We start from the raw sequence: 44,503 nt of genomic DNA, 5'->3' as shown, positions 1-44,503 counted from the left end.
ACGCCCTAAGCCAAATCGGCCTAGGGCGGTAAAAATATCAAAGACCCGATATCCTGTTAATCACAAGGCAGCTCCGCTTAAGTGAACTACGTTGCACCCTACACGGGACAGGGCTCTAACTTTACTCAAGCGGCTTTTCTCTGCTCAATCCACCACAGCAGATCTGAAAGCCGCCAAGCCACACAATGGGCGCTCAGCCTGACCCGTTGGGGGCTAAGCCTTGCCGTTCCATCATCCACCACTGAGTGCGACTGACACCAGTGAACATCTTACGCTCAGGCTCTCTGACCAGTCGCTCACACTGACCTGATTGACTGAGCACTTGAGTACGAACTTCTTCACTAGGCAATACGAAGGTCTGTTCACTCATAAGATTCGGCATGCCTGTTTGCCAGATAATCTCATGTTCCAATGGTCAACTAAATGCACGTTTGAATCAATGCAACTTTAGAGACCTGGGATGTCATTAGAATCGGTAGTCTACGCTCAGGTACAGTTGCTGGGTGTTGTCCAGCGCATATTTACCTGTGTCTATCTTGTTGTCATAGTCCTGCTTCAGGTAGCTATAACCTATCTCGGTATTGAGATTGTCGCTCAGCTTATACACAAGACCTGTCTGACCACCCCAGACAAAATTATTATCTGATCCCAGGGCGCCGCTGTCCGGTGAAGTGTGGTTAATACCGGCGCTGGCACCGACAAACCAGTTCAGCTTGTGGTCCTGATCCAAACCTACCAGATAGTCATAGGAAACCAGCCCCATCTGCTGCTTGGCGAAGTCATCGCTGTTGTAGCTATAAGTGGCGTATAGGCGTTGGTTCGGTGTCAGGAAGGCTCCGCCGCGCACCATGTAGACGGCATTGCGATCATCATCGCTGAACTTGCCTCCATCAGTGGGCTTATGAGAGTAGTCGTTTTGCTGCGCGCCGACACCGCCGCCGACAAACCAGTCTGCGGCAAAGGAAGGGGCTGAGAAAGCGAGAGCCGCAGCGGAAGCCAGTATTAGAGATTGAATTTTCATAATTTACTCCTTGATCCGGGAAAGTCCGGATGGCTGTTTTAAGCCGGGTCAACTTGTGTTCATCGGCAGGTTAGGGCCGTTTTGCTGAACTTTGGCTGAATGAGAGCCGGAAGGGACTTTTTATCGTATAAGTTGATTTTTTGTGTTAAAAAACTTGATGTTAGAAATGGCAATTGTTGATAGCCCGTGATGGGGTTGTGGTTTGGAATGGAACTATTAACCTGAGGGAAAAGGGATGCGACTGGTATTTGTACACGGCTGGAGTGTGACGTCCACAGAGACCTACGGCTATTTGCCACAGGCATTGGCCAAGCTGGCAGACACTGAGCTCCAAGTGAGTCATCTGCACTTGGGGCGTTACATCAGTTTTCAGGATCAGGTGAAGCTGGAGGACGTTGCGCTGGCTTTCGAGGCCGCCAGACGTGAAGTGCTGGGGGATGAGCCTTTCGCGGTGATTACCCACAGTACCGGCGCCGCGGTTGTGCGCTGTTGGTTGGAGACTTTCTTCGGAGCCCAAAAGCTGGCGGCTTGTCCCGTGACTCATATGATCATGCTGGCACCGGCCAACCACGGCTCTGCCTTGGCACAGCTTGGCAAGTCGCGCCTCGCCAGGATTAAGGCCTGGTTCGATGGATTGGAGCCGGGGCAGAAGATCCTCGACTGGTTGGAGCTGGGCAGCCTGGGGCAGGCCTCTTTAAGTAAAGCCTGGCTTAATTATGATTTTGAAGCTGCTAGGCTTTGGCCCTTGGTGCTGACCGGCGAAAGCATAGATGCATCCCTCTATGATTATCTCAACTCTTATACCGCCGAGCCTGGCTCGGATGGCGTCGTGCGAGTCGCCGCGGCGAATATGAATTATGCTCGGTTGCAATTGGTGGAGCAGGCTCAGGAATGTGACAGCTTTGATGGTGCCTGTGTGGCCAAGCTGGTGCCGGAAAATTTTATTCAGGCTCCTGTCAGTGGCTTCGGCATTATTCCCAGGGCTAGCCACAGCAAAGAAAAAATGGGGATCATGCGCTCCGTCAGCCGTAGAAACGCCGCCAGCAAACCTGTGGTGCAGGCGATTCTTAATTGGTTGAAAGTCGACTCGGTAGAGGCTTATCGTCAGGCCTGTCAGGAGCTTGCGCAGCAAACCTATAGCCGGACTACCAAGAAGCGTTACACCATGTTGGTGATTCGGGTGTGGGACGATACCGGCGCCGCCATAGAGGATTTTGATTTTTATCTGCTCAGTGGTGAGCAATATCTGCCGGGTATTTTACCTAAGGGCTTTATGCAGGATAAACAGCGCAATCAGCTGAGCCGCAACTGCCTGACCCTGTATCTGGATGCCGCCAAGATGCAGACCCTGCCTAAGGGGAAAATCGGTTTTAAACTGGTGCCACGCCCTGATGATGGCGGCTGTTATTATCGTGCGGTTGAGTTCCAGTCTGATGCCGGTGCGGTATCCAGGCTGCTGAAGGAGGACGCTACTTTGGAAGTGGATATCTTACTTAAGCGGCACAGGGATGCAGGGCTATTTACTCTGGTTAGCCCGGAAGAGGGCGGTGATTTTTCCCACTTACCACCTCAGGGGGAGTTGGCCGATATTTGATGGCAAAATTTTACCTTACTTTTTACAGTAATTTTTACAGAACTCTGATTGGCCGCAGACCTTGGTCCTCTTGACATTATTCCGGGTGCTCCCTAGTCTGCTTGAACAATAGTCAAGGTGGTAAGCAATGGAAATCAAGTATCAGTTAAAGCCCGCCGCAGAGCGTCGCTCAGAGCAGTTTTGTCCTGAAGGTAATGTTGGCTTTGGTCGTCTGCGCACCGACCATATGTTCATGATGGATTATTATGATGGCGAGTGGCGGGATCCCCGCATTGTCCCCTATGGTCCGTTTGAGATGGCTCCCGGCGCGATGGCGCTGCATTATGGTCAGAGTATTTTTGAAGGCGCCAAGGCCTTTATGCATGAAGACGGTGAGATTTATACCTTCCGTCTCAACAAGAATGCCGAACGCATGAACCGCTCTGCCGATATCGTCTGTATTCCCAACATTGATGAAGCCATGCAGCTTAAGGCGATCAACGCTCTTATCGATGTCGACCGTCTCTGGTTCCCTATGCAGGAAGGGGCTTGCCTCTATATCCGGCCCTTTATTTTTGCTACCGAAGACAGATTGTCAGTCAGCCCGGCTAACCGCTACACCTTCTGTGTGGTGATGAGCCCCAGCGGTGCCTACTATGGTGAGAGCCTCAACGCCATTCGCCTGCTGATCAGTAAAGAATTCCACCGCGCGGTATCCGGTGGTACCGGTGCTTCCAAGGCTGCCGGCAACTATGCCGCTTCCCTGCGTGCCGGTAAGGCGGCTGCGGCTCACGGTGCTTCCCAGGTGCTGTATCTGGACTCGACCAATGAATATATCGAAGAAGCCGGGGCGATGAACCACTTCCATATTCTCAAGGATGGCACGGTGATCATCCCTGAGTTTACCGATACCATTCTCAAGTCGATCACCTCGCAGTCTATTATTGAGCTGGCGCCACTGCTTGGCTGTGATGTCCGCCAGGAGCAGGTCAAGCTGGACGATTTTATCGCCGGTGTCGAGTCGGGTGAGATTATCGAAGCCGGTGGTTTCGGCACAGCAGCCGTGGTTTCTCCGGTCGGCTCCTACATTTTTGAAGATGGCCGGGTGGTCACCGTTGGTGATGGTAAGGTGGGTGAACATGTCAGTCGCATCTATCGAATCTTCACCGAAATCCAGAAAGGGCACAGACAAGGCCCACAAGGCTGGGTCTGCAAAGTGCCCAGGCTGGAAAAGGCATAAGCCAATAACCCCACTATTAATCAAAAACGCGGCCAGTTGAGCCGCGTTTTTTTATGGGGTGATTTTATTTTCGGCTAAGCAAGGCCTCTGCCTGTCCTTCTGTCATTGGACGTCCCAACAGGAAGCCCTGAGCCTGATCGCAGCCCTGGGCGGCAAGGAAATTCAGTTGAGCCTGGGTTTCCACTCCTTCGGCCACCACCTGTAACTCCAGGCTGTGGGCCAGGACTATGATGGCGTTGATAATGGCGGCATCGTCCGGATCTTTGGTGATATCGCGGACAAACTCACGGTCAATTTTTAAGGTATCCAGCGGGAAGCGTTTGAGATAGGCCAGACTGGAATAGCCGGTGCCGAAGTCATCAACCGCCAGGCTTAATCCCAGCCCCTTCAGTTGATTGAGTATTTCCACCGATTCCAGCGGTTGCTGCATCACTGCTGACTCTGTCAGTTCTATCTCCAGTAGATCTGCAGCCAGACCATGCATGGCAAGAGCCACTTCTATGCTGGAAATAATGTCGGACTGCAGCTGCTTGGCAGAGATATTGATCGCTATCGGAACCGCTTCCAGCCCTTGATTTTGCCAGCGTTCCAGTTGACTGCAGACACTCAGCAGTACCCATTGACCTATGGCGTTGACCTGGCCGGTTTCCTCGGCCAGCGGAATAAACTCTGCCGGAGAAATAGGCCCAAGCTCCAGGCTTTCCCAACGTAGCAGGGCCTCCATGCCGGTGAGTTTACCTGTATGGACACAGAACTTAGGCTGGTACAGCAGGTAGAATTCATCGCGATCCAGCGCCTGTTTCAGCCCGGCTTCCAACTGCACATGGCGTACCGCATAGGCGTTGAGTTTAGCTGTATAGAACTGGAAGTTATTGCGGCCCAACGACTTGGCATGGTACATGGCGGTATCGGCAAACTTCAGCAGCTCCAGCGCTTCTTCGGCATCATCCGGATAGAGGCTAATGCCTATGGATGGTGAAACATTGAGGCAGAAGTCTTCCAGTGCGAAGGGCCGTTCGAACGCCGCCAGCAGTTTTTCGGCGATGACGGTTGCCGCCTTGGTTTTTTGCAGACCTTCGAGAATGATGATGAACTCATCACCACCCAGACGGGCAACTGTATCTCCATCTCTTATCGCTTGGGTCAGTCTGGAGGAGACCGCTTTCAGCAGTTGATCGCCCACATGATGGCCCAAAGAATCGTTAATGTGTTTGAACCTGTCCAGATCCAGAAACAGCAGGGCGACCATGTTACGGTTACGGTGCGCCTGGCGCAGGGCATGATCCAGTCTGTCCTGGAACAGAGTGCGATTGGGCAGACCGGTGAGCTGATCATAGTTGGCTAACAGGCGCAGATCTTCCTCGGCTTGTTTGCGGTCTGTGATATCGGTAAATACCACCACGAAATGACTGGCTTCGCCCTGGCTGTTGAGCACCTGATTGACTTCCATCCACACTAGCAGCGGTTGCTTGCTGTGGGTGCGGATCTGCACTTCACCGGACCAGTGTTTTTGGTTCAGCAACTGATGCTCTATCTGTTGATAGAAGCTTCTGGCGTAGAGTCCCCGGGTCAGGAACAGGAAAGGCTTGCCGGAGATTTTATGCTCGTTGAATCCAGTAGTGCTGCAAAACGCCGGATTGATTGAGATTATGCGATAGTTGAGATCGCAAACCACCACAGACTCATTCATGCTTTCCAGCACCTGGGACGATAACCGCAGCGCCTCTTCCTGACCGCGGCGCATACTGATATCTGTGAAAGTCCCCGCCAGGCGTAATGGCTTGCCGCTGCGGTCGCGTTCGACGATTTTGCCGCGATCCAATACCCAGCTCCAGTTGGCATCGGTGAGTTTGATACGATACTCGGCCTCGAAGAATTCGGTATCTCCCTGTAGGTAGCTCTCCAGTGCCGCTTGAACCTGGTGCCTGTCATCGGGATGCACCAGTGCCATCTGCCGACTGGCGTTGGTTTCCGTTGGTGCTTCCAAGCCTTGTTTAGGGCCGGTAACGAAAAAACGATCATCTTCCAACTGCCAGTCCCACATCCGGTCACCCGAGCCCCAGAGCGCCAGTTTCAGCCTTTCTTCGGAAAGTTGAATGTTGGATTGGGTTTGCTGTTCGAGGCGGCGTTGAGAAAGGAAATGCCTTAGCCAGAGGCTAAAGAGTATCAGTGTCAGCGCCAGGTAAAACAGATAAGCCTGAGTGGTACGGTAAAAGGGGGCCGGCACTGTGAGTTTTAACAGCAGCTGTTCCTGTCCTTCGGGGTTGTGTTGCAACTGATGGCGGGCCAACAGCCGATAGTTGCCAGGTGCTAAATTGGTATAGCTGATCTCGTGCAGCGACTGGGCAGGGTGCCAGCTCTTGTCCCAGCCTTCAAGAAAAAAGCTGAATCTGTGGCGTTGGGGATAGGCAAAATCCAGTGCTGAGATCTCAAAGCTTACCAACTGCTCGCTGTAAGGAATCGTCAGTTCGGGAACGTGACCAAGGTCCAGCCGGGGGAAATAGCTGTTGCCCAGGCGGTAACCTGCCAGGGCCAGTTTAGGTTGTTTGCGAACTTTGGGGACTTGCTGAGGGTAGAAATGGTTCAATCCATTGATGCCACCAAACCAGATACTGCCATCTTTGTCCTGCCAACTGACATTGCCGTTGAACTCCAACGCCTGCAATCCTTCATGTTCATTGAAAGTCAGCACTTTTTCCTTGTCGACGGTAAAGCGACTGATCCCTGAATTACTGCTGAACCAAAGGTCGCCACTCTTGTCTTGCTCTATGGCATAGACGGTATTGCCCGGTAGGCCCTGATTACGGTCGAAGTGTTGCAGCTCATCCTGACGCAAGCGGCTGAGACCGCCGTGAGTAGCAAACCAGATATTGCCGTCTCTGTCTTTGAGTATGTCCCGCACCATGGGATTGACCAGACGATCACCGCGGATGATCTGCTGTTGACCTGTGTCAGGTTGCAGCCAATAAGCCCCGTTGGTGGTACCGACCCAGATGCCGTTATTGGCTGTGCTCAGACTGAGGATCATTTGCTCTTGTGGGCCATCTTCAAGATACTCGTTGACAAAGTGAGCTTGGAATCCCCCTGTTTCCGGCGTGAAATGGTATAAGGTGTTGCCGGCACCAAGCCAGATATGTTCATCTGGACTGATGAGCAAATCACGAATAGCGGGTTTGTTACCCGGGGGGCGATAGAGCTGCATTTCGCCGCTTTTGTTCAGGCTTATCAAGCCGCCACTGCTGGCCAGCCACAATCTCTGGTGACTGTCTTCGGCAATCGCACTTATGGTGAGATCCAAAAAGGATTCATCCTGGCCGAGCAGCTTCGCAAGCTGGTTGTGGTGGGAAATAAAGCGCCCCTCGGCCGTTATATGAAATAAGCCTGCCCTATCTGTGCCCAAATATAGCAGGCCGCCTTTAGTGCGGAATATAGCGCGGATATTATTGGCCCGCTGGCGTTCCAGCGGGTTTTGATTGTTGTAGATATGCTCGAAGTACTGCCGGGCCAGGTTCACCTTGTCTATGCCGGAAAACAGGCTGCCAATCCATAAGACCCCGTTATTGTCCTGCAGTAGGCTGTAGACATCATTGTCACTGAGGCTGTTGGGATCCGATGGATCATAGCGATAGTATCTGGCTTGCCACTGACCTTCTTTAAGCCGCAGTTGGATAAGTCCCGTCTGTTGCCCACCAAGCCAGATGTCACCTCTGCTGTCGAAGATAAATTCGAGAATGCCCCGATTGGGTTTTGGTAAACGATAGATAAGCTCCGGGTTGTTCAAACCAGGCGGATAACGCCAGAGTGCGTCATCAATAGCCAGCCACAGGGCGCCATCTTCGCTCAGGCGCGCCTGTACCGGATGACCATGTTCGGCATCGGGTAAGGGCAGGGGCTTGAGTCCCTCATTACGCAAAACCAGCAAACCATCACTATGGCTGCCAATCAGCAAGGCGTCTTTGCCTATGGGGGTCAGCACTTGGATATCTGTGCTGATATTTTGCCTCAGTGACAGCTCATGCAACTCGTCGCTGTCAGTATCCAGGGCGTAGAGTCCATTGCCGCTACCGATCCACAGTGTGTCTCCCACCAGAGCCAGGCGGTTAATTTTTTTGCTGCTGAGCCCCTGGTCGCGGCCAATGGGAGTGAATACGCCTGTTTGTAGATCCAGGCGGTTCAAGCCGCCATTGAAGGTGCCTACCCAAAGTTGCCCCTGGCCATCCTGCAGTATGTCGGTGACGTGATTATTCGACAATGTCTGGCTGTGGTAGGGGTCATGTTGAAACAGGGTAAAGTCGATGCCGTTGTAACTGTGCAGCCCATCCTGGGTGCCAATCCACAAGATACCGGCCTTGTCCTGGTAGAGGCTGGTGATGCTGTTCTGATTAAGGCCATTCATGCTGCTGACATGCTGAAATTTGAGCTGGGGCACAGGTTCAGCCCTGAGCTCAAACAGGCTGATAGATAACAGCAGAGCGGCGAGTAAGCAACAGATCCGCGACAAGAAACCCTCTTCTTTGGTGGCTTGGGTTAGTGATAATGTAACCATTCTCTATGGGGGTAAAGCTGACAGGTGTTCCAAGGCATTGTTGAAACTGTGCAGGTCAATGTTGACCTATCTCCTGGTTCCTTCCAATGTTTGCCTTGTATAAACATCCATCAGTCTCGTAGAGTCAGTAACCCCCTAATACAGAATGGTATTACTTATAACAGATTTCTTTTCTCTGTTTGGCAAACTTTATATTGCATGGTTGCAAATTGGAATGAAAAAAGGCCCCGCCGGAAGGGAGGAAGCGGAGCCTTTACAAAAGGGAAGTGGCGATCAATTACTTAACAGGGGGATTGCCTTGAGCCAAAACTCAACTGAATTTTAGCAACTGCTGCCCGGTATCCTGACTACGCCCTCCATCAGGATGCGCGCCGAGCGACTCATGATGGCCTTGGTCACCTGCCACTGACCGTCCTTGAATTCAGCCTCTGCGCCGACTTTCAAGGTGCCGGATGGGTGGCCGAAGCGTACCGAGCTGCGCTCACGGCCGCCGGCCGCCAGGTTAACCAGGGTGCCCGGGATAGCCGCAGCCGTGCCTATGGCCACTGCCGCCGTGCCCATCATGGCGTGGTGCAATTTACCCATGGACAGGGCGCGAACCAGGAGGTCAACATCGGTTTCGGCCAGCTGTTTGCCACTGGAAACCTGATGCGCCTGCGGTTTGGCTACAAACGCTACCTTGGGAGTGTGTTGGCGGGTTTCGGCTTCGGATAGCTCCTTAATCAACCCCATGGCCAGCGCGCCGTGTGCCCTAAGCAGCTCAAAGCGAGCCAGCGCCTCGGGATCGCCGTTGATCTCCGGCTGCAGCTCGGTGCCTTGATAGCCGAGATCGGCGGCATTGACGAAAATGGTCGGGATCCCGGCGTTGATCAGCGTTGCCTGAATTTTACCGCTGGGGTGTACTTGGGTGGGAACCGTCAGCTCATCCACCAGCTTGCCGGTAGGGAACATGGCGCCGCCGTCTTCACCATCATCGGCAGGGTCGATAAATTCCAGCACAATTTCGGCGGCGGGGAAGGTGACACCGTCGAGCTCAAAGTCACCGGTTTCCTGCACTTCACCGGCGCTGACCGGCACCTTGGCGATAATGGTCTTGCCGATATTGGCCTGCCAAATCCGCACTTCGCAGATGCCGTTTTCCGGTACCCGTTCCGGAGCAACCAGACCGGCATGCAGGGCAAAGGCGCCTGCCGCAGTGGAAAGGTTGCCGCAGTTGCCGCTCCAGTCGACAAAGGGCTTATCTATGGAGACCTGACCATAGAGGTAGTCTACGTCGTGACCGGGAACCTGGCTGGCATTCATGATCACGCATTTGCTGGTACTCGAGGTCGCGCCGCCCATGCCGTCAGTGTGTTTGCCGTAGGGGTCAGGGCTGCCGATGACCCGCATCAACAAGGCGTCGCGGGCCGGGCCGGGCACTCTGGCCGCCTCGGGCAGATCGTCCAGACGGAAGAACACTCCCTTACTGGTGCCGCCGCGCATATAGGTGGCGGGAATTTTTATCTGTGGTTTAAATGCCATGGCATTGGATCCTTTGACATAAATATTCTTATCAGTCGGCCATAACCTTGGCTATGGCCGACTTGGTCACGCATCAAGGGCCGGCTTAAACATTGCCCTGCAAGAAGTCCTGCGCGAAACGCTGCAGTACACCACCGGCTTCATAGATGGTTACTTCCTCAGCGGTATCCAGGCGGCAGCGCACAGGTACTTCTACCGTTTCGCCATTGCTGCGATGCAGCAACAGGGTCAGAGTGGCACCGGGAGTGCGCTCGCCGAGAACGTCGAAGGTTTCTGTGCCATTTATGCCCAGGGTCAGCCTGTCGGTCCCCGGGAAGAACTCCAGCGGCAGCACGCCCATGCCTATCAGGTTGGTTCTGTGAATGCGCTCGAAGCCTTCGGCCACAATCGCCTCGACTCCGGCCAGGCGCACGCCCTTGGCGGCCCAGTCACGGCTGGAGCCCTGGCCATAGTCTTTACCGGCTATGATGCACAGGGGTTGCTTGCGCTCCATGTAGGTTTCTATCGCTTCCCACATGCGTACCTGTTGCCCTTCGGGCTCGATACGGGCCAGCGAGCCCTGGATCACCTTGCCGCTGTCGTCCTTGACCATTTCGTTGAACAGTTTGGGGTTGGCAAAGGTGGCCCGTTGAGCCGTCAGATGGTCACCCCTGTGGGTGGCGTAGGAGTTGAAGTCTTCCTCCGGCAAGCCCATCTTGGCCAGGTATTCACCGGCGGCGCTGGATGGCAGAATGGCGTTCGATGGCGACAGGTGATCCGTGGTGATGTTGTCACCCAATACCGCCAGTGGCCGCATCCCCTTGAGCGCACGTTCACCGGCCAGGGCGCCTTCCCAGTAGGGTGGGCGACGGATATAGGTGCTCATTGGGCGCCAGTCATACAGAGGGTCGACCCCATCACAGTATTCCACGGCGATATTGAACATGGGCTCATACACCTTGCGGAACTGCTCCGGCTTGACCGACGACTTGACGATGGCATCTATCTCTTCATCGCTGGGCCAGATGTCCTTGAGGGTTACGGCGTTGCCGTTCTGATCTGTGCCGAGTGCGTCTTTCTCTATGTCGAAACGCACAGTCCCTGCAATGGCGTAGGCCACTACCAAAGGCGGCGAGGCCAGGAATGCCTGCTTGGCATAGGGGTGGATCCGGCCATCGAAGTTACGGTTACCGGACAATACCGCGGTGGCGTAAAGATCTCTGTCGATCACTTCCTGTTGTATTTTGGGATCGAGCGCGCCGCTCATGCCGTTACATGTAGTACAGGCGAAGGCGACTATGCCAAAGCCCAGCTGTTCCAGGTAAGGCAATAGCCCAGCCTCGCGCAGATAGAGATCCACCGCCTTGGAGCCGGGGGCCAGAGAGGTCTTGACCCAAGGCTTGCGTACCAGGCCTTTTTCCACTGCGTTGCGGGCGATAAGGCCGGCGGCAATCACGTTGCGTGGGTTACTGGTGTTGGTACAGCTGGTGATGGCGGCGATAATCACGGCGCCGTCCGGCATCAGGCCTTCTTGCTGCTCGACCTTGCCGGCAATGCCTTTGGCGGCCAAGTCGCTGGTGGCCAAACGGGCATGCGGGTTGGAAGGACCGGCCATGTTGCGCACCACGGAGGAGAGATCGAACTCCAGTACCCGCTCATATTCGGCGCCTTCGAGGCTGTCGGCCCACAGACCCGTGGTCTTGGCATAGTTTTCCACCAGCGCTACCTGCTCGTCATCACGGCCGGTGAGGCGCAGATAATCTATGGTTTGCTGATCGATATAGAACATGGCGGCAGTGGCGCCATATTCGGGAGTCATGTTGGAGATGGTTGCCCTGTCACCCAGGGTCAGGCTGGCGGCGCCTTCACCGAAGAATTCCAGATAGGCACCCACCACCCGCTCTTTACGCAGGAATTCGGTCAGCGCCAGCACTATATCCGTGGCGGTAATGCCGGGAGCGGCCTTGCCGGTCAGCTTGACGCCGACTATGTCCGGCAGGCGCATCCAGGAAGCGCGGCCGAGCATCACGCTTTCGGCTTCCAGACCACCCACGCCTATGGCGATCACCCCAAGGGCATCCACGTGTGGCGTGTGGCTGTCGGTGCCGACACAGGTGTCCGGGAAGGCTACGCCGTCGCGACTCTGGACCACGGGGGACATCTTCTCCAGGTTGATCTGGTGCATGATGCCGTTGCCGGGCGGGATCACATCGACGTTTTTAAAGGCCGTCTTGGTCCAGTTGATAAAGTGGAATCTGTCTTCGTTGCGTCTGTCTTCAACGGCGCGGTTTTTCTCGAAGGCATCCGCTTCAAAGCCGGGGTGTTCCACCGCCAGAGAGTGATCCACAATCAGTTGGGTCGGCACCACAGGGTTAACCTTGGCCGGATCGCCCCCCTTGTCGGCGATGGCATCACGCAGACCGGCCAAATCAACCAGTGCTGTTTGGCCGAGAATGTCGTGACACACCACCCGCGCCGGAAACCAGGGGAAGTCCAGATCCCGTTTGCGTTCGATAATCTGTTCGAGGAAGTCGTTGAGCCTGCCGGGCTCGGCGCGGCGTACCAGGTTTTCGGCCAACACCCGCGAGGTGTAGGGCAATTTGGCATAGGCTCCGGGGCTGATGGCCTCGACTGCGGCGCGGGTATCGAAATACTCGAGGCTGGTGCCGGGCAGGGGAATTCGGTAATTGGTATTCATGAGTTCTGTCCACTGAGAAGCAACTGCAAAAAGAGCCGGGCCCCTGCTCACTTGGGTGCCCGCTCTTGCTCATTCATCGGGCGGCCGTTTGGCCGCCGGGATCAACGCTCGCTGAGAGGCGTCACCTTGCGTGGCTCAACCCCAACATAGTCGGCACTCGGGCGGATAATGCGGTTGTTGGCGCGCTGCTCCATCACGTGTGCGGCCCAGCCGGTGAGGCGGGAGCAAACGAAGATGGGAGTAAACAGCTTGGTGGGGATCCCCATGAAGTGATAGGCACTGGCGTGGAAGAAGTCGGCGTTACAGAAGAGTTTCTTCTCTTCCCACATCAGGGCTTCACAGGCGACAGAAACGCGATAGAGGCGATCATCACCATATTCCTGCGCCAGCTTTTCCGACCACTCTTTGATGATCACGTTGCGGGGGTCAGACTCACGGTAGATGGCGTGACCAAAGCCCATGATCTTCTCTTTGCGCTCCAGCTTGCCCTTGAGCACTTCGCGGGCATGGTCTTCATCGCGCATATCCTGAATCAGCTCCATCGCCGCCTCGTTGGCGCCGCCGTGCAGAGGGCCGCGCAGTGAGCCAATGGCGCCTGTGATGCAGGAATGCATGTCAGACAGGGTAGAGGCACAAACCCGGGCGGTGAAGGTAGAGGCGTTGAATTCGTGCTCGGCGTATAGGATCAGTGACACATCCATAACCCGGGCATGCAGGGCAGATGGAGCTTCGCCGTGCAGCAGGTGCAGGAAGTGGGCGCCTATCTGGTCGTCATGGGTTTCTGTGTCTATACGCACGCCGTCATGGCTGTAGCGATACCAGTAACAGATGATGGAAGGAAATGCCGCCAGCAGACGGTCGGCCACTTCACTCTGCTCGGAGAAATCTTTTTCGGTTTCCAGGTTACCCAGCATGGAGCAACCGGTACGCATAACGTCCATGGGGTGGGCATCGGCCGGGATCCGCTCCAGCACTTCTTTCAATGCCTGTGGTAGGCCGCGCATGCCTTTGAGTTTCTGACGATAGGCCGCCAGTTGAGTTTCGGTGGGCAGTTCGCCGTAGAGGATCAGATAGGCCACTTCCTCGAAGCTGACGTTTTCGGCCAGATCTTTAACGTCATAGCCGCGGTAGGTCAGGCCTGAGCCGGACTTACCGACTGTGCTCAGTGAAGTTTCGCCTGCGCTTTGGCCGCGTAATCCGGCGCCGCTCAGTTTCTTGTCAGTCATAATGCATTCCCTCTTCCGTTACACTCTTGTCAATTTGTTGGCCAGCCATGGCTGGTCTGGTATGCGGTTGCCTTTTTCAGCGCTCTGGGGCGCAGTGTAGGGCGGCAACCCCGGGTGTTTCATGGGGCAAACCCTGCAACCGGCGCGTCTGCGCCGGTCAATCATCCCTGGATCCAGCCATTACTTTTGGCTGAACAGCTCATCGAGCTTGGTTTCGTAGTGGTGGTAGCCGAGGAACTTATACAGCTCTTCACGGGTTTGCATGGCATCGACCACATTGCGTTGATGACCGTCGGCCATCAGTGCCTGCATCACTTTCAGGGCGGCCAGGTTGGCGGCGCGGAAGGTGCTCAGTGGGTAGAGCACCATGTCGGCTCCGGCTTCGGCCAGTTGTTCCTTGTTGAACAGCTCTGTCTTGCCGAATTCGGTCATGTTGGCCAGGATCGGGGCGTTGACGGCCGCCTTGAATCGACGGTACTGATCCAGCTCGGTCAGCGCCTCGGCAAAGATCATGTCGGCACCCGCCTCGATATAGGCCTGGGCGCGTTCGATACCTGCATCCAGTCCTTCCACGGCAACCGCGTCTGTGCGGGCCATGATGACGAAGTTCTCATCTGTGCGGGCATCCACAGCGGCCTTGATACGGTCAACCATCTCTTCGGTGCTGACCACGGCCTTGTTGGGTCTGTGACCGCAGCGCTTCTGTGACACCTGATCTTCCATATGCACGGCGGCAACACCGGCCTTTTCAAACTCCTTGATGGTGCGGGCAATGTTGAAGGCGCCGCCCCAGCCTGTGTCTATGTCGACCAGCAACGGCAGTTCGGTGGCCGATGTGATACGGCTGGCATCGATCAGCACATCGTTCATTGAGGTCATGCCGAGATCCGGCAGGCCGTAAGAGGCGTTGGCGACACCGGCACCGGAAAGGTACAGGGCCTGAACACCGGATTGCTCGGCCATCAGGGCGAAATAGGCATTGGTGGTTCCCACGATTTGAAGCGGCTTGGCCTTGGCCAGAGCCTGGCGGAATCTGAGTCCTGCGCTGCGAGTCATCTGTTTGCTTCCTTATATTGAGTCCAGGGCGGCATGCTCCGCCTGAAGCTGTTTGAGTCTGAGTTCGGTATTGCGCCGTCCCTGTTCGATATGACGGCGCATCAGCAAGCCGGCCAGTTCGGCATCGCGCTGGGCTATGGCTTCGACTATGCGTCTGTGCTCGGCGATGGCTTTGACCGGGCGGTTCTTATTGGTGCATTGATAGCGATACATTCTCAGCAGGTGATATAAGCCGCCGATCAGGGTTTCCTGCAGGTGCTTGTTACCGCTGGCGCGGATGATCTGGTAGTGAAAGTCCACATCACCCTCTTCCTGAAAATAGGTATCGCCTTCTGCCAGCGCCGCTTCCTGACGGGCCAGCAGTTGCCACAACTGGTTGAGCTGCTCATCGGTTATCCGTTTGGCGGCCAGTTCACAGGCCATGGCTTCCAGCGTGCTGCGCAGTTCGTAGAGGTCGTTGAGTTCGGCCACAGTCATGGCGGCGACTCTGGCACCTACATGGGGGATGCGTACCACTAGGCGCTGTCGCTCGAGGAGTTGCAATGCCTCACGGGTTGGACCGCGGCTGATACCGTACTTGAGTGCCAGCGCCTGCTCGTTGATCTTGCTGCCGGGGGCCAACTCACCCTTGATGATGCTGGTCTGAATTTGCACCAGGATCTGATCCACCAGGGTACTGCTCTTCTCCGAAGTGGTTTTATCGACGCTGTTTTTGTCCAACACAGGTGCCTGAGTCACTGGTTAAGTTTCGCTCGATTGTTGACTATGGTTCGACATTAGATGTGATCTAGGTCATTGTCAACAATCCGCCTACCTAGACGTAAGTCTAATATTTTCTGGTATTTGCTCTTTAAGCTTTTATTAAACAAAGCCTTAGCTATTATTTTAAAACTTGCTGTTAGCATGGGTTTACACTTGCTATTGCAGTTATTGTCGACAATCTTGTTTTAAACAGTTTTCTTAATGGGCGACTGATAGAATGCTCCTTGTCAGCGGCAGACAAGGAAAAGAAGGAAGCTCGTTATCCGTCGCAGTGTCCCAGACCCTGGGCCGTTAAACCGAGAACATGAGTCACTGCCAATTAGGCGAGGGTGGTTGCCCGTAGCGAGTCGTCCGAGTGAGGAGAGCGGCAAGAGTGATAAGAGTGGACAAAGCATGAGCGCAGAAATCATCAACACAGCAAAACCGAATCGGATATTGATAAGCGCCTGTTTATTGGGGCAAGAAGTACGCTATGACGGTGGTCATAACTTGCTCAATGATGCCAGAGTGCTGCTATGGCAGGCCCAAGGGCGGCTGGTGCCTTTCTGCCCCGAGTGCGCCGGTGGTTTACCAACACCCAGAGCACCGGCCGAACAGATACAGGGAGGAGTGCTGACCTGTGACGGTGAGGACGTGACCGAGGCCTTTGAGCGAGGCGCCGAGCTGGCGCTGGCCAAGGCGCAGCAACAGCAAGTGGTTGCGGCCATTCTCAAGGCCCGCAGTCCTTCCTGTGGCAAAGGCAAGATTTACGATGGCAGTTTCTCCCGCCAACTCATAGAGGGCGACGGCGTGACCGCCGCCTTGCTGATGCGCCATGGCATTCAAGTGTTCAGCGAGTTTGAGTTGGACGCTGCCGAGAAGTATCTGACTGAATGCGATAAAAGTGCTTGAGTCGAAATGCTCAGTTTTAAAACAACAATGCAGGGCTTAGGCCCGGCATTGTTTTGTCTTGGACAATCATTGTCAGTGGCTTTTTTGTGCCAGCTTACGGTAGTCGTCGGCGGGATGGTATTCGGCCAGTAGTTGATCGATTTGGGCATCCTTTTGTTGCCAGATGTCGTTGAGCCAGCGTTGAAATTCTACCCTGTACTCTGGCTCGCTGAAGTAGCGGACAGAATCCACCTGAGGCACGGGCAGAGCCTCGATTCGCACCACGATTTTGTGTACTTTACCCTGCATCACGGCGCCGAGAATATCTTTGGGGGCATCGGGATAAACCACAGTCATATTCAGCAAGGCATCAAACTGCTCGCCCATGGCTGACAAGGTGAAGGCGATGCCGCCGGCTTTTGGCCGCAGCAGGTGCTTGTAGGGGGATTTTTGCCGCTGCCGTTTGTCTTCGGTAAAGCGACTGCCTTCCACATAGTTGATGATGGAGGTGGGCAAGTCTTTGAATTTTTCGCAGGAGCGCCGGGTCGTTTGCAGATCCTTGCCCCTGAGCTTGGGGTTCTTCTTCAGCTTTTCCGGGCTGGTGCGATTCATAAAGGGCATGTCCAGCGCCCAGCAACCCAGGCCCATGATAGGAACATACAGCAGCTCTTTCTTGAGAAAGAATTTCAGCATGGGGATGTTGTTGCGTAGGATATAGGTCTGCGCAGCAATATCAAAGCCACTGAGATGGTTGCTGATCAGCAGATACCAACCATCTGGCTTGAGGCTTTCAAGCCCTTGCACATCCCACTCTACCTTGGCTATCAGGTGCAGTATGCCGCCATTACAGTTGGCCCAGGCCCACATGAAACGGTTCATTAATCGGGTCATGGCGATACGGCCACTCTTCCAGGGCAGCAACAATTTGAACAGGCCGCCGATACACACCAGCGAGCCCCAAACGGCGGTGTTGATGATCAGCAGGCTCAGGCTGAGAATAAATAGCACAGGCCCGGGCAGGAAGTGTAACATCAGGAGTCCCCTTGAGAATGGTTTGCCTTGGCGGCCAGTCGCTTCAATACCTCATCCTTGTGCTGCCAGAGGGCGTTCAGCCGCTCTTGGAAGGCTTGTTTGAACTGGCGATCATTGGCGTAGTCACCTCGCATCCCCGAGTCTATCTCTTTGACCTCCAAATGGAGGTAAACCTCAGGTAGACGGCCGCTGATATAGTCCCAAAAACTGGGGATCTTGCCGGGGTAATAGATGGTGACATCCACCAGTTTATGGATCTGATCGCCCATGGCCGACAATGCAAAGGCCATGCCGCCGGCCTTGGGTCTGAGCAGGTGTTTGAACGGTGAGTTTTGCTTTTGGTGCTTGCTGGGCTGAAAGCGAGTACCTTCGACAAAGTTCATCACGCTCACCGGCTTGTGTTTGAACTTGGCACAGGCCTTACGGGTAATTTCAATGTCTTTACCCCTGAGTTTGGGGTTCTTTTTTAATTCGGCCGTGCTGTAGCGGCGCATAAAGGGAAAGTCCAGCGCCCACCAGGCCAGCCCAAGTACAGGGACATAAATCAGCTCTTTTTTCAGGAAGAACTTGAGAAAAGGGATCCGCCGATTGAGCAGTCGCTGCAGGATCAAAATATCAACCCAGCTCTGGTGGTTGGCTACCACCATATACCACTCCTGTTCAGACAGCTCCGGGAGCTCATCTATATGCATCTTCAGCGGATGAAATAGCTTTTCTATGCCGCCGTTAACACTGATCCAGGCGCTGGCACAGATGTCCAGAAAGTGGCTGCAAGAGCGTTGCAACGGCTTGATAGGAAGCAGTTTTATCAGGCTGCCCAGCAGAATTGGCAGGCTCCAAAACAGGGTGTTGATAACATAGCCGCTAAAGGCAAGACAACCTCGGATCAAGGACAACTTGGGCTCCCTCAGGATCATAAAAAGAAAAATCGACCGACTATGTTAACCGCAGTCGCCACCTGGCTTCAATCTTAAGCTGGCGTTGACAGGGAGTTAGGACCTGCTCACATAAACATTGGTACAAGAGGTTTAGCCTGCTTCAGCCGTATAAGTTGCGCCATCTATTATTCTCTGCGCTGTGCAGAAGATGGCTTGCAATGCAGTTTCTTTCAGTATCGTCCTGGGCCTTTACCCGTATGTTACTTTGTGGCGAAACTGCGCCTGGCTCTTTAAATCCCCGGCGCATTTTTGGTGGAAGCCGGTTGACGGTCAAGCGCAACACTGATGGCGGTAAATGGGACAATCAGCGCCGTTATAGGCTAGGGCGGCACAGTGATTATGGCTGGTTAATTGATAGTGGCTTATAGGCCTGGGCAAATACTTTGGCCTAGCCGCTTGACTCTGGAGCTTACTCCAAGCTTTACACTCCTTGGTAATAACAAACAGCCCGGATAGTTACATTTGAGTTCCGAGGCATCATTTGAGCCATAGCATGAGGCACGGTTATGAGTCATTCCTGTTGTGATCCCAAACCCACTCCCGAGACTGTGAAGGCGAGGGCTAAGGACCCGGCAAATTGCACAGATAGCCAAATAGCCGGTAACGCCGTCAGTCATTCCGACGAGCATTCTGGCTGTCATTCAGCTTGTTGCCATGATCATCATGAGTCCCATCAGGCCGACTCGGCTACCGAAATAAACACTGTCCGGCTTGCTCAAGGCGAGCAGCATCAGTGGCAAATACTGGGTATGGACTGTGCCAGCTGCGCCCGTAAAGTCGAAACTGCAGTTTCCAGGGTGAGCGGCGTTTGCAGCGCCAGGGTGGTATTTGCCACCGAAAAGCTGCTGGTGGAACTGACGCCCGGCGTTTCGCCCCAAGGCATAGTCGATGCTGTGCATGGGGCCGGCTTTAAGCTTAAGCAGCAGGCCCAGGCAGGTAAGGAAGGACCAAAACCCGGCCCGGGGAGCCGGCTTGGCAAATACTGGCAACCCAAATACTGGCAACCACTGTCACTGGCGCTGCTAATGCTGCTGGCGGCTCTGGCGCCTGCGAATATCAGCCCCGGCCTGTTCACTCTGGCTACAGTTTGGGGGCTGTTGCCTATTGCCCGCAAGGCTTGGGCTCTTATTCGCAGCGGCACCCCTTTTGCCATTGAAACCCTGATGACAGTTGCCGCCATAGGTGCCTTGTTGTTGGGCGAAACGGCCGAGGCGGCCATGGTGTTGCTTCTGTTTATGCTCGGTGAGCAGCTTGAATCGTTTGCAGCCGGGCGCGCCCGCGCCGGAGTCAGCGCCTTGATGGCATTGGTGCCGGATAAGGCATTGAGGCTGAATGATGGCCAGAGGCAAGAGGTGGCCGCCTCTGAGCTGCGCCCTGGCGACATCATAGAAGTTGCGCCTGGGGCACGCTTGCCTGCTGATGCCGAACTGCTCGATGCCTTGGCGGCATTTGATGAAAGCGCCCTTACGGGAGAATCTATCCCGGTAGAAAGGGTTAAGGGCGAACGAGTCGCCGCCGGCTGTCTGGCAGCCGACAGGCTGGTGAAGATGAAGGTTGTCTCCGAGCCCGGCAGCAACGCCATAGACCGCATCCTGCATTTGATTGAAGAGGCCGAAGGGCAGAGAGCACCGATAGAGAGATTCATTGACAAGTTCAGTCGCTGGTACACACCAGCCATCATGTTGCTGGCCTTGTTGACTGTGCTGTTGCCACCTCTGCTGTACGCCGAGCCTTGGGAGCAATGGATCTACCGTGGTTTGACACTGTTGTTGATAGGTTGTCCCTGCGCCTTGGTAATTTCGACGCCGGCGGCGGTAACCTCTGCGCTGGCGGCCGCAACCCGTCAGGGAGCCTTGATTAAGGGCGGCGCGGCATTGGAAGCACTGGCACATGTTGATACCGTCGCCTTCGATAAGACAGGCACCCTCACAGAAGGTAAACCTGAAGTTACCCTGGTGGAGAGCCTCACAGCGCAGGATGCGACCAAGTGGCTCAGGGTGGCCGCCGCCATTGAATTGGGCTCACACCACCCCCTGGCACAGGCGATAGTCAATCATGCCAAAGTGCAGCGGCTGGAACTGCCAGGCGCAGATGCTATTCGGGCCTTACCCGGTATGGGCGTTGAAGGGCGGGTCGATTCGCAAAACTGGCGACTGTTGGCCCCTTCAAGGTTGCCAAACTTAGCTCCTGAGTTGCTGCAACGCGTCACAGAACTGGAGCAGCAGGGGCAAACCCTGGTCGTACTGTGTGATGCCGAGCAGGAGCCACTTTTTCCTGTGGCCATCATTGCCCTCAGAGATCAGCTGCGCGTCGAGGCCGCCGACGCCATAGCCAAACTACGCCATCTCGGTATCGACAGCATAATGCTGACCGGTGACAACCCAAGAACCGCCAAGGCGATTGCCGAGGAGCTGGCCATCGACTGGCGCGCCGGGCTGCTGCCGGAAGATAAAGTTTCTGAGGTGGCGGCATTGGCCGAGCACCGCAATGTTGCCATGACGGGAGATGGTATCAATGATGCCCCGGCAATGAAGCGAGCCCGTATCGGTATTGCCATGGGCGGCGGAACCGATGCCGCGCTGGAAACCGCCGATGCGGCCCTGACCCATAATCAGTTGGGAGGGGTGGCGGCAATGATCCACTTGGCCAGGGCAACCCTGAGCAATATCCGCCAGAACATAGCCTTGGCGCTGGGGCTGAAGGCGATTTTTCTGGTGACCAGCTTACTGGGGATCACCGGCCTCTGGCTGGCGGTGATGGCCGATACAGGCGCAACTGTGTTGGTAACTGCCAACGCCTTGAGACTGCTTAGAAAGCGCTACTGAAATGTATTGGTGTTGATAACAATAAAAAAGAGGAAGGTACCTTAAACCTTAACACCTTCCTCTTTCAAACGGACTCAGGTTATGCCTTGTAGCATGCCATTAGTGTGTAGAGCTTGCCCTCAAAGGTATTGCTGCTGGGCCACACTGCAGTGTCTATTTGCTGAATCTTGTTGAAGCCGCACTCGTTTAACAGCTGCAGATATTCCCCATCTTGCCAAGCCTGCATCCGGCTGCCGAATCGCGTCACCTTGCCGTTTTCTTCAATCACCCAAAACAGTGTGGAACTGATTTGGAATGCCTCGTCCCAAGCATGCTCCGTCAGTAGCAGGTGGGGAGCATCGAGAAATAGGCCCTGTGACTGCCTTTGCCAGCTTGGCTCTGCCTGTCCCTGCCGTTTGACTTCATCAAAGCTGTGTACTTCCACAAGAAGTTTGCCATTCGGCATCAGCCAGTTTGCACAATGCTTGAGTAAACTCTTGGCATCCGCTGCGCTGAAAACATTCAGCTCACCGAAGGTCATCATGATGAAGTCAAACTTCTTGGTCGGCCGGTAGCTTCTGACATCCAGCAGTTGATAGTCGATATTCAGTCCAGCCGTCTGCGCTTGTTGTTGGGCGTAGGTTATAGAGGCTGGTGAGAAGTCGACGCCGGTGCAGCAAAAACCGCGTTTTGCCAGCAATTGAGTGTAAAAGCCGGGGCCACAGCCCAGATCCAGCACTTGTGCGCCAGGCCCCAGCTGGCTGCAGAGCCAATCTACCTGGCGCTCAATCACCGCCAGTTTTCTACTGGCCCAATCGTGCTCCTGGGAGAGGTGGTTTTCCAGCATTCGCTGGCTGAAATCGGCATCATTCCAGGGAATTTTGCTTTCGTTCGGCAACAGCCTTATTGGCAAATGCTGGCTGATTAGCTTATTGATATTCATACATTTCCTTGCTTTTCTAAAGCTTACTTGTGTATGCGGCCTGTCATTTTGGTAAAGTTGAACCATTGGCCGTTTTCGGCGGCCATCATCTCGCGATCCCGTACGGCATAAGGGTTGTCGCATGCCAACCACTCCTGCCATGCCTGGGTGCACTGGCCGCTCTCTTCGCACAGCTTCAACTGTAAAAATGCACTCTGTTGCCAGAGTTGCATCCACCAATCGACGGTGAAAAAGTTCATCCCGGGCTGCCACCAGGGGGCCAGCTCAGGGGCAACGTTTTGCTGCTGCGGAAATGGCTTTTTCAGCCCGGGCACCACTATGGCGACCTGGCCGCCCGGCTTGATGAAAGGGGCGAGGTGGGTGTCAAAAAACGCTGAACTGGCACCAAAGTAGTGATAGGCATCGATGGACAAGACGGCATCGAAACTGTTTTCTGCAAATGGGGCATGTCCCGGCCGCATCTGGGTTACGTCAAAGTTTACCGCCGTGATCCTGTCTTCCAGGCCAGCGGCCTTGAATCTTGCCTGGTTGTCTTCGGCCGCTATCCAAAGATCCATTGCGGTGACTTCGAGGTTGAAGGCCTTCGCCAGATAGATGGAAGTCATGCCTGTGCCACAGGCCAAGTCCAGCACCCGCATCCCTGGTTGCAGTTGCAGTGACCGGCAGACTTCTTCGGCCAGCAGCAGGGCGTTGGGGCCCATCATGTTGCTGTTGATATAGTCACGGGAAAATAGTGTATTCATCTTTCTTTCCTCAACGGTTGTCCAGTTGGGCGCGCACATTGTGCAAGCCGGCCGTGGTTATGCGATAGGGTTGACCTTTGACAGATTTGATCAGTTTTTTGGCTTTGAGCTTTTTGAAAATGGCGAGGGTACAGTCGCAAAGAACAGGCCCTTCGCGGCTATAACATTCAACGGCTGTGACGCGACCTGAAGTGTCGCGGAAATAACAAATGCGTCCGCCTTTGGCGAGGACGTGCAGGGTACGTTGTTCCTGACGGGATATATTCATACTGGAAAAACTCGATAATCATCATGAGCAAAACATGCGGGCACTTGTCAGTGTCCACCTTTGATTTACGCGCATTGATAATCAGACTGGCCTTGGAAGGTCAGTTAACTGATTATCTGATGATTACAATCTCCAGCATCAATGCCTCAATGAGAGTTGAAAGTAGGTTTACTGTTCAATTTCTACCACTAAGGATGCTAGGTGTAAATCAGTCGGTGGGGGAACTGTGATTTTAGGCTGTTTTTTGTACAGGGTTGTAACGGCAATACTAGGTCACTGATGAACCTCATGCTTTGAGTTGAAAGGCGCTCAGGTAAACGTGGATTTATTCGTTTATCTGAGCGCCTTTGCATATTTGCTGCTGGGCTCAACTCTTACGTTAGGTCGCGCGGGAACTACTCCTCGATTTGTTGGTGGCGGGTGAGGTACATGAGTATCATCATTATCAGTACCAGTAATCCGGTTCCCATCAAGAGGGCATAATCTTCCAGCTGGAGTATGGAGTAGAGTACACCGTAGAGACTTGCCAGCATGGCCGCAACTATAGCTCCCTGGCGCCGACTGCCACTGGCGCTGGCGACATAAAGCGGAATGCTGAGCAGGGGAACCGCAGCGGCTACCAGATAAGCGGTTAAAAACAGCAGGTGTTCCGACAGCGACAGCATCAATAGATAGAAGAGGCACATGGCGCCACCCACCATCAGATACTGTACTGCGCTGAGGCGTGACTTGTTACCCAGCTCGAAGATCAGCAGCAGTATGTAGGTCAGCAAAATAAAGAGTATGCCGTACTTGAGCGAACGTTCTATCTTGCCGTAGTGAGTCACGGGTTCGAATAGGGTAACACTGGCACTGATCTCTGTGAGATCCCGGCCATCACTGGCTCGGAACACCTGAGGAAAGTTACGACTCAGATGGCTTATTTGCCAGTTGGCATCAAAACCTTCAGTGCTGAGATTACGGCTGGCGGGTAGGTAACCCTGGAAGCTGGGATGTGGCCAATCGGCATGGATATCTATCTGGCTCAGTTCTGCCAGTGGCAGTACCTCCAAGCCTTCAGAACCCCTGAGGCTGAGCTGGAATGTCAGTTGGTATTCACCTTGGCTCGGATCCAGCGCTATGGTGCGATGAAAGCCGCGGCTAAGGCCGCCTGTGTTATCCAACCCTGTACCTGACATCAAGCTGGGGATGCCCTGCTCACCAGCCAGATTAAAATGACTGACAGTCTCAATAGCCTGGTTGGCTGAAACGCCAAACACCAGCCGGGCCTGGTTATAGTCAAAGCCGAGTAGGCCGGGGATATTGACCTTGGGCAATTCGAAGTTGGCCCGACCTTTGACTTGTCCCAGATACACGAGTGACTGATAGATGCCGCGATGGCGGAATTCGTGCTGCAGACCGGCATCCAGCGTCATGCCTTTGGGCAGGATCAAGAGTTCATCGCTGTAGACCTGACGACTACGGTGTTGTTTGCCGTCGATATTGTTGTCGGAGATCACTTCGTAGCGAAATGGCAGTACCAAAACCGGACCGGCCAAGGTTTGGGCATCTCCCCAGGTATGGCCGATCTCGCGCACTACTTGGCGATAGAGGCTTTCTCTGTCCTGGCTGAGATCCTGGATCATTCCTAGCGGGATCAATGACAACAGACCCACTATGGCTACTGCAAATAGCTTAAGAGTTAATTTGGATTTGAACTGAGGCAGCGCTGTTTGACTACTTTGTTTCTTCATTAGGCTTTTCAGCAGTAGATAAGCCCCGAAACCTATGGCTCCAAGCAAGGCCAGCGCTATTAGTATGAGGATAATTTGAAATATCATGAGGTATGTTCCTTTAACCTACTCGTGGCAGCATTAAAGCAGATTTGGCTGGAGATATCATGACAAGTCACTGATCAATAGTGGCAAAATTATGCCATACCAAATTGGAGCAATATTGAATGAGGTTTACTTGAATAACGCCGACAAGTGAATGGTTTCACTGTCACATTTATTGTGACAATGTGGTCATGATTGAATCATCTATAATGAGTGTGAATCGATGCGGCAGTCATTTAAAATAACCGCCTATGTGAATTGGTATGATGATTCTTATGAAATACTTCTCCAAAGCTTGTTGGTTGCCGATTTTTTTCAGTCTGCCCCTGCATGCTGAACTGGCCGATTTTGACGACTATGGGCCGCTCAAGGTCTATGCCCAGTCTCCTCTGCAGTCCAGTAGCCTGACCCCTATGTTGCGCTCTGGCTTCTCTATGGCCGAGGGACAAAAAGAGTGGTATCTGACCGGTAATATGGCCAGTGTCTGGGCCGAGACAGAAGATTATCTGGCTGACTATTATCACAACTCTCTAACAGGTGGTCTCAAGTGGCAAATCGATGACCGTTGGATGTTGGACGCCAACTATACTTGGCGTTTCAGTGGTAACAACCATTTGGATTCACTGACAATGTGGTTTCATGATGCTTTCGGTTTTGACCAGAATGGTCGCGACCATCAGCCGCGAAATCAGAACCAGATCTACTCCAAGCAACATAATGTGAATATCAGCGATTTTGGTGGTGAGACCCTAAACAATGCCTTCAATATTTATCTCGGGTATCAGTTGCTGCAGAATGAGCACCATGGCCTGTCCGTTGGGGGAAGCCTGTATTACAACTATGTAGGGTCCGGTCCTTTCGCCAATGAAAACTTTGAGCAGGCGTTGCAGCTGAATTACAGCTATCGCAACGGACGGCATAATTTCCATTCAACACTTGGCTTGAGTTTCCGTGAGGACGAAGAGGTGTTGTCTGACATGCCTTATAAGTCCAATGCTTTGATGTTAGGGCTGGGTTATGAATACCGTGTCGGTCGCCATGGCTGGATGCTGGAGTATCACAGGTACGAAGGAATGACAGAAGCGGATGATGACTTCTCTGAAGCTTCAAATGAAGCTGTGCTGGGCTACCGCTATTATTTGGACCGCAGTGCTATAGAGTTCACTGTGATTGAAAACTTCCTCAACATGGATAACAGCACGGATATCGCCTTTACTCTGGGCTATCGGCATATGCTCTAATTTAGCCGTGTTAAAACATAAGGCCGCTTTCGAACGGCCTTATCTATTCTTGGGGGGAGATATATTACTCGGCCTGCTCAGCCTTGGCTTCCAGCGCTTCGACTCTGGCCTGCAGGGCTTCCAATTTTTCTCTGGTTTTCAGTAACACGTGCTGCTGGACTTCAAACTCTTCCCGGGAGACCAGATCCAGTTTCAGCAACTGGTGTTGCAGTACTTGCTTGCTGCGTTCTTCAAACTCACCGGCAAATTGCTTCAGCCCTGAAGGCAGGTTTTCGCTCAGCTGTTTGGCCATTTCTTCGATTTTCTTGGGGTTGATCATCTCTTTAATCCACTGGCAGGTTTTAACTGATTGTAACTTATAGGCTGCATTGAACCCAAGGCTAACCTAAGGAAGATGCGAACCCGTCCCATGTGTGCTCTGTGTCGGCTTACAAACCTGGATGCAAGGAGTGGTTTGTAGCAAGTGGCCCAAGTCCTTTGCAAGAAGTATCCCTAATGGGATTTTGGGGCTGTCTCTGGCACTGATTCTGGTATGATCCCTGCCTCTAGAGTGTCCTTGTGTGAGATATAGATAACCCATGAAGCTCAATCCTGCCCAGAATGAAGCCGTCCATTATGTTTCCGGTCCCTGCCTGGTATTGGCTGGCGCCGGTAGTGGCAAGACCCGGGTTATTATCAACAAGATAGCCCACCTGGTGCAGAAGTGTGGTTATCAGGCTAAGCATATTGCCGCAGTAACCTTTACCAATAAGGCGGCGCGGGAGATGAAAGAGCGGGTGGCTCAATCCATGGGGCGCAAGGAAGCCAGAGGGCTGTGGATTTCTACCTTTCATACTCTGGGGCTGGAAATTATCAAGCGTGAACACAAGACTCTAGGTCTCAAAGCCGGCTTTTCGCTGTTCGATGATCAGGATACCTTGGCGCTACTCAAGGAGTTAACTCAGGACGAACTGCAGGAGGATAAAGATCTGCTGCGGGCGCTGGCGACCATGATCTCCAATTGGAAGGGGGGCTTAGTGATCCCGGATCACGCCCGCAAGATAGCCAAGGGTGAACAGGAGCAACTGTTTGCACTCTTGTATCAGCGTTATGCCCAGCATATGAAGGCTTACAATGCGCTGGACTTTGACGACCTTATTCTGTTGCCAACCCTATTGCTGCGGCATAACACCGATGTCAGGGCCCGTTGGCAGGCACGGATCCGTTACCTGCTGGTGGATGAATATCAGGATACCAACACCAGCCAGTATGAACTGGTTAAATTGCTGGTGGGTGAGCGGGCGCGTTTTACTGTCGTGGGCGATGACGACCAGTCTATCTACTCCTGGCGCGGTGCCAAGCCGCAAAACCTGGTGCTGCTGGGTAAAGATTTTCCCGAGCTCAAGCTTATCAAGCTGGAACAAAACTATCGCTCCAGTCAGCGAATATTGCGGGCGGCCAATATTCTGATCGCCAACAACCCCCATGTGTATGATAAATCGCTGTTCAGTGAGCTGGCCTATGGCGAGCCGCTGCGGGTACTGTTTGCCGCCAACGAAGAGCAGGAAGCGGAGCGGGTAGTGGCCGAAATCATTCGTCACAAGTTTATGGGCAAGACCAGCTATGGGGAATACGCCATTCTCTATCGCGGGAATCACCAGTCCCGCTTGCTGGAACGGGCGCTGATGACCAACCGTATCCCCTATAAGCTCAGCGGTGGCACCTCATTCTTTGCCAGAGCCGAAATCAAGGACATCATGGCCTATCTGCGCTTGGTGGTGAATCCGGATGACGATAACGCTTTCCTGCGTATCGTTAACCTGCCCAAGCGCGGGATTGGCCCGGCAACCCTGGAAAAACTCGGGAATTTTGCCAATCAGAAACATATCTCCATGTTCGAGGCGATTTTTGCTCCTGAATTGAATCATCATCTGCCTCCGGCGGCCATGGGATCACTGTATGAGTTTGGTCGCTTCATCGTCGATACCGGTGAAATAGCTCAGCGGGGTGAGGGCGTTGATGCCATCAAGCAGTTGATCCGCAAGATCAACTACGAAGATTATCTCTATGAGACCAGCACCAGCGCCAAGGCCGCCGAGATGCGGATGAAGAACATCTCCGAACTGTATCGCTGGGTGACCGAGATGCTGGCCGGTGACGATCTGGATGAGCCCATGAGCCTGCCTGAAGTGGTCAATAGGCTTACGCTCAGAGACATGATGGAAAGAAACAATGAGGATGAGAGCGGCGATCAGGTGCAATTGATGACGCTGCACGCCTCCAAGGGGCTGGAGTTCCCCTATGTGTTTATGGTGGGAGTGGAAGAGCGGATTTTGCCGCATCAAACCAGTATAGATGAAGACAATGTCGATGAAGAGCGGCGTCTGGCTTATGTTGGCATCACTCGGGCTCAAAAGGAACTGTGGTTTATGCTCTGTCGTGAGCGACGTCAATTCGGTGAAACCATGCGTTGCGAACCCAGCCGCTTCTTGATGGAACTGCCTCAGGACGACCTTATCTGGGAAAACCGCAAGCCGCAGCAGAGTGAGCAGCAAAGGATGGAAACCGGCAAGGCCAATATCGCCAACCTACGGGATATGTTCAAGAAGTAAGGGTTAGAGCCGGTTTCAAAACACGGCTTAGGCGCAAACTTGGGTTGCCGTATCTATGGTTTCGGTGCTGTTACCTTTGCTGCCGGCGGCGCTCAAGCGACTCCCAAGAGCTTGTCCCTGGCCTGAGTTAAAGCCCATTTGTGCCAGTTGCTGCTTTTGCTCTTGGGTGTTGACGCCATCCAATACCAATTCGAGTTCCAATGCGCCTGCACTTAGGTTTATTGCTTTGAGTAAACGTCTATGATGTGGGCTTTGCAGATGCGAGACTAAGCTGGCATCCAGTCTCAGCACATTCACCGGCAGAAAAGATAGGCTGACCAAAGGGCTGTAACCACTGCCATAGCCTGTGATCCCCAGAGTGACCTGCAAGCGTTTAAGTACCTCAAAGCCGTTAATATGGCTTTCCAGATCCCGGGCCAAAGCTTGTTCGTTGAAGAACAAACATAGGTCGGTAAGTGTGAACTGGCAGTTTCTCAGGCAGTTTTTCAGGCTGCGAAGTGCATGTTTATGCTTGAGGTGCTGGCTACATATGGCCAGATGTAACTTGGTGCCTGAATTGAGTTGCAGCTTGGGAAGTTCACTGTTCAGCGCTTCTATTGCGTATCTGTCCAGCTCCAGCTGTAAGTTGGCTTGCTCTGCCAAGTTGGCAAGCTGTTGTTGTTTGATTTTACCGTGTTGTGGATGGGGCCAATACAGACGCACATCCAGGGCTTGAAGCTGCCCTGTCTTGAGGTCTTGCACCGGAAAGTAACTGAGCTGGATTTGCTGGGTATCCAGGGCGGTTCTCAACTCATTTTCCAGGCTTACGTCCTGCATCAATTGCTGATGGGATTTTTCATCAAATACCACATAGCAACCCTTGCCGCGGGTTTTGGCCATGTACATGGCGGTGTCGGCATCTCGCAGAATGGACTCACTGGTGTCATCCCTGTGATGGCCGCTGACGGCTATGCCGATACTGGCGCCTGAGTTGAACTGTTTATCGGCCAGCTCATAAGGGCGTGACAGTTCTTTGAGGATCCGCTCGGCGACTTCTTTGGCATCGTCGGTTGTGCGTAACCCGTCCAGCAAAATCACAAATTCATCCCCGCCCAGACGGGCGAGAGTGTCATTGTCGCGAATACAAAACTTCAGGCGAATGGCGGTCTCCACCAGAAACTTGTCGCCTTCCAGATGCCCCAGGGTATCGTTAATCAATTTGAAACGGTCGAGATCGACGAACAAGAGTGCGAATTTATCTTGTAGATGACGGCGATTATGTTTAACTGCCTGGTTCAATCGTTCCATAAACATCAGCCTATTGGGTAGACCCGTCAGGCCATCATGTTTGGCGTCGTGTAGCAGTTGCTGCTCGGCCTTACGGCGCTGGCAGATCTCTTTCTGTAACTCTTGGTTGGTGGTGGCCAGTTCACGGGTGCGTTCCAGAATCTTTTCTTCCAGTGCTTCTTTGCTACGTTTCAGCGCCTCTGTCGCCAGCTTACGTTCGATGGCCGTGGCGATATGCTGCGACACAAAAGTCAGCAGCTCAAGATCCTTGAACTGGTAGTTCTGATGCATGCTGAAACTATAGATAGTCAGGGCACCGGCAATTTTGTCCTGAATAAATAACGGCACGCCGATCCACTGGTGCATGTTCTGTGTTTGATTCAGTTCAGGTGCCTTGCTGTAAATCTCTTTGGTGCACACCAGAGATTGGATATCGCTTTGATCCAGCAACACAGGACGTTTTAACCTGAGTAGGTATTCCACCAGTCCATCCATCAAGGGACGACACTTGGGGGCGGGATCATTGAGTTGAGAAACATAGAAGGGAAAGTGCAGCTTAGTTGCGGTTTCATCCAGCAGCGCTATGTAACAGTTGTTGGCTGGTAGCAAATGACAGAGAACCCGGTGCAGCTCGGTATAAAACTCGCGATCATCCAAGTTGGAGGAAGATAGTTCGGTTATCTCAAACAGGGACTTTTGTAGTCTCTCGGCTCGGCGTCTCTCATAGACTTCCTGTTTTAGTTTGCCATAGGCTTGGCTCAGCTCCTGGGTTCTTTGGGTGATGGCTTGTTCAAGTTGCTCATGATGCCGTAACCGTTCCATGACTCCTGCGATGTGATGACTAATAAAAGCCATCAATTCAAGCTCCATCTCGCCGTAGGAGCTGGCGGGATTGTAGCTCTGTACCGCCAAGACACCAATAGCTCTGTCATTTTGCATTATGGGCACCCCAAGCCATTGGTGACAGGATGAACCTAGAGCCATGATTTCGCCGGCATCGGCCAATTCTTTTGCCTTATGTTCGTCACAAAGCAGGGGGGTGGCGGTTCGCAACACATAGCCGGTGAGACCTTGAGTCAAAATTTCAGACAGCTCTTGTTCCGGATAGAGTTCAGAAGGGTGTGAGTCTTTTTCATCGGAGAAAAATGGTAGCTCAAGATGTTGTTTCTGGGCATCGAGCAGGGAGATATAAAAGTTGTCGGCCGGGATCAATTGTTTGAGGCACTGGTGCATCCCCTGATAGAAGTTCTCCATAGAGGTAGCCTTGTTGGCAATATTGGAGATTTCCAGCAGTGCATTTTGGGTGGCTTCGGCTCGTTTATATTTGGCCGCCAGACGTCTAAGTCTGGCAACTCGTTTATTTAATCTTGAGATTTCCAGAGCCGAATGCTGATGGAAAGCGTCATCCCTAAACATGTTATCCGCCGAGGAACAAAATGATGATATCTTTGTATGGTTTTTAATCAAAGGATACAAATAACACGAAAGACAGTATTATCCAAGTCAATTTTTTGGCTGGTGTCGGATATTTGTTGTACTGTTTCAGTCAAAACTTGAGCAAACAACCGAAAAAAAGCAAATCAGGTGTAGACGCGGAGGGGAAATCCTCCTACTATATGCGGCGCTGACACGGCGGGCGCCCATAGCTCAGCTGGATAGAGCGCACCCCTCCGGAGGGTGAGGCCGAGGGTTCGAATCCTTCTGGGCGCACCAGTTTGATTCAAACGCGCCAGTCAGTGAAAGAAATATCAGTGGTGATTGTAGCTCAGTTGGTAGAGCCCCGGATTGTGATTCCGGTTGTCGTGGGTTCAAGTCCCATCAGTCACCCCACTTCTTTCGTGAAGCGAGTCAGCTTCAAATCTTACGGTGATAAGCGCAATTGGTAGCGCATCCCGGTTTGGAAACTAGAGCGGAGCAGAGGGTGACCCTCTACTTGCAAAGGTAACCAGCAACACAGTATTTCGGTGATTAGCGCAGCCTGGTAGCGCATCTGCTTTGGGAGCAGAGGGTCAGAGGTTCGAATCCTCTATCACCGACCAAATTTGATTTATCTGACTGCAAGTCAGGTAAAAGCTGGGAAGTATTCAGCAACACAGTATTTCGGTGATTAGCGCAGCCTGGTAGCGCATCTGCTTTGGGAGCAGAGGGTCAGAGGTTCGAATCCTCTATCACCGACCAAAACATTTAAGCCCCTGAGAAATCAGGGGCTTTTTGTTTTTAGCATTCAAAGCCTTCCTGTTTTCATCCTCAGGGGGCACGAGTGTCTTGGGGCTTCCCTGTCTCGACGGCTTCGCCTAAAACAAAGGCTCCCCGGAGGGAGCCCTATGTCAGTTACTCAACATTCACCGGCGGTGAAATAAAGCCTTGGTATGCTTGAGTCTTGAGTGGCGTAAAGCGCTCCAACTGACCTTTCTCTTGAATACCTGTCACTATCACATCGATTTCCAGCCCTCGGGCCACGTTCACCAGTGCGCGGCACAGTTCGCTGTTGTGCTGGTTTTCATCATATTGTGCAAAGGATTGGTCCAGCTTGACGTAAGCCGGCCGCAGGCTTTGCAGATAAGACATGGAGCCGAACTGACGGCCGAAGTGGTCTATTCCTATACTGGCACCATTGTCGCGAATTATGGTGCACAGTGCCTGACAGGCGTCGATATCGGTATAGATGGCGGCTTCCGGTAACTCAAAGGCCAAACGACTTGCGTGGCGGCTGTTACGCAGGAAGTGATTGAGCCATTCGTGGAACTTGGGATCGCTGATGCTGTGATGGGTCAGGTTAACCGCAATGGCTTCGGCATTCTTCTCCAACAACTCATCTTCACTGATCTTTTCAATCAGGCAGCGGTCGAGCAAGCTACCCAGAGACAAAAGCTCGACATAAGGCATGAACTGGCCTGCATGCACCAGTTTGTCACCTATTTGCAACTGACAGAAAAGTTCCCGCTGCAGTATATTGTCAGATCCTTGATAGTGCACAGCTTGCCAACGGAAACGGAATTGTTTGCGGTTAATTGCGTCGGTAAGCTTATCGCGCCACTGCTCACGACTGAACAACTGCTGTTCGTTGGTCTCCAACCAGTGATAAACCTTGCCTTCCTTGAGGGCGATTTGCAGGGCGTTATCCGAGCGCGCCAGCAGCTCGGAACTGGTCATCTGCCCGATACGTTCGGCAATACCTATGGCGTAATCTTCATTGGGCTTACAACCCGCCTTGACCATTTCCTGGTTGGTTGTACGGATCAGGGTTTGTAGATACTTACTCAATTGTTCACGTTCAACATTGGTGATCAAGAAAGCAAATTCATAGGCGGCGATACGGGCAATGACAGATTCACAGATTTCGCCCAACTCATGCTGCAGTTTTTCTGAAAGCAGCTTGATGGTTTCGTCTCTTACCTGATAGCCATACTTGCTGTGGACTTCTTCGAGCCAGTCGAACTTGACCATCATCAGAGCGCCGCTGCCGGGTTCACCTAGCCAACCGCCAACGCGGCCCATCATATATTGACGATTAGGCAGGTTGGATACCTGATCCACCAGATTCTTTTTCCTGAGTGCAGTGACTTCTTCATCCAGAGAACTGAAAATTTTCTTCAGTTGGGCTGACATGCTGTTAAAAGCGTTGACTACATCCCTGAGTTCCAGGGTTTTAGGCAGCGGCATATCCGGGCCGAATTCCCGTTTGGCAATGCTTTTGGCGTGTTCGGCAATGGAGTGCAGTGGACTGAGGATCCATGTCAGGCCCAGGCGCGCAAACAATATGGCGACCAAAAATAGAATTGAAAAGGCTATTAAGGTATGGCTCATAATGCGCCACAGTTCGTGATAACCAAACCCAGGGTGAGCGGTAATTTCCAGTTTGGCCAGTTGCAGCCAACCTGAAGTAATGGTGCTTTCTTTACGCAAAGGGGTAAAGATCTCCAGATTGATAAACCATTGGGGAACATCTTCGATGCGAATATTGTTATTCCAGACCTGCTGTTTGCCATCAACCAGCCAAGTTAGCTTCACCTGTTGGTAATAGCCTCCCTCGAAGATGACATTAACCATGGTTTCTGCGGTGGCGAGATCACCGGCTTCCAGTGACGGAACCAACATCAATCCCAATGAATGGCTGACATTATTGAGGTCCGACTCCATCTGCTCGGTTAGAAAGTTCTGGGTCTCATTGAATTGCACATAGCCCACACTGGCGACAACCAAGAGAAACAGCCCAAACAGTAACGAGTATATCTGTCGAAACAGTGTCATTGCTGTAGCTACTCCAGTTTTAATTTTGGCTGACGCAAGCGATCAGCCCCTAATCTGTGTCTCAGGTCATTCCACTTTTCCAAGCGAGCGGATGATCCTGCTAATACACCGCGTCCTTTCTCTTTGTTTAGCCACAATTGTTTACCGTTAAAGCTGTATACGGGGATCAGATCTCCACGTTGTGTTGCCGGTTTGAGCTCGCGATCCAGATTGTCCAGAATAAGAGGGACAGAGGAGGGCGTCTCATAATAGGCCAGCACCATATGGTACTGATTAACACTGGTTGCTTTAACCATAGTGATGCGCATCTTGTCTTCAGGGATGCCCAACTGCAGCAGCGTGAAGTATTTGGCGATGGAGAAGTCTTCACAGTCACCGCCATTTACTCCGATAAACTCCAAAGGGGTGGCCCAGTAATTAGCCATCCCCCAGAGTTTGCTATCATCTACAAAGCGAAACAGGTTAAAGAAGTTGTTTACCTTGGTGATTTTTCCCATATCGTCCAACCCTTGTGCCTCGTCCAGTATCTTGAACCAGGCTCTGGCCCTGAGGCCAGCCCGCTCGCCATAACGTGATTCCAGCGTTTTGGTAATGCTGTTGGCGTCTAGCTGTTGGGTGGATGCGGCGTACAGGCATGACACGGCCAGAGTCGATGCCAGTACTGTGTAATGGCAGACCCTTCTGAGCAGTGAATACTGGTTGAGCCTGCCTGTCATATGGGGATATCAAGGTCCTATTTCACTTCTTGATCCACAGTGTAGATGTTCCACTTCATATCGGCCATAGTATCCTCGCCTGTTACCTCGGCGATAACCCGGCGGTTACGTTTGTGGGCCAACTGAGTGTCTGTTGGATCTACAGGTTTATCGTAGCTGTAACCTACTGCGGTTAGTCTATCGGCGGTAATGCCGAATTGATCTTCCAGCACTTTGGTTACGGCATTTGCCCGATTTTGCGATAGCTTCAGGTTGTGATCATAGCTACCGGTACGGCTACAGTGCCCTTCGATGGTCACCTTGGTGCTGGGATATTGCTTCATAAAGTCAGCAATGACACCAATTTGATCATAATACTGAGGATCTATGTAGAAGGAATCGTTGGCAAAAAGTATCTTCAACTCGGAGCGTTCATTGATAGGCTTGATCTTACCACAACCATAGTTATCAATGTTGGCACCTTCGACAGTGCCTGAGCAGCGTTCACGGGCTTCAATAACACCGTCTCTGTCATGATCATTGAGGTCGTTGACCTGAGCCGTCGGTTGATCCATGGATACAGTGTCACGCATTGAGCAACCCGCCAGTATGGCGACGCTAAGCAGAGTGATAAAGAGTTTCATTATTTAACTCCTCCTTCATATTCACGCTCCCCTTTCCATACATCGGGGCGAGTGACTCTAAGCGAGTCGAGTAGTTGTCCTGTGGCATTGAGTACGCGGTATTTGGCAATCACTTCGTCATACTCGGCGGTCAGATAGTCTTTTCTGGCTTCAAACAGTTCATTCTCGGTATCCAGCAAGTCGAGCAGGGTACGCTGACCCAGGTTGAATTGCTGTGAGTAGGCGACTTGAGTGTCCTTGGCTGCAATGACATGATCGCGAATATATTGCTTCTGTGGTCCCAGGAACTCGTATGCGTTCCAGGCAAGGTTGGCGCCTTCAACCACTTCACGATAGGCGCGCTCACGGATCTCCTTCGCTTCACCTATCTTGTAGCTGGCTTCTTTTTCACGGGCTAAATCACGGCCACCGGCGAACAGGTTGTAACGCACTCTCACCATGGCAAGAATGTCATTGTTGTGGCCTCCGACATTTTGGCTGGCGATCCGGCTAAAGCCGTCTTCACCGTCCAGGTTGTTGTTCATGTTACCTTCTACTTCCAGCGTGATCTTGGGATAGTAGTTGGATTGAGCCGAAGACTTCTCATATTCGGCGGCGCGGATATCACTGGCGGCCGATTTGAGAATGGGATGGTGCTCCTGTGCCATCTTGATACTGGAGTCTACGTCCGCCGGCAACATATCGGCATCCGGAACCGGTACTATCAGGTCTTCCGGTTGCTGATGAGTAATGCGGAAAAACTGACTCTTGGCATCGAGGAAGTTATTGCGTGCAGACACTACGTTGGCATTGGCGCGAGCTAGACGACCCGTGATTTGTGACAGATCCGCGGTAGAGCCCAAGCCCGAATCGGTACGTTGCTTGATTTGCTCGTAGATGTCCTGGTGGCTCTTGAGGTTTTTCTCTGCCAGCGTCAACACCTGCTCGCTACGTATATAGTTGATATAGACCTTGGCAACATCCAGCGCCATATCTTCAGCAGCGGCAAACAGCGCCCATTGATCGGCACTGGCTTCGAAGCTGTACCTGTCGACTTCACTGCTGGTAAAGAAGCCGTCGAACAGCATCTGCTTGATGCTGACACCGAATTCGCCCCGTTTGAGTTCAATTTCATCATCTGTGGTGCCGGCCAAACGGCGGCGGGTAGCCGGACTGTCTGTGTATTCATAGCCATAACCACCGGTAATATCTACCGTTGGCATGTAACCGGCTATCGCCTGGTTTACCTGCTCTTCACGAGCTTTGAAACGGTTAAAGGCAAGTCGTAGTTCCGGGTTGGTATCCAATGTTTGCGCTACGGCTTGTTCCAGGGTCTGACTAAACCCTGCCGTGGGCAACATCAGCCCGGTAATCGCCAGTGCCAAGGCACTGGGTTTCACCAGCCGAGTAACTTTCTTGTTCATGCTAAACCCTCCAGGTTTATTGTGACTATGAGCCTAGCGTTCTCTTAACGCTGTTTCTTTGGCTCTTAGAATGGGATTAAGTATGTACTCAAGGACAGTTCTTTTCCCGGTAATTACGTCAACAGAGGTCAACATGCCGGGAATAATGGGCATCTCAGTGCCATCGTCTTTAATTAAACTGGACTCTTCGGTCCGCACTTTTACCAAATAAAAGCTGTTGCCTTCTTCATCCTGAGTGGTGTCTGCACTTATCTGTTCCACAGTGCCTTTTAATCCGCCGTAACGGGTAAAATCATAGGCAGTAACTTTAACTATGGCGGGCAGCCCCGGATGCAGGAAGGCGATATCCTTTGGCAAAATTCGGGTTTCGATCAGCAGTTGGTCTTCGGAAGGGACTATCTCCATAATATCGATACCAGGTTGGACTACTCCTCCCAGTGTGTTGATATTTATTGTTTTAATGGTTCCGTTGACCGGTGAGGTGATAACGGCTTTGCTGACTTTATCCTTGGTGCCTACCTGGGCTTCATTCATGCGTGCCAGCTTGGCTTGCATTTCATTGAGTTGTGCGCGGGAATCGGCGGCATAAACCAATACCGCTTCCCGACGCTTGAGAATCGCCTCATCCATGTTGGCCTTGAGTTTGGGACGCATCACCCTGAGGGTCGCCAGCTCGCCTTGAATGTCGTTAACTGTACGTTCCAGTTTCAAGAGTTCCACCTCGGGCACTATGCCTTTTTGTGCCAAAGGTTTGGTCAGTTCCAGTTCGCGGCTGACCAAGCGGTAACTGGTACTCAAGGTGCCGATTTTCGAGGTTAACTCTTCGGTTTCCTGTTGCCGTTGTTGAATTTGTCTTGCCTGGATCTCCACTTGGTTGCTGAGGTTATCCAAGCGTCCGGCGTATTCTTCCTGCTGGCGCCTGACCAGTTCGGGTTCTTTTTCTGTCAACTCGGCAGGAAATACCAGCGGGATCTTGGTGATTTTTAGCTGTTCGCGCCAGTCGTTGGTCATATCCGAGATAAAGATGCTGTTCAGTTCGGCCTGAAGGCGAATAACATTGGCCTGCAGGCTATAGACCTCTTGCTCCTGCTGGGCGGCATCGGAACGAAAACGGGTATCGTCTATGCGTACCAAGGGCTCACCTTGTTTGACCAGCATGCCTTCCTGAACGTACATCTCTTTCAAAATGCCGCCATCCAGACTTTGGATGACCTGAACCTGGGAAGAGGGGATCACTTTACCCGTGCCCTTGGTAACTCGGTCGAGGGATGCAAAATAGGCCCAGGTGAGGAAGCAGAGCATCATGGCTGCCAGCGACCAGATAATCAATCTGTGGCTGGTGGGTGCATCTGTCATCATGGCGCCGTAGACATCGTCTACCATTTCCAAGTCATCAGAAGTCAGGTGCTTATTCATATTACTTGCCTCCTGCCATCAGCCCTTGGTTGAGCTTTTCGAGCACCTTGTCTTTGGGACCATCGGCAATGATGTGGCCTCTATCCATCACTATGATGCGATCTACCAGATTCAGCAGGTGCATCTTATGGGTGATGATCAGTAAGGTTCTGTCGCGGCTGACATTATGCATCGAGCGCATGAATTGCTTCTCGGCTCTGGCATCCAAGCTGGCTGTGGGCTCATCCATCAACAGCACTGGTGGGTCATTGAGTATGGCTCTGGCCAAGGCCACGGTTTGACGCTGGCCTCTGGACAGCGAATGGCCGCCTTCACCTACCTGTTGATCCAGGCCTTCTGATTCCAAGTCGGTAAACAGGTTGACTCCGGAGAGCTGTACGGCTCGGATCAACTGATGTTCTGTGACCTGACGGGTGCCGAAGAGAATATTGTCCCGAACCGAACCGTGGAACAGGGTGACATCCTGTGGCAGATAGCCGAAGTTACGGCGTAGATCGCTCGGGTGGATCTGGGCGCTGTCTATGCCATCGTATCTTAGGCTACCATTGCTGGGTTTAAACAGTCCAACCAACAGCTTGGCCAGAGTACTCTTGCCGCTGCCGTTACGGCCGATAATGGCTATCCGCTCGCCGGGACGGATCCTTAAGGCGAAGGGGTGCAATACAGGTTTTTCCGAGCCGGGGTAACTGAAGCTGAGGTCGTCGGCTTCTATCTTGCCCATCAATCGTTGTTTGCTGACAAGATGGCCTTTGTTTTCAAATTCATCTTCCTGGGTCATTATCTGATCCAGCTGTCTCAGCGCGCTGGCAGTTTGGTTGGCTCGGGTCATTAAATTAGCCAGCTGTGCCATAGGCGCAACGGCCCTGCTGGCAAGCATCACAGCAGCAATGATCCCACCCATGGATATATCATTATCGGCAACCCGGTAAACCCCTAGAATAACGACACTGACGACGGTCAGCTGCACCACAAAGTTGGCGACATTGGCCACTGAGTTGGAGAGCTTTTTCGAGCGTAACTGCCAATTGGCCGTGTGACCTATCATCTGCTGCCAGGCTTTCTGTACCAGGCCTTCTGCCCCATAGGATTTAATGGATTCCAGAGAGGCAAGACTCTCGATCAAGTGGCCATGCTTGAGGCTGGCAAATTTATTGCTTTCCTCAATAGCGGTCTTGAGCCTGGGTTGGACAATCAAGGTATAGCCGATGATGATTAGACTGGCGACAAGGGGGATTAGCGCCAGATCGCCTGCGACCAGATAGATAATCAACACAAACAATAATGCAAAGGGTAGATCAACCAGCGTGGTTATTGTTGCCGAGGTGAGGATCTCCCTGATGCTGTCAAACTCACCCAACTGACGCGCCATGCCACCGACACTGGCCGAGCGGTTTTCGAGGGGAATGCCGATTGCCTTATAGAACAGTCGCGATGAGACTATGATGTCGACTTTCTTACCGGCAACATCGATAAGGTAACTTCTCAGCTGCCTCATGACCAAATCAAACAGATAAGCAATACCGGCTCCGATAGCCAGAACCCACAGTGATTCGAACGCCAGGTTGGGCACCACTTTATCGTAGACGTTCATGATAAACAGCGGTGAAACCAGGGCAAACAAGTTCACCAGGATTGAGGCAATCAGTGCATCACGATAGATGGGGGCCGAGTCTTTAATGGTTTGCAGCAGCCAGTGTTTACTGTGGTCATGATGATAGACATCAAATCCCATATCGCCACGGTACTGTTGTTTCACCAGAAACAGATAGCCTACATAGAGGGTTTCCAACTCTTCTATAGATAGGCGTTGTTCGCCGCCGGTTTCCGGCAGTTGGATCACCGCATGTTGTTGTTCCAGATCCAGTTCGCGCAGGATGCAAGCTTTCTTGTCTTTCAAAAGCAAAATACAAGGAAGCTGAATGGCAGTAACCTGATTCAAGCCTTTACGGGAAAGCTTGGCCGTCAGACCAGCTCTGGCTGCGGCTTGTGGTACCAGTTCCGGAGATAAAACTGCAGAAGACAGAGGAAGACCCGCTGCCAAAGACTCACTGGAACAGGGGCAGCCAAAGTACTCTGTCAATAGAACCAGACTATCGAGCAGGGGATCAACCGTGACTCGCTGAGAAGCCGAAATGGTCCATTGCTCAGGTTTAGGAGAAGCGGATGCGGTCACAGAACAACTTATCCTTCCGTTTTATATCATTAATTCTAGTATCAGCCATGGCAGCCCATATTGCGAATTGCAATATGGGCTGCCATTCAAACCACCGGACTTTTAGATTACTGAGTCCAGTGTTTTAGGCTCTTCCAGCCCAGAAGAGCTACTTTGGCTGACGTAAGACGCACTTGGATTGGCCGATTGAGTCTCGACAATCAGTGGGCTATCACTGCTGTTACTTCCCAGCAGGCCATTAATGATGTCACTTTCATCACTGCCATAAGTGGCGAATAGGTCAACGCCATCGAGCACTATATGCTGATCAAATTCACCATTGAGATCCACATCGATAGAGATGGTGGTATTACCATCTTCGACGCTGAACTGGAAATATTGCTCCAGTGAGTTGTGCTCTTCACCCAACAGCAGATCGCTGAGATCCAGCTTATCTTTGTTAACTTCAAAGTCAGTGATATGGTCAGTGCCGGTTTCTCCTGCTTTCCAGCTGAAGGTATCTACGCCTTGGCCACCTGTGAGCCAATCATCGCCGTTGCCGCCAATCAGCAGGTCGTTGCCATTACCACCGAACAGCAGATCATTACCGTTACCGCCGTAGAGTTCATCATTACCGCCTTGGCCAAACAGAATATCGCTTCCGTCACCGCCGCTGATGGTATCACCCTTGTCGTTGGCGCCTGACTTATCAAACAGGTTTGAATGCTCGCTGATATAGTTGTGAATTTCAGCATCGGTTGCATCGCTTTGGCCCAACTCGCCGGCAATAAAGGCTTTGAGCGCGTTGTAACCCTGGCCCTGAATGCCATCAAAGCGAATCACATCACCGAAGATGATGTCGTTACCCGCACCGCCATCCAAGGTATCTGAGCCAGGTTGGTTGGTGATTTCATTGCCGAGAATCGCGTCGGCAAGTTCATCGGCATCGATGTTGGTCTGGACGTTGCCATCTGTATCGTAGTCCTGCAGATCATCCTCATCGATATTGGAGCCCATTCCTATGGCTTCAACCGTCACACCTAGGCCAGAGAGTAGAGCAAAACCAGCTTCGGAATTCGCCGTAGTGTCCGAACTGGTACTGCTGCCGGTGCCAGCCAAGGCATAGTAATCATAGTTACCTTGGGCATCGGGTCGCATGGCTCCAACTGGTTTTCGGCCTGAGGCATCTATTCTGAAAACATTACCATTTTCATCAATTACCACACGACCGTGAGCTTTGTATACTTCACCAAAAGTGTAACTTGTACCTATAACATCCGATAGATAACGATCATAACGATCATCCCTCGCGTTATAGAGCATGGGATCTCCACCAGCATCATCGTTGTAGTACGTTGGTTTGCCGTCAGTGATAAAGAAGGCTAGGTTAGTGGCACCGCTATTATCTTGAGCATCACCATTGGCGAACCAGTTGGCTGTGGTGGTGAAGACATCCTCGTAGTTGGTGCCGCCACCGCTGCTCATGTCATTCAGGGCACTCTGAAGAGTGCTCAATGCATTGGGGTCATTGAGATCTACGCTGATGCTGCCCTTGGCATGAGTATCAAAATCGACCAAGAATATTTTCACGGTGCCGCTTTGCTCAGCATCGGCGCTGGCTTTCAGTGTCTCAAATACTTGAGCCAACTGAAGTTTCATCGCCTCCATGGCCCGATATCCAATACTTCCTGAGCTATCGACCATAAAGGCGATATTGTAATCCTGCCCGGGAACCACGACTGTGCCATCCAGGTCGCCGATAACGATATCTTCGGCGTTACCCAAATTGAGAGTTTGATCGCCTGGACCTGCTTCAGTGACCTGATAGTTAAATACAGGCACCACAGCAATATTGCCGCTGTAAGAGTCACCATCGGCATCGGTTACCGTGACCGCAAAGTCCAGGTCGCCATCTTCGGTGCCCTGCATCGTCTGGTACTGATAGAAGTCCCAGTGGCCTGTACTAGGGGTGAATTCCAGCTTAAAGACCAAGTCGCCCGAGTCTGTTTGACCCAGCAAAGTATTGCCTGAAAGGGTCACTTCAACGGCTTCTCCGCTGGCGGTCACCAGGGATGTGTCAGTCACACCGGCCAATGCAAGACTGCCTTGGCCATCTGCGCCCCATTGGGCTGTTACTTCACCGGAAGCATAGGCGATTGCCGGGGCATTGCCTGTACCAGTGAATTCTATGGAGGAAATAGTGAAGTCACTGTTGTCTTTATGACTGGGGGCTGTGCCGTTGTCGGTTGCCTTGATAACAACTCTATCAAAGCCACCATCCTGCACGTTAAATTCAGCCGCATAGTCACCGTTGCTTTTATCTGATCTGAAAGTTTGGCTGGATATCAGTTGGCCATCGCGCCAGAACTCGGCCACACCGCTTTCAAGCTCACCTCCAAAGATGTTGGCAAACTCTATCTTCATGCCGAACGCCAGGGTGTTGGGATCCAGATCTATGATGACCTCTTCCGAAACGCCAGTGCCATCAGCAAATTCACGGAAATCTATTTCGTTGGCCAAGTTGAAGTAAGGTGAGTCTACACTGGCAACCCCTATGCCTGAACTGCTGCCGTTAATATTTGCAGAGGTCAGAGTGTGGTCGGTAGATGAGGTGAAACCTCTGGCCGTGATGGTGAAACCATCAAAGTTCAGTTGCCCTGTATCATCAGTGTCACCAGTCAAATCGAATACGCCTAGGAGAGTATCCGGAATATCGGTTACCGTAGCCGTTACCGGTGCGGTATCTGGCATGTAAGGCGCATCATCTTCGACTGTAACTTGGAATGAACTTGAATCTGTCGCTCCTGAACCATCTGCGACATCAATACCAAAGTTCAAATTGAGCACATCTTCAACATTGGCTACAGGATGATCCAGCGGAGCATGCAGTGTGACCTCATAACCCCAAGTACCACTGCTGTTACCCGCAGGAGCTGAGAGCGATATGGTCATCACCACAGTAGAACCGGCAGAGCCTGTCAAGGTCTGAGTACTGGCATCCCAACTCCAGGTTACATCAACGCCTCCGGAGGTTACACCAGATGGGCCGCTAAGCGTAACTTCCAGCTCATCGTTGTCAGGATCTTGCAGCTCAATGGTACCGTTGGCTATCACTGCATCTGTTGTATCTGTGTCGCCTACATCATCTGGCAGACCATCGGTCAGCCCCTCTTCAGATACGGCAACATTGGTGATGTTACCTATGCTTGGTGGGTTCTGGGCATCGAGAATGGTGGTGTCGGCGCTGTTGTTGCTGCCTATCTCCAGTTGTTCAAGGCTATTATCAACGTCAGTGACACCACTAATAGTGACGCTTAGATTTTCACTATTTTCATAAATACCATCGTTGATGGTATTAACTGTAAAGCTTTGCTGACTATCTCCGCTAATGGTTACGCTTGGAGGTAAGCTATCAACATCTGCTGCAGTTGCCGTACCACTCCAATCAAGCGCAACGCTAACCGAAGCTCCACTAGGAAGGGTTACCGGGTTACCGTTGGCATCGACCAAAGTCACTGTATAAGTGATTTCACCACCTTCAGTGACACTGGATTTGTCTACGCTGAGCTGGGCAAAAACTGTGTCGGTAGTGTCATTTACCAGTGTGGAAGCTGTGTCACTGGTATCCAGGTTTTCAAAATTACCACCTTGAGCATTATCTATACTTACGGTCAGTGTTTCTGCGTCAACAAATACATCATCCGTCGGTGCCGCGACGGTGACAGTGCCTTCGGTTTGACCGGCCGCAATGGTGATCGTGGCGCCGTTGGACAGGGTCAGCACCAGGTCGGTTTCAGGGGCATTGTT

29 protein-coding genes and 4 tRNA genes are annotated in these 44,503 nt (G+C 52.5%); 10 read left to right on the top strand and 23 right to left on the bottom strand.

All coding sequences use genetic code 11. The annotated features are described in order from the left end of the window. Positions 1-193: 193 nt before the first annotated feature. A complete protein-coding gene (locus tag ACMHXE_RS10340; RefSeq protein ID WP_224868144.1) occupies positions 194-370 on the bottom strand; it encodes a hypothetical protein in 177 nt (58 codons plus the stop codon). A gap of 96 nt (positions 371-466) precedes the next feature. Beyond that, positions 467-1,021, bottom strand: a complete 555-nt coding sequence (locus ACMHXE_RS10335; RefSeq protein WP_412500381.1) for an outer membrane beta-barrel protein — start codon at positions 1,019-1,021, stop codon at positions 467-469. A gap of 235 nt (positions 1,022-1,256) precedes the next feature. On the opposite strand from ACMHXE_RS10335, the gene ACMHXE_RS10330 reads away from it, so the two are divergent. Together ACMHXE_RS10330 and ACMHXE_RS10325 are read left to right on the top strand one after the other, a co-directional pair. After that, on the top strand, positions 1,257-2,615 hold the full coding sequence (locus tag ACMHXE_RS10330) for an esterase/lipase family protein (protein WP_413732174.1): 1,359 nt from the start codon (positions 1,257-1,259) through the stop codon (positions 2,613-2,615). A 127-nt stretch (positions 2,616-2,742) separates the two neighbouring features. Further along, complete coding sequence (locus ACMHXE_RS10325) at positions 2,743-3,834, top strand: branched-chain amino acid aminotransferase (RefSeq protein ID WP_144133117.1); 1,092 nt, start codon at positions 2,743-2,745, stop codon at positions 3,832-3,834. Positions 3,835-3,898: 64 nt separating this feature from the next. Here the strand turns inward: ACMHXE_RS10325 and ACMHXE_RS10320 are convergent, their stop codons facing one another. From ACMHXE_RS10320 to ACMHXE_RS10295, 6 genes are all read right to left on the bottom strand, one after another. Next, a complete protein-coding gene (locus tag ACMHXE_RS10320) occupies positions 3,899-8,380 on the bottom strand; it encodes an EAL domain-containing protein (RefSeq protein ID WP_101056915.1) in 4,482 nt (1,493 codons plus the stop codon). 321 nt (positions 8,381-8,701) lie between these two features. Next, positions 8,702-9,901 (bottom strand): 2-methylaconitate cis-trans isomerase PrpF, encoded by a 1,200-nt coding sequence (gene prpF, locus ACMHXE_RS10315; RefSeq protein ID WP_335917394.1) that lies wholly within the window; start codon positions 9,899-9,901, stop codon positions 8,702-8,704. An 85-nt stretch (positions 9,902-9,986) separates the two neighbouring features. Continuing rightward, a complete protein-coding gene (gene acnD, locus ACMHXE_RS10310; RefSeq protein ID WP_413732171.1) occupies positions 9,987-12,578 on the bottom strand; it encodes a Fe/S-dependent 2-methylisocitrate dehydratase AcnD in 2,592 nt (863 codons plus the stop codon). Positions 12,579-12,679: 101 nt separating this feature from the next. Continuing rightward, complete coding sequence (gene prpC, locus ACMHXE_RS10305) at positions 12,680-13,804, bottom strand: 2-methylcitrate synthase (protein ID WP_025889866.1); 1,125 nt, start codon at positions 13,802-13,804, stop codon at positions 12,680-12,682. A gap of 180 nt (positions 13,805-13,984) precedes the next feature. Then, the gene (prpB, locus tag ACMHXE_RS10300) at positions 13,985-14,860 is read right to left on the bottom strand and encodes a methylisocitrate lyase (RefSeq protein ID WP_107111698.1); all 876 of its coding nucleotides are present in this window, start codon (positions 14,858-14,860) and stop codon (positions 13,985-13,987) included. A 12-nt stretch (positions 14,861-14,872) separates the two neighbouring features. Then, positions 14,873-15,583, bottom strand: coding sequence for a GntR family transcriptional regulator (locus ACMHXE_RS10295; RefSeq protein WP_206194689.1), 711 nt, complete (start codon positions 15,581-15,583; stop codon positions 14,873-14,875). Between the two features lie 432 nt (positions 15,584-16,015). Here ACMHXE_RS10295 and ACMHXE_RS10290 point away from each other — a divergent pair, with 432 nt between their 5' ends. Beyond that, positions 16,016-16,513 (top strand): DUF523 domain-containing protein, encoded by a 498-nt coding sequence (locus ACMHXE_RS10290; protein WP_335917392.1) that lies wholly within the window; start codon positions 16,016-16,018, stop codon positions 16,511-16,513. Between the two features lie 72 nt (positions 16,514-16,585). On the opposite strand, the gene ACMHXE_RS10285 is transcribed toward ACMHXE_RS10290, so the two are convergent. Together ACMHXE_RS10285 and ACMHXE_RS10280 are read right to left on the bottom strand one after the other, a co-directional pair. Beyond that, the gene (locus ACMHXE_RS10285; RefSeq protein ID WP_412486511.1) at positions 16,586-17,524 is read right to left on the bottom strand and encodes an acyltransferase; all 939 of its coding nucleotides are present in this window, start codon (positions 17,522-17,524) and stop codon (positions 16,586-16,588) included. Beyond that, positions 17,524-18,420 (bottom strand): acyltransferase, encoded by an 897-nt coding sequence (locus ACMHXE_RS10280; RefSeq protein WP_335917391.1) that lies wholly within the window; start codon positions 18,418-18,420, stop codon positions 17,524-17,526. The genes ACMHXE_RS10285 and ACMHXE_RS10280 overlap by 1 nt, the downstream gene beginning before the upstream one ends. Before the next feature lie 548 nt (positions 18,421-18,968). On the opposite strand from ACMHXE_RS10280, the gene ACMHXE_RS10275 reads away from it, so the two are divergent. Beyond that, positions 18,969-21,287 (top strand): zinc/cadmium/mercury/lead-transporting ATPase, encoded by a 2,319-nt coding sequence (locus ACMHXE_RS10275; RefSeq protein ID WP_215773567.1) that lies wholly within the window; start codon positions 18,969-18,971, stop codon positions 21,285-21,287. A gap of 79 nt (positions 21,288-21,366) precedes the next feature. On the opposite strand, the gene ACMHXE_RS10270 is transcribed toward ACMHXE_RS10275, so the two are convergent. The 4 genes from ACMHXE_RS10270 to creD all read right to left on the bottom strand — a co-directional run bounded on the left by ACMHXE_RS10270 (position 21,367) and on the right by creD (position 25,037). Beyond that, entirely contained in the window at positions 21,367-22,209 is an 843-nt protein-coding gene (locus tag ACMHXE_RS10270) for a class I SAM-dependent methyltransferase (RefSeq protein ID WP_215773566.1), read from the bottom strand. A gap of 23 nt (positions 22,210-22,232) precedes the next feature. Next, entirely contained in the window at positions 22,233-22,952 is a 720-nt protein-coding gene (locus tag ACMHXE_RS10265) for an SAM-dependent methyltransferase (RefSeq protein ID WP_215773564.1), read from the bottom strand. A gap of 10 nt (positions 22,953-22,962) precedes the next feature. Continuing rightward, the gene (locus ACMHXE_RS10260) at positions 22,963-23,220 is read right to left on the bottom strand and encodes a YjhX family toxin (protein ID WP_413732167.1); all 258 of its coding nucleotides are present in this window, start codon (positions 23,218-23,220) and stop codon (positions 22,963-22,965) included. A 395-nt stretch (positions 23,221-23,615) separates the two neighbouring features. Beyond that, on the bottom strand, positions 23,616-25,037 hold the full coding sequence (creD, locus tag ACMHXE_RS10255; protein ID WP_165566086.1) for a cell envelope integrity protein CreD: 1,422 nt from the start codon (positions 25,035-25,037) through the stop codon (positions 23,616-23,618). A 263-nt stretch (positions 25,038-25,300) separates the two neighbouring features. Here creD and ACMHXE_RS10250 point away from each other — a divergent pair, with 263 nt between their 5' ends. Then, positions 25,301-26,278 carry a DUF3187 family protein gene (locus ACMHXE_RS10250; protein ID WP_224868123.1) on the top strand — a complete coding sequence of 326 codons (978 nt, stop codon included), beginning with the start codon at positions 25,301-25,303 and terminating at the stop codon, positions 26,276-26,278. Positions 26,279-26,342: 64 nt separating this feature from the next. Here ACMHXE_RS10250 and ubiK read toward each other — a convergent pair whose 3' ends face one another. Further along, the gene (gene ubiK / locus ACMHXE_RS10245) at positions 26,343-26,597 is read right to left on the bottom strand and encodes a ubiquinone biosynthesis accessory factor UbiK (protein ID WP_025010065.1); all 255 of its coding nucleotides are present in this window, start codon (positions 26,595-26,597) and stop codon (positions 26,343-26,345) included. A gap of 259 nt (positions 26,598-26,856) precedes the next feature. Here ubiK and rep point away from each other — a divergent pair, with 259 nt between their 5' ends. After that, positions 26,857-28,869 (top strand): DNA helicase Rep, encoded by a 2,013-nt coding sequence (rep, locus tag ACMHXE_RS10240; RefSeq protein ID WP_144361372.1) that lies wholly within the window; start codon positions 26,857-26,859, stop codon positions 28,867-28,869. A gap of 27 nt (positions 28,870-28,896) precedes the next feature. On the opposite strand, the gene ACMHXE_RS10235 is transcribed toward rep, so the two are convergent. After that, positions 28,897-31,551, bottom strand: coding sequence for a diguanylate cyclase domain-containing protein (locus tag ACMHXE_RS10235; RefSeq protein ID WP_165565752.1), 2,655 nt, complete (start codon positions 31,549-31,551; stop codon positions 28,897-28,899). A 220-nt stretch (positions 31,552-31,771) separates the two neighbouring features. On the opposite strand from ACMHXE_RS10235, the gene ACMHXE_RS10230 reads away from it, so the two are divergent. From ACMHXE_RS10230 to ACMHXE_RS10215, 4 genes are all read left to right on the top strand, one after another. After that, a tRNA-Arg gene (locus ACMHXE_RS10230) sits at positions 31,772-31,848 on the top strand. Between the two features lie 41 nt (positions 31,849-31,889). Continuing rightward, positions 31,890-31,965 (top strand) — tRNA-His (locus tag ACMHXE_RS10225). A 132-nt stretch (positions 31,966-32,097) separates the two neighbouring features. Further along, positions 32,098-32,174 (top strand) — tRNA-Pro (locus tag ACMHXE_RS10220). Between the two features lie 62 nt (positions 32,175-32,236). Continuing rightward, positions 32,237-32,313, top strand: a tRNA-Pro gene (locus ACMHXE_RS10215). Positions 32,314-32,466: 153 nt separating this feature from the next. Here ACMHXE_RS10215 and ACMHXE_RS10210 read toward each other — a convergent pair. The 7 genes from ACMHXE_RS10210 to ACMHXE_RS10180 form a co-directional block, all read right to left on the bottom strand. Next, positions 32,467-34,386, bottom strand: a complete 1,920-nt coding sequence (locus ACMHXE_RS10210) for an EAL domain-containing protein (RefSeq protein WP_413732164.1) — start codon at positions 34,384-34,386, stop codon at positions 32,467-32,469. Between the two features lie 8 nt (positions 34,387-34,394). Further along, positions 34,395-35,102 (bottom strand): transglutaminase-like cysteine peptidase, encoded by a 708-nt coding sequence (locus tag ACMHXE_RS10205; RefSeq protein WP_039035380.1) that lies wholly within the window; start codon positions 35,100-35,102, stop codon positions 34,395-34,397. A gap of 17 nt (positions 35,103-35,119) precedes the next feature. After that, on the bottom strand, positions 35,120-35,725 hold the full coding sequence (locus ACMHXE_RS10200; RefSeq protein WP_071476441.1) for an OmpA family protein: 606 nt from the start codon (positions 35,723-35,725) through the stop codon (positions 35,120-35,122). Further along, on the bottom strand, positions 35,725-37,128 hold the full coding sequence (locus tag ACMHXE_RS10195) for a TolC family outer membrane protein (RefSeq protein WP_039035382.1): 1,404 nt from the start codon (positions 37,126-37,128) through the stop codon (positions 35,725-35,727). Before ACMHXE_RS10195 ends, ACMHXE_RS10200 begins: the two co-directional genes overlap by 1 nt. 33 nt (positions 37,129-37,161) lie before the next feature. After that, complete coding sequence (locus ACMHXE_RS10190; RefSeq protein ID WP_101057531.1) at positions 37,162-38,544, bottom strand: HlyD family type I secretion periplasmic adaptor subunit; 1,383 nt, start codon at positions 38,542-38,544, stop codon at positions 37,162-37,164. A gap of 1 nt (position 38,545) precedes the next feature. Continuing rightward, positions 38,546-40,717 carry a type I secretion system permease/ATPase gene (locus tag ACMHXE_RS10185; RefSeq protein ID WP_413732162.1) on the bottom strand — a complete coding sequence of 724 codons (2,172 nt, stop codon included), beginning with the start codon at positions 40,715-40,717 and terminating at the stop codon, positions 38,546-38,548. Between the two features lie 102 nt (positions 40,718-40,819). Further along, the coding region (locus ACMHXE_RS10180) for an immunoglobulin-like domain-containing protein (RefSeq protein ID WP_413732160.1) at positions 40,820-44,503 on the bottom strand (3,684 nt) is incomplete at its 5' end.

The organism is Shewanella sp. BJSY2023SW007 (assembly GCF_047314525.1).
GTDB classification, from domain to species: Bacteria; Pseudomonadota; Gammaproteobacteria; order Enterobacterales; family Shewanellaceae; genus Shewanella; species Shewanella chilikensis.
Note: the sequence above shows the minus strand (reverse complement) of the source record. Positions and strands in the feature narration are given on the sequence as shown.

Bases quoted from the DNA above. Each gene is read 5' to 3' on its own strand.
- acnD (WP_413732171.1), bottom strand. From the start codon at position 12,578: ATGAATACCAATTACCGAATTCCCCTGCCCGGCACCAGCCTCGAGTAT.
- ACMHXE_RS10190 (WP_101057531.1), bottom strand. From the start codon at position 38,544: ATGAATAAGCACCTGACTTCTGATGACTTGGAAATGGTAGACGATGTC.
- ACMHXE_RS10270 (WP_215773566.1), bottom strand. From the start codon at position 22,209: ATGAATATCAATAAGCTAATCAGCCAGCATTTGCCAATAAGGCTGTTG.
- ACMHXE_RS10325 (WP_144133117.1), top strand. From the start codon at position 2,743: ATGGAAATCAAGTATCAGTTAAAGCCCGCCGCAGAGCGTCGCTCAGAG.
- ACMHXE_RS10250 (WP_224868123.1), top strand. From the start codon at position 25,301: ATGATGATTCTTATGAAATACTTCTCCAAAGCTTGTTGGTTGCCGATT.
- ACMHXE_RS10235 (WP_165565752.1), bottom strand. From the start codon at position 31,551: ATGTTTAGGGATGACGCTTTCCATCAGCATTCGGCTCTGGAAATCTCA.
- ACMHXE_RS10210 (WP_413732164.1), bottom strand. From the start codon at position 34,386: ATGACACTGTTTCGACAGATATACTCGTTACTGTTTGGGCTGTTTCTC.
- ACMHXE_RS10275 (WP_215773567.1), top strand. From the start codon at position 18,969: ATGAGTCATTCCTGTTGTGATCCCAAACCCACTCCCGAGACTGTGAAG.
- ACMHXE_RS10285 (WP_412486511.1), bottom strand. From the start codon at position 17,524: ATGTTACACTTCCTGCCCGGGCCTGTGCTATTTATTCTCAGCCTGAGC.
- rep (WP_144361372.1), top strand. From the start codon at position 26,857: ATGAAGCTCAATCCTGCCCAGAATGAAGCCGTCCATTATGTTTCCGGT.
- ACMHXE_RS10200 (WP_071476441.1), bottom strand. From the start codon at position 35,725: ATGAAACTCTTTATCACTCTGCTTAGCGTCGCCATACTGGCGGGTTGC.
- ACMHXE_RS10330 (WP_413732174.1), top strand. From the start codon at position 1,257: ATGCGACTGGTATTTGTACACGGCTGGAGTGTGACGTCCACAGAGACC.
- ACMHXE_RS10320 (WP_101056915.1), bottom strand. From the start codon at position 8,380: ATGGTTACATTATCACTAACCCAAGCCACCAAAGAAGAGGGTTTCTTG.
- prpB (WP_107111698.1), bottom strand. From the start codon at position 14,860: ATGACTCGCAGCGCAGGACTCAGATTCCGCCAGGCTCTGGCCAAGGCC.
- ACMHXE_RS10195 (WP_039035382.1), bottom strand. From the start codon at position 37,128: ATGAACAAGAAAGTTACTCGGCTGGTGAAACCCAGTGCCTTGGCACTG.
- ACMHXE_RS10335 (WP_412500381.1), bottom strand. From the start codon at position 1,021: ATGAAAATTCAATCTCTAATACTGGCTTCCGCTGCGGCTCTCGCTTTC.
- prpF (WP_335917394.1), bottom strand. From the start codon at position 9,901: ATGGCATTTAAACCACAGATAAAAATTCCCGCCACCTATATGCGCGGC.
- ACMHXE_RS10260 (WP_413732167.1), bottom strand. From the start codon at position 23,220: ATGAATATATCCCGTCAGGAACAACGTACCCTGCACGTCCTCGCCAAA.
- ACMHXE_RS10290 (WP_335917392.1), top strand. From the start codon at position 16,016: ATGAGCGCAGAAATCATCAACACAGCAAAACCGAATCGGATATTGATA.
- ubiK (WP_025010065.1), bottom strand. From the start codon at position 26,597: ATGATCAACCCCAAGAAAATCGAAGAAATGGCCAAACAGCTGAGCGAA.
- ACMHXE_RS10340 (WP_224868144.1), bottom strand. From the start codon at position 370: ATGAGTGAACAGACCTTCGTATTGCCTAGTGAAGAAGTTCGTACTCAA.
- ACMHXE_RS10265 (WP_215773564.1), bottom strand. From the start codon at position 22,952: ATGAATACACTATTTTCCCGTGACTATATCAACAGCAACATGATGGGC.
- prpC (WP_025889866.1), bottom strand. From the start codon at position 13,804: ATGACTGACAAGAAACTGAGCGGCGCCGGATTACGCGGCCAAAGCGCA.
- ACMHXE_RS10205 (WP_039035380.1), bottom strand. From the start codon at position 35,102: ATGACAGGCAGGCTCAACCAGTATTCACTGCTCAGAAGGGTCTGCCAT.